Here is a 57,671-nt window from a genome sequence, read left to right as displayed (position 1 = left end):
AAAACAAGTAACACTACCCGACTGGTTGACAAACTTTTACTGAAAGATTACGTAACCCGGAATGTTTGTCCGGGCAACAGACGAAAAATAGAAGTTGCCATCACCCAGAAAGGACTGGATGTTTTAAAGGAATTAGATCCGAAAGTAGATGAACACGAGCGTTTATTTGCCGAAAATATAAGTAAGGAAGAATTAGAATTATTAAATATATTATTAGAAAAATACCGAACCAATAAACAAATTTAAGATTATGAGCACATACTTAGAAAGTCTAAATTGGAGATATGCTACAAAAAAATTTGATGCTGCCAAAAAAATCTCTGATGTTGATTTGAATACTATAAAAGAAGCGGTAAGATTAAGCGCTTCTTCTTACGGACTACAACCTTATAAAGTTGTTATCGTTGAAAATCCGGAAATAAGAGAAAAATTAAAAGCGGCTGCTTACGGGCAAACGCAGATTACAGATGCTTCGCAATTATTTATCTTTGCAAATGACGTAAATGTGGGTGATGAAACCGTAAACAATTACATTAAAAATATCAGCGAAACAAGAGGGGTTCCTACTGAAGCTCTGGCAGGATTCAGCGACATGATGAAAGGTATGATCGCAGGTTTGCCAGCTGACGCAAAAAATACGTGGACGACCAAACAAACTTATATCGCTTTAGGCAATTTATTAAGTGTTGCAGCCGAATTAAAAATCGATGCAACACCAATGGAAGGATTTAATGCTGCTGCATTTAATGAAATCTTAGGCTTAGACAAATTAGGCTTAAACGCTTCGGTTATTGCCACTGTAGGATACAGAGATGATGCAGATGAAGCGCAGCATCATATCAAAGTTAGAAAATCACAAGAAGAATTATTTATCAAACTATAATTAATATTAATCCAAAATCAATTTTAACAACATGAAAAATTTAAAAACAATTGCAATAGCATTATTCGTAGCAGTGGCTAGCGTTTCAGTAAACGCACAAACAAAGAAAATCGATGTAAAAGCATCTACTATCAAATGGGTAGGTAAAAAAGTAACAGGAGAGCACTCCGGAACAGTAAACTTCAAAGATGGTGCTTTAGTTTTCAAAGCAAAAAAATTAGTTGGCGGTAGCTTTACTGTAGACATGACTTCTTTAACTGCAACTGACTTAACAGGAGAATACCAAGGAAAATTAAACGGTCACCTTAAAGCTGACGATTTCTTCGGAACTGACAAATTCCCGACAGCAAAATTAGTTTTCAAAACTATCGGAGCTAAAACTACTGACGTTTATACTGTAACTGCTGATTTAACGATCAAAGGAATCACTAAACCAGTAACTTTTGACATCGCTGTAGCTGGAAACACTGCAACTACTGCATTCAAAGTTGACAGAACTAAATACGATATCAAATACAACTCTGGTAACTTCTTCGAAAACTTAGGAGACAAAACTATCAATGACGATTTCGAATTGGCTGTAGCTTTAAAATTCTAATATTTCAGGCTTACTAGTTCACAATATTCAGAAAACCCCAATAGTTTATGCTATTGGGGTTTCTTTTTTGCTATATATTCAAAAAAATAACGTTCTTAATATTCACCTAACACTTTGGTAATACTGATCGCGGTTTTGATTAACATGCGCCTCTTAATTTTGGGTAATTAAAAAAATCAAAAACTAGAAATCAAATAGTTATGAAAACAAAAGTACAATTTGTCCTTATTACCCTTATCAGCAGTTTTTTTCTACAAGCCCAACAACAAACCAAAGGAATTATTGGAACCAATAACTGGATGAACAACTGGACCAATTTTAAACCTGTCGCTAACGAATATAACGAAGCTACCAATATAATTGCCGGAACAATCGATAAAGATACCAAACTCTTAAAACGCAATACCTACCAGTTAGTGGGTGTGGTTTATGTGACCAATAATGCGACTTTGACAATCGAACCGGGAACCGTGATTCGCGGAGACGATAAAAGCTGCGGAACGCTGGTGATCACAAACGGTTCAAAAATTATGGCCGAAGGCTTAGAAACAGATCCGATTGTTTTTACTACAAATAAAGAAAAAACAGAACGAAAACCGGGCGACTGGGGAGGTATAATCATTTTGGGAAAAGCACCGATAAATACCCTTGGAGGTTTGCACACTTTACCATTTGACCTGGAACCGATGTTAAATCACTATGGTGGTTCCGATGCAGAAGACAATTCCGGAATCCTGAAATATGTACGTATCGAATATGCCGGACGAAAATTAAGCGCCCTGAAAGAACTTAACGGACTTTCTTTAGCCGGGGTCGGCAGAAAAACGATTTTAAACAATATTCAGATTAGCTTTTCAAATGATGATTCTTTCGAATGTTACGGAGGAGATATTAATATGAGCAACTTAGTTTCATACCGCACTACTGATGATGATTTTGATTTTACCCAGGGAGCCCAGATCAATATCAGCAACAGTATTGCGATCCGTCATCCTTTCTCTTCAGATGTTTCGGGATCGAGATGTTTTGAGGTAGATTCTTATGATAAAATTCAAAATACCGATATGAGCAAAAAACTGACCCGTATTAATGCCAGCAATATTACACTTGTAAATCTTGAGGAAAATAATCAGGGATTGGTAAGAGAAGCTGTTTATGTGAGAGAGAATACCCTTTTTAACTTAAGCAACAGTATTGTGTCGGGCTTTACTCCTTTTGCCTTACTGGAAGAAAATATCGGAAACAGTGATGCCAACTTAGCTAAAATCACCTTTAAAAACGTCATTGTAAACAATTGTAATGGCGGAATTACAAGCGAATCGAGTGGTACAACCCCGGCTATTGAAAATTGGTATAATAAACCTGAATTCGGAATCGGATACACAAAAATGAAGAACAGCGAGTTGTTTACCACGCCAAATATCAAGGGAAGTCCGGATTTCAGAGCGAACCAAAACAACACGATTGCAATTGGAAACTAAGCAATTAAAAGTCCTTTACTCTTTTAGAATTTAACAAATTTCTAAATTTAGAAAAGATTTTTTTGAAATTTTATGTCTTGTAATCCAAATTACATTTATATCTTTGTCCCAACAAAAAAAAGAAATGAGAACAATTTTAAACAATACTTGGTGGTGGAAGAATTTACGTCAAACGTCGTGAACAAAGCTTCCTATGGTACTGTAAAACTATAAATATAAAAGGCTTGTCATCACGACAAGCCTTTTTTTTTGGTCACAATCTAAATGAAAAATAGTAAACTATAAAAAAACGAAATACATTGAAACCTTTTATACTCAACACACACTACAAACAAATTCTGGCAGACACTATAACGCCGGTGAGCATTTATTTTAAAATCAGGGATAAGTTTCCCAATAGTTTATTATTGGAAAGTAGTGATTACCACGGAAACGACAACAGTTTTTCTTATATCTGCTGTAATCCGATTGCTACGATTAAAATTGAGAACGAAATAATCTCAAAAACATTCCCTGACGGAACTACAGAAGCCATTTCCATAACTGCTTCAACCAATATTCCCGAAGTAATTCAGGAATTTTCAAGTCAGTTTCAATCGGAGAAAAATGATTTTAAATTCATCAACAATGGTTTGTTTGGATACATCTCCTACGATGCTGTTCGTTATTTCGAAAAAGTAAACATTGCCAAAAAAGACAACGCAACTTCCATTCCGGATGTTTTTTATGCCGTGTATCAAAATATTATCGCCATTAATCACTTCAAAAATGAAGCTTATATCTTCTGCCACAGCGTAGACGGAAGAAACAATATTTCGGAAATTGAACAATTGCTGCAGTCGAGAAATATTGCCTCTTATAAATTCAGTAAAGAAGGCGAAGGATTTTCGAATCTGACGGATGCCGAATTCAAACACAATGTAGCATTGGCCAAAAAACACTGTTTCCGTGGCGATGTTTTCCAACTGGTTTTATCCCGTCGTTTTACCCAAGGTTTCAAAGGAGATGAATTTAATGTTTACAGAGCCTTAAGAAGCATAAACCCTTCTCCCTATTTATTCTTTTTTGATTACGGAGATTTCAAAATATTCGGTTCTTCTCCCGAGGCTCAGATTATCGTAAAAAACAGAAAAGCAGAAATTCATCCGATTGCCGGAACATTCAAAAGAACCGGGAATGACGAACGCGATGCACTTTTAGCCAAAGAACTTTCGGAAGATAAAAAAGAAAACAGTGAACACGTGATGTTAGTCGATTTGGCCCGAAATGATCTGAGCCGAAACGGTCACGATGTAAACGTGGAGAAATACAGGGAAGTTCAGTTTTTCTCGCATGTCATTCACTTAGTTTCAAAAGTGACAGGCCATTTACATGAAAAAGCGACTACTATGCAGGTGGTTGCTGATACTTTTCCGGCAGGAACCTTAAGCGGTGCACCAAAGCACAGAGCGATGCAATTGATCGAAGATTACGAAAAAACCAACCGTAATTTCTACGGCGGAGCCATCGGTTTCATGGATTTTGAAGGCAATTTTAATCACGCGATCATGATTCGGACTTTCCTTAGTAAAAACCACCAGTTACATTGTCAGGCAGGCGCCGGAATCGTGGCAAGTTCAGACGAGGAAAGCGAAATGCAGGAAGTTTATAACAAGCTACGAGCGTTGCATACAGCACTTGAAATGGCAGAGCAGATTTAGTGTTCAGTCGCTCCCGATTAGTCGCGGTCACAGTCACAACCTGAAACTTGAAATCTGAAACCTGAAACAAAAAAAACCAACCATAAAAATCATGAAAAAAGCACTATCACTTTTAATTTTAATACTCACCATTTCGGCTTGTACTTCAGATAAAAAACAAAACGCTATTGAAGGAACCTGGCGTTTGATATCGGCAGAAACCACAGAGAAAGATTCGACTTTTTCGACTTTTAATGCGAAAACAAAAATGATTAAAATTATAAACGATTCGCACTTTGCTTTTTTCAATCATGATTTAAATAACGGCAAAGATTCAACAGCCGCAGTATTTTTTGGCGGAGGCGGAAAATATACGTTGAAAGACAGTATGTATACCGAAAACCTGGAATATTTTAGTAACCGCCAATGGGAAAACAACAAGTTTGAATTTGTAGTAAAAGTTAAAAATGATACGCTGATTCAGAAAGGAATAGAAAAAGTAGAAAAATTAGGTATTGACCGCATTATAGTCGAGAAGTACGTTAGAGAAAAATAAAAATTTAGTTTCAGGTTTTCTTTGTTTCAGGTTTCAAGTTATTGGAAAATGAAACTTGAAACCTGAAACCTGAAACAAAAAAATAAAAATGAAAAAAATATTAGTTATAGACAATTACGATAGTTTCACTTACAACTTAGTGCACTATTTAGAAGATTTAAATTGTGAAGTTACGGTTTACAGAAACGATGAGTTTGATATCGACGAAATAGCTTCTTTCGATAAAATATTGCTTTCGCCCGGACCGGGAATTCCGGATGAAGCAGGATTATTAAAAGCAGTAATTCAGAAATATGCCCCGACCAAAAGCATTTTAGGCGTTTGCCTGGGACAACAGGCAATCGGAGAAGTTTTTGGAGGAACGCTCTCTAATCTTGACAAAGTCTACCACGGCGTTGCCACCAACGTCAAAACAGTAGTTTCCGATGAAATCCTGTTTGAAGGTTTAGGAAATGAATTTGAAGTAGGCCGTTATCACTCCTGGGTAGTGGATGCCAATTTGCCTGAAGTTCTTGAAGCAACTTCAATAGACGAAAACGGACAAATCATGTCGCTGAGACACAAAACTTTTGACGTAAGAGGTGTTCAGTTTCATCCGGAAAGTGTCCTGACGCCAAAAGGAAAATTGATTTTGGAGAACTGGATAAAGAGTTAGTGACAGTTTACAGTCTCAGTATTCAGTCTTTCCCGATAGCTATCGGATTAGTATCAGTTAAAATGGAACAAATAATCTTAGAAACTTAGCCTCTCAGCAACTTAGAACCTCAAAAAAATGACCATAGCAATTTTAGAAACCAAAGAAATTAATCTCGAAGACATATTAGTACTCTATAAAGAAAACGAATGGAGTTCGGCCAATAAACCTAACGAATTGTATAACGCTCTTTTGAATTCCGAAACGTTAATAACCGCCTGGGAAGGGGAAAAACTGGTTGGGCTTGGCAATGCGATTTCTGATGGATATTTAACGGTTTATTATCCGCATTTATTAGTGCTTCCAGAATATCAGGGAAAAGGAATCGGGAAACTGATTATGGATAAAATGCAGGAGAAGTACAGTCACTTTCACATGCAAATGTTAACCGCTGACGGAAGGGCTGTTGACTTTTATAAAAAGAACGGATTTGAGCGTGCAGGAAAAACAGAACCCATGTGGATTTATCAGGGAAATGAACATTGAAAAAGCAGACAGTCTCAGTCTCAGTTTACAGTCGTAGCAGAAAACTTAGAACCTCAAAAAAATGAAAAATATATTAAATAAATTAATCAACCACGAAGTGCTTACCAAAGAAGAAGCAAAAACGGTATTGATTAATATTTCAAGCGGAGCGTACAATCCGAGTCAGATTTCAGCTTTTTTAACTGTGTTTATGATGCGCAGTATTACGATAGACGAACTTTCCGGTTTTCGTGAAGCACTATTGGAATTATGCATCCGTGTTGACTTATCGGCCTACAATACGATCGATTTATGCGGAACCGGTGGTGACGGAAAAGATACATTCAATATTTCGACTTTAGCTTCCTTTATTGCTGCGGGAGCCGGAATAAAAGTGGCAAAACACGGGAATTACGGAGTTTCCTCTATTTCCGGATCCAGTAACGTCATGGAAAAAATGGGCATTAAATTTAGCAATGATCCTGACTTTTTGGAAAAATGTATCGATCAGGCCGGAATTTGCGTTTTGCATGCACCTTTATTTCACCCGGCAATGAAAAATGTGGGGCCGATCAGAAAAGAACTGGCCGTAAAAACATTCTTCAATATGTTAGGACCAATGGTAAATCCGTCGTTTCCTAAAAATCAATTGGTAGGTGTTTTCAATTTAGAATTAGCCAGAATGTATGCTTATTTATACCAGAATACCGAAGTTAATTTTACCATCCTGCACTCGCTTGACGGTTATGATGAAATTTCGTTAACCGGTCCGACAAAAATCATTACCAGTACTATGGAAGGCATGCTAAAACCGGATGATTTTGGTGTTCGCCTTTTAGCACAAAGCGAGATCGAGGGCGGAAGAACCATCGAAGAGTCAGCAGAAATGTTTACCAGTATCATTTCCGGAAAAGGAAGCGAAGCCCAAAACAATGTGGTTTGTGCCAATGCGGCAATGGCGATTGCAACGGTAACAAAATGTTCTCCACAGGAAGGTTTTAAACAGGCGAAAGAAAGTTTATTCTCCGGAAAAGGATTGAAAGTATTGAACAAACTGAAAGAATTAAGCAAGTAAAAAAATAGTTTCAGGTTTCAGGTTGCTGGAACGTGAAACCTGAAACCTGAAACAAAAAATAACCATGAATATTTTAGATAAAATTATCTTCGATAAACAACGGGAAGTTGTCCTTAAAAAATCGATCATTCCGGTTTCACAATTGGAAAATTCGGTATTTTTTGAAAGAGAGACAATCTCCTTAAGTCAAAAATTAAGACAAAGTACAACCGGGATTATTGCAGAACACAAACGTCGCTCCCCTTCAAAATCAGTTATAAATCATAATTTTACTGTGGAAGAAGTCGTAAAAGGATATGAAAGTGCAGGTGCCTGCGGAATTTCTGTTTTAACTGACGGAAAGTATTTTGGCGGTTCACTCGATGATTTAATTTTAGCAAGAGCTTCAGTAAATATTCCGCTTTTGCGAAAAGAATTTATTGTAGACGAATATCAGATTCTCGAAGCCAAAGCTTTTGGAGCCGATTTGATTTTACTGATTGCCGCGGTATTAACCCGCGAAGAAATCAAATCATTGTCCGGATTCGCCAAAAAGCTAGGTTTAGAAGTTTTACTCGAAGTTCACAATCAGGAAGAATTAGAAAAATCGATTATGCCAACGCTTGATATGATTGGCGTGAACAACCGAAACCTCAAAACCTTCGAAGTAAGCCTGGATTTCAGCAAACAGCTGGCCTCCCGGATTCCGGATGATTTTGTAAAAGTTTCCGAAAGCGGCATTTCATCGGTTGAAGCTATTTCGGAACTAAGACCTTATGGGTATAGCGGTTTTTTAATCGGGGAAAATTTTATGAAAACCGATAATGCGGGAAAGGCCGCAAGGGAATTTATTAGACAGCTTTAGGCTGTAGGCTTTAAGCAATACGCTTTTTTCAACATTATTAAAATTAGCCTACTGCCTAAAGCTTAAAGCATAAAGCCTTTTCTCAACATTATTAAAATTAGCCTACTGCCTAAAGTTTAAAGCATAAAGCCTTTTCTCAACATTACTATAATTAGCCTAAAGCGTAAAGCTTACAGCTTAAAGCATTAAAAAAAAAATGAAACTAAAAATATGCGGAATGAAATATCCCGATAATATTCTCGAAGTGGGAGCTGTCCTGCCCGATTATATGGGGTTTATTTTCTACGAAAAATCCGCTCGCTATTTTGACGGAACGATTCCGGAACTGATCAAAACAATCAAAAAAACAGGTGTTTTTGTAGATGCCACTGTCGATTATATCATGTCGAAGGTCAACAAATATCATTTACAGGCTGTTCAGCTGCACGGAAATGAATCCGTTGAGTTCTGTCAGGAATTAAAAAAGAAAATCGATGGCAAAATTGATGCGAAAGTTGAAATCATAAAAGTTTTTTCCGTTGGTGAAGATTTTGATTTCGATATTTTAACTCCTTTTGAAAAGTTATGCGATTATTTTTTATTTGATACAAAAGGAAAATTACCAGGCGGAAACGGAACTGCTTTCGACTGGACGATATTAGAAAAATACAAATCGGAGAAGCCGTTTTTCTTAAGCGGCGGTATCGGAATCGATGAAATACCGATGATAAAAAAACTTAAGTTACCCATTTATGCCATTGATATAAACAGTAAATTTGAGATTGAACCCGGATTAAAAAATATAAAATTGTGCAGAGAGGCCTATGTAGAGACGCACGCCAGTGCATCAGTACGCGCCCGTCTCCAGGAAATAAAAAACAGATAAATTATGAACTATAATGTTAACGAAAAAGGATACTACGGCGAATTTGGGGGAGCTTACATCCCCGAAATGCTGTATCCAAATGTAGAAGAGTTACGCCAGCAATATTTAAAAATTATCGCTGAACCGGATTTCAAAGCAGAATTTAACCAATTGCTAAAAGATTACGTTGGACGTCCAAGTCCGCTTTATTTCGCCAAACGTCTGTCTGAAAAATACAATACCAAAGTCTATCTGAAAAGAGAAGACTTAAACCATACCGGAGCACATAAAGTCAACAACACTATTGGGCAAATACTCGTTGCCAAACGTCTGGGCAAAAAACGAATTATTGCAGAAACCGGCGCAGGTCAGCATGGTGTGGCAACAGCAACGGTTTGTGCCTTGATGGGAATGGATTGCATTGTTTACATGGGCGAAATTGACATTGCGCGCCAGGCTCCGAATGTGGCAAGAATGAAAATGTTAGGCGCAGAAGTGCGTCCGGCGCTTTCGGGTTCAAGAACCTTAAAAGATGCTACAAACGAAGCCATCCGTGACTGGATTAACAATCCGGTTGACACGCATTATATTATCGGATCTGCCATTGGTCCCCATCCTTATCCGGATATGGTAACCCGTTTTCAGAGTATTATCTCAGAAGAAATAAAATGGCAGCTGAAAGAAAAAGAAGGACGCGAAAATCCTGATTACGTAGTCGCCTGTATTGGTGGCGGAAGCAACGCAGCGGGAACTTTTTATCATTTTTTACACGAGCCTGAAGTAGGTATCATTGCTGTTGAGGCTGCCGGAAAAGGCGTCAACAGTGGTCATAGTGCTGCAACGAGCAAGTTAGGAAAAGTAGGTATTATTCACGGCTGCAAAACACTTTTGATGCAGACTCCGGACGGACAAATTACAGAGCCCTACTCTATTTCTGCCGGTCTGGATTATCCGGGAGTCGGTCCAATGCACGCCCATTTGGCACAAACAGGCCGTGGCGAATTCTTTTCCGTGACCGATGACGAAGCAATGAACGCCGGTTTACAATTAACAAAATTAGAAGGAATTATTCCGGCGATCGAAAGTGCTCATGCGTTTGCCGTTTTGGACCAGAAAAAATTCAAACCAGCCGATGTCGTAGTAATCAGTCTTTCAGGTCGCGGTGACAAAGATTTAGACAATTATATCGAATATTTTAAATTATAATAAAAGTTGTAATTTGGGCGTTATCGCCGCAGACCAATAACAACACAAAACACTATTTATGGAACAGCTATTTTCTTACGGAACATTACAGTCAAAAGAAATTCAGATGCAGGTTTTTAATAAGATCCTGCCCGGAACACCGGACCAGCTGACAGGTTATAAACTAAAGGATTTAAAAATAGAGGAAGAATTTGGAATGACAGATTATTTTGTAGCCATGCCCAGCGAAAATACTTCCGATTTTATCAAAGGAATCGTCTATACGATATCCAGCAAAGATCTGGCAAAAGCAGATTTATTCGAATCTAATGCCTACAAAAGAGTTCAGATCAAACTGAAATCAGGCGTAACGGCATGGATTTACATTGAAAGTTAAAAATCGAGAAACCTCAACCCATAAATATTAAAAAATAATACATCATAATGATTTTAGCAGCAGCACAGACAAAGCCAAAAAGAGGAGATATCGGGTCTAATTTATTGGATCATTATCGTTTGATCGCACTTGCTGCAGAAAAAGGCGCCAATTTAATTGTGTTTCCGGAATTGTCTATTACAGGTTACGAAAGAGAAAATGCAGCGGAATTGGCCTTTACAAAAGACGATTACAGGATAGATCATTTAAAAGAACTGGCGGTCGATCATAATATTACCATTGTTGCGGGCGCCCCCATTCAGAATGAATCAGAATTGTATATCGGTGAATTTATTATTTTTCCGGATAATTCGGTGTCGATATATACCAAGCAATTTTTACATGAAGGAGAAGACGAATTTTTCCAGCCTTCTTTCGATTATAATCCGATGATTACGATTGAAGATCATAAAATTTCGTTTGCTATTTGTGCCGACATAGACAATCCGCTGCATGCTGAAAATGCCGGTAAAAAAGAAACTTCGGTTTATATCGCCAGTATTTTCTTTACGCCAAACGGGATTCCAAATGCATACCGTGATTTACAAAGTTATGCCCAAAAACATAAAATAAATGTTCTGATGTCTAATTTCAGCGGCGAATCCTGGGGCTATCCTTCAGGCGGAAAAAGTGCTTTCTGGAATAACAACGGAGAACTTGTTGCACAAATGAACGATTCAGATTCCGGCCTTTTAATTGTAGAAAATCAAAATGATAACTGGATGAGTCAGGTCATTATCAATTAGAAAAAGAATGCCACAGATTTCACTGATTCTCACAGATTAAATTCTCAAAAAATCATTAAAATCTTTTTAATCTGTGGCAAAAAAATAAATAATTACCCTGTAAGGTTATAAAATATCTGTCAGGAGCAAATAAAAAAATATAAAATGAACAGAATAACTCAAAAATTACAGGAAGATAAGAAAATCCTTTCTATTTATTTTTCGGCGGGATATCCTAATTTAAACGATACGGTTCAAATCATTCAGGATTTGGAAAAAAACGGAGTGGATTTAATTGAAATTGGTTTGCCTTTCAGCGATCCTCTCGCAGACGGACCAACCATCCAGGCAAGTTCAACACAAGCCCTTCATAACGGAATGACAACACAAATTCTTTTCGATCAGTTGAAAAACATTCGCGAAAGCGTAAAAATCCCATTGATCATTATGGGTTATTTCAATCCGATGTTACAATATGGCATTGAGGCATTCTGCAAAAAATGCGCGGAAATCGGTATTGACGGATTGATTATTCCCGATCTTCCGGTTGATGTTTATGCAGACGAATACAAAACTATTTTCGAAAAATACGGTTTAATAAACGTGTTTTTGATTACCCCGCAAACGTCAGACGAGCGCATTCGTTTTATTGACAGCGTTTCAAATGGCTTCATTTATATGGTAAGTTCAGCAAGTGTTACAGGTTCCCAATCCGGTTTTGGAAATGTTCAGGTAGATTATTTCGAAAGAATTGCAGGCATGAACCTGAAAAATCCACAAATCATTGGTTTTGGAATTTCGAATAGGGAGACTTTTAACCAGGCCACCAAATTTGCCAAAGGCGCTATTATCGGAAGTGGTTTTATTAAACATTTGAGTGAAATTGGTTCTGGAAAAATTTCGGAATTTGTTGGAGGGATCCGATAGGTTCTCTTTCTATTATAAAAATTATAACGACGTTTAAAATTTAGATGTCGTTTTTTATTTTGAGAATTAATAACAGAGAAATATTTGTGTAGATTTAATAAATTAAGTTTATCTTTTAAATAAATTTTACATACAATTCTTATATAATAAAATTTTTGCTAAGAAATGCTATTTACAGCTTAAAATATAATTATGACAACAGAACTCAAAAATAAAATACAAGGTATACTTACAGTAACTTCAATAAAAATTCTAAAAGATTATACAAGTAGCGCATTAATGCTAAATGCCTGTCATCTAGCAATAGAAAAGTATAATGACCCCGATCGCAAAATTCTCCTGTCTACAACCGCGAATATACATGAAGATCTTCGACTGAAGCCAGAAATAGAGGAGCAACTTACTAACAATCTTTTAATAGAAAAATATTCAAAAGAAGTTCCTACAAAAATATTTGAATATTATGTTTTAAATTCAGTAAGTGTTGTTGATGCTGCCTTTGAGGATGTATATGAAACTATACTTCAGGAATATGAAAACTCAATTACTGAAAAACAAATTTCTGATAGAATTAGAAACGCATGGACTAATGACAATTTTATAGACTACTTTATAAATAAAACAGGAATTGAAGATAAAAGCAATCCTCAAAAACGCATTAAGGAAACTTTTGACAGATATAAAGAATATAGAATTATTCGACATGCTCTTCTTCATAACAAAGGTGTTTTATCTGATAAGCACATGAGGCAATTAGAAGAGATACATGAAGCTACAGATGAAGACTCAAAATTTAAAACAATGAAAAATCTTCCATTTTATACTGACAAAAAGGTGGAATTAACAAGAGACAGATTCTTAAGTATTCGTAAATTTTTGTATCAATTTATTTATTACTTTATTTTAGCGTTAGAATAAATTTAATTAATTAAAGAGATTATTTAACCCTAAAACTAACTACATGGTTTTCTGTTAATATTGTGTTAAAAATAAATTAAACAAGCGTTTAAATTAAACGCCTGTTTAATTTTGTACCCGATTATAAATGATACCATGTCTAAAGTCGAATTAAACGATAAAAAAATTCAGATCCTTGAGGTCGCGGAAAAGCTATTTTCCGAGAAAGGATTTGAGGGTACATCCATACGGGATATATCGAAAATGGCAAAAATTAATATTGCCATGGTTTCGTATTATTTTGGTTCTAAAGAAAGATTACTGGAGGCTTTACTTCTATACAAAACTTCTGACTTAAAACTGCAAATCGAACTTTTATTGCACGAAAATCTGGAACCTCTTGATAAAGTCAATAAATTAATCGAAATTTACATCAACAGAATCAATTGTAACAGAGGGATTTACAGGATTTTACATTTTGAACTTACTTCTAAAAAAAGAGAAGAAAATCTCGCCGCTTTCACTGAATTAAAAAAAGGGAACTTAAAATCACTGGAAACAATCGTGAAAGAAGGCCAGTCAAAAGGGATTTTCAGAAAAGACGTCATTATTCCATTGATCACTCCGACGATAATGGGAACTTTTTTTCACTTTCACATGAACAAACCTTTCTTTGAGGAACTTTTAAATTTAAATACAGAAACGTTATACAACGATTATATTAAAAACAGTCTTACAAAGCACATTCAACAAACTATAAAAGCGCTACTTGTTTATGAAAATTAGTCAATTAATGCTCTTTGGGATTTTCTTTATCGGAATATCATCAATAGAAGCACAAGAAAAAACAAGTTTAACCTTAGACGAAGCCGTTAAACTGGCCTGGGAAAAAAGTAACGAAGTTACTCTTGCCAACACTAAGGTAAACTCAAGAAAATATGAGTTACAAACGGTTAAAAACAACCAATACCCTGATTTAAAAATTCAAGGGCAGTACCAAAGGTTAACAAAAGCTTCCATCGACATGCACAATGACGAAGCAAGTGCAGAGCCAATGGCTTCTCCGGATCGCGCAATGTTTGGTATGGCCAATCTGAGTCTTCCGATTTTTTCAGGATTTAAAATTCAGAGCAGTATAGAAGCTTACGACAATCTGTATGAGGCTGAAAGTGCCAACGCAGCGAAGACTAAAGAAGATGTTGCTTTACGTGTCATTACCTATTACACTGCTTTATACAAAGCTCAAAAAACACTAGATCTTTTAAACGAAAATCAAAAACAGGCACAACAGCGTGTAACTGATTTTACGGAACTGGAGAAAAACGGAATCATTCCAAGAAATGATTTACTGAAAGCGCAGTTATTGGTTTCCAAAACGAAATTATCTATTGATGAAGCGAATAACAACATCAATAACATTAATTTTTACCTGACTACCTTATTAAAATTAGATCCGACAGTAAAACTTCAGGTGAATGAATCTGATTTCTTCAATTTAAAAACGACTAATGCGCCGACTTCAGATGCTTTAGCCCTTGAAAGCAGAAAAGATTTAGAAGCTATTCGTTTTCAGCAAAAAGCCAGTGAGGCCAATATTAGAGTTGCAAAATCAGGATATTATCCTTCTCTTGCCTTATTGGGTGGCTATACGGCGTTAGACCTTAAAGATATTATTACCGTAAAATACGCCATGAATTTTGGGGTTGGCTTAACGTATGATTTATCCGGAATCCTGAAAAACAGCGCTCATGTACGTGAGGCTGAAAGCAAAGCACTTGAAGTAAAAAATACGGAAGCGGTTATGACCGACCGAATTAAAGTAGAAGTTCAGAAATCTATTGAAGATTACAGCTTAGCAATAAATCAGAGTGTGGTTTATGACGAAGCGCTTCAGCAGGCAGCGGAAAACTACAGACTTGTAAAAGACAAATTTGATAATGGCTTATCGGATACCAATGACCTGGTGGAAGCTGACGTTGAACAACTTAATGCCAAAATAAACACCGCTTTATCTAAAGCAGCCATTATTCAAAAATATTACGAATTACTGTCAGTATCAGGACAATTATCACAATCATTCAATCTTTCTAAAATATAATCGATAGCTCTCATGGAAAAGAAAAAAACAAATACTAAATTCATCATTATACTAACCGTTTTGGTTTTAGTGGGCGGAACTTACGGAATAACAAAATACATGCATTCACAAGGTCACGAAGAGACAGATGATGCCCAGATCGAGAAAAAAATGAACCCGATTATCCCAAGAGTATCCGGTTATATCAGCAAGGTTTATGTAAAAGATAATGATTTTGTAAAAAAGGGAGATACTTTATTTACAATTGACAAAAGAGATTACCAATTGAAAATTGACGAAGCAAATGCGGCCCTTTTAGGAGCTGAAGGTCAATACGAAGCTGCTAAAGCTGATATTGGAAGTGCTTACGCAAGTATTTCTGTTTCTGATGCTCAAATGAGATCCGCAGGTGGTTCTATCGAAAGCGCAAAAATCAGACTAAGACAGCTTACAAATGATTTCAACCGTTACAATAATTTGTATAAAACACATACGATTACAAAACAGCAATTTGAGCAGGCTCAGACTGCAAAAGACGAAGCTGAAAATCAGGTACGTGTTTTAGAACAACAACAAAGAGCAAGTTCTTTTCAGAAATCAGTAATTCAGTCCAAATCTAAAGTTTCTGACAAACAAACTGAAGTGGCTTCTGCCAACATCAAAAAAGCAAAAACAATGCTGGATGTAGCAAAACTAAACCTTACCTACACTGTTGTAACTGCCGCTATTGACGGTCAGGTTTCTAAAGTTGATATTCAGCCGGGACAACTGGTACAGCCGGGACAATCCTTATTTTATATCATCAATAATACGGAAGCATGGGTTGTAGCTAACTTCAAGGAAACACAATTAAATAAAATGGTTGTGGGTCAGAAAGTAAGCTTAAAAGTTGATGCTTACCCGAACTATGAATTTAAAGGAACTCTAACCTCTTTCTCACCAGCTACAGGTTCCCGTTTTTCTTTATTACCTCCTGATAATGCAACAGGAAACTTCGTAAAAACGATTCAGAGATTACCAGTAAAAATCAGTTTAGATGAATCAAACGATCCTGAGAAAGTAAAATTATTACGTCCGGGAATGAATGTTGATGTAGACGTACATTTAAAATAATATAATGACAGCAGCAGTACAAGGAGATGATGATTTAGTAGAATACGGTTACAGACGTGTCATTATCACGATTACAGCAGTACTTTGTGCCTTGCTTGAAATCGTTGATACGACCATTGTAAACGTAGCACTAACAGACATGCGGGGTAGCCTTGGTGCTACTTTGACTGATGTGGCCTGGGTGATTACAGCATACGCCATTGCGAATGTTATTGTAATACCGATGACGAGCTGGCTATCACAGCAATTTGGAAGACGTAATTATTTTGTGGCCTCTATCATACTATTTACAGTCTGTTCCTTTTTGTGTGGTAATGCCAGTAATATTTGGGAATTAGTTGCTTTTAGGTTTGTTCAGGGTATGGGTGGTGGTGCATTGCTGGTAACAGCACAAACTATTATTACCGAAAGTTACCCCATAGCAAAACGTGGGATGGCACAGGCTATTTACGGAATGGGTGTAATTGTTGGTCCAACTTTAGGTCCGCCATTAGGAGGATATTTAGTAGATAATTATTCCTGGCCGTATATTTTTTATATCAATATTCCGTTGGGAATTATTGCTACCATTCTGGCCATTACTTTTGTAAGAAGCCCGAAATATGGAGAAAAATTAAAAGCAAATCAGGTTGACTGGTGGGGAATTATATTATTAGCCTCTTTTATTGGTTCTTTACAATTCGTTTTAGAACACGGGCAACAAGACGACTGGTTTAACGATTCGCTTATAGTAACCCTAAGTGTTATTACCGTTTTGGGATTAGTATTATTTATCTGGAGAGAACTTACCTATAAACATCCGATTGTAAACTTAAGTGTTTTAAAAGACGGAAACTTACGAATTGGAACCATAATGTGTTTTATTCTTGGTTTCGGTTTATACGGATCAACCCTGATTATCCCGATTTATACGCAGTCCATTTTAGGATGGACAGCAACTGATGCCGGATTATTATTAATTCCGGGTTCGATTACAACAGCGATCATGATGCCATTTGTAGGAAACATGATTCAGAAAGGAGTACCGCAGGCCTATATGGTTGGAGTAGGATTTTTAGTTTTCTTCTTCTTTACCTTTATGATGCAAACCCGAATTACACCTGATACCGGTGTAGAACATATGTACTGGCCTTTAATTTTGAGAGGAATTGGTTTAGGATTACTTTTTGTACCTATTACGACGCTTTCCCTTTCCACTTTAAAAGGAAAACATATTGGTGAAGGAGCCGCTTTTACCGGAATGATGCGACAGTTGGGAGGTTCATTTGGTATTGCCATCATTACCACTTTTATTACCCGTTTCAGTCAGGAGCACAGAGTAAATTTACTCACGAATATAGACCCTGCAAACTATCAGGTTCAACAGCGTATCATAGGAATGCAAAAAGCTTTTGAAGCTAAAGGCTACAGTGCCGATGTTGCCCTTAAAAAAGCCTATCAGGCCATAGATTACGCCGTTTTAAAACAAAGTACCGTAATGTCATACATAGATATTTTCATGTACTTAGGAATAATGTTCTTATTTTGTATACCGATTATTCTTTTCATCAAGAAAGGAAAAAACAAGATTAATCCCGCCGATGCGATGCATTAATAATAATTATAATAATTGATTTATAATACGGAAAGCCGGGCTCTTAATTGAACCCGGCTTTTTTATTTTAATTTTCAGAATGAAATACTATTTAAATCAGAAGTTTGGCTAAAGCCTTTGTTGAATTCAAATAAGTCTCTCCAGCTAAAGCTGTAGGCTATTGAAATTCCAAACCGAAAGCCTTACTATAATTGAGGCAACAAACCTTAGTACCTTAGCCCCTAAGTAACTCAGACCCTACAAAAAAACCTCTGAACCTTTGCAACTTTGAACCTCTGAACCTTCAAAAATCCTATCTGATAAATAACCAAACCTTAGCAGCTTAGCCCCTCAGTAACTCAGACCCTAAAAAAAACCTCTGAATCTTTGCAACTTTGAACCTCTGAACCTTCAAAAAAAAACCTATCTCGTAAACACCAAATGATTTCCTTCTGAAAGATTTGCATCAAACTGGTATCCTTCATAATTGAACACTTTTAAGTCATCAACCGTTTCAGCATTGGTATCGATAATATAACGCACCATCATTCCTCTTGCTTTTTTAGCGAAAAAACTGATTATCTTAAGTTTTCCGTCTTTATAATCTTTAAAATCAGGCGTAATTATAGGCACTTTTAAAGCTTTCACATCAACAGCTGAAAAATATTCGTTACTGGCCAAATTTACAAACAGCTCCCCTTTTGACAGTTCTTTATTCAACGCTTTTGTAACGGGTCCTTTCCAGAAATCATGCAAATTTTTATGCTCTCCGATGGGCAGTTTTGTTCCCATTTCGAGACGGTAGGCCTGCATGAGGTCCAATGGCTTTAAAACACCATAAAGCCCCGATAAAATTCTTAGTTTGTTTTGTAAAACGGCGACTTTTTCCAACGGAATCGTATACGCATCTAAACCGGTATAAACATCACCATCAAAAGTATAAATTGCCGGACGTGCATTTTCGGGCGTAAAAGGCGTTTTCCATTCCTGGTTTCGCTGCCAGTTTAAGTCGGCCAGTTTTTCGGAAATCGACATGAGTTCCGCTAGATCGGCTGGTTTTTTAGGTTTTAAAACTTTGTGAACCTGACGGGCTTCTTTTAGGAAAGCGGGTTCGGTATATTTTGCAGTGGGCAATTCTTTTTCAAAATTTAATGACTTCGCAGGCGATATAACAATTTTCATTTGTGCATTTTTATGTGATTCAAAAATACAAATTGAATTGCTAAAAAAACAGCATTGCAATTGATTTGTTTGATACTGCCATAATTCCCCTTTACCGGCTTTTTTGCTATCAATGACACGAATTTCCGCTAATTTTTATTTTTGGAAGTGCAGTATGATTCGTGAAAATTTGTGGAATTCACCGCAACCTTTTTTTATTTCACAAAATTCACCGCTCCAAACTGTGAATTTCTTCAAAAAAGTGAGCAATAGATTATAATAGGCATTTTCTATGTTGTAAATTTGCAGGCGTTCGATTCTCTTCAGAAATCAACGCTCTATTTAAAATTCTTGAATTCGTGGCTATACAGACAAATTATAAAACAGCTTTACAACATAAAATCTTCGGAATTATTTCGCAGGCCTCTAAGGAACTAAACGTTGACACTTACGTGATCGGCGGCTTTGTCCGTGATCTGCTTTTAAACCGTGGTGCTAAAAAAGACATTGACGTTGTAGCGGTGGGCAGCGGAATCGAACTGGCCTTAAAAGTATCTGAATTACTTCCTAAAAAACCAAAAGTTCAGGTTTTTAAAACTTACGGAACGGCTATGTTACGTTTTGAAGATACGGATATTGAATTTGTTGGTGCCCGAAAAGAATCCTATAATTTTGAAAGCAGGAACCCAATTGTTGAAAACGGAACTCTGGAAGACGATCAGAATCGTCGTGATTTTACCATTAACGCTTTGGCTTTATCCTTAAATGAAACAACTTTTGGCGATCTTTCTGATCCTTTTGGTGGTCTGGCTGATTTAGAAAACAAAGTCATCAAAACACCTTTGGAACCCAGTATTACCTATTCTGACGATCCGTTGCGTATGCTTCGTGCCATTCGTTTTGCCACTCAGCTGGGTTTTGAGATCGAAGAAAATTCATTAGACGCAATTACCAAAAATGCCGAAAGAATAAATATTATTTCCGGAGAAAGAATTGTAGATGAATTAAACAAAATTCTTTCGACTGAAAAACCTTCTGTTGGATTTTTACTTTTATATAAAACCGGACTTTTAGATCTTATTTTACCTGAATTAACAGCGTTGAACCAGGTAGAAGAGATTGAAGGCCACACTCATAAAAACAACTTTTATCACACGCTTGAAGTTGTCGATAATATTTGTCCAAACACCGATGATGTCTGGCTGCGCTGGTCGGCTTTGCTGCACGATATCGGAAAAGCACCGACTAAACGTTTCAATAAAAAACAAGGCTGGACTTTTCACGGACATGAATTTCTCGGTGGAAAAATGGCTAAAAAAATCTTTGAACGCCTGCACATGCCTTTAAATCACAAAATGAAATTTGTGCAGAAAATGGTGATCATGAGCTCGCGCCCAATTGTTCTGGCCCAGGATATCGTAACCGACAGTGCTGTTCGCCGTCTCGTTTTTGATGCGGGAGAAGATGTAGAAAATTTAATGACACTTTGCGAAGCCGATATTACAACCAAAAATCCGTCAAAGTTTAAAAAGTACCATAAAAACTTCGAGATCGTCCGCAAGAAAATTGTTGAAGTGGAAGAACGGGACCATGTCCGTAATTTCCAACCGCCAATTTCCGGAGAAGAAATTATGGAATATTATAATCTAAAACCTTCACGGGAAATCGGTGTTTTGAAAGAAGCCATTAAAGAAGCCATTCTCGAAGGGGAAATTCCAAATGAATATGACGCTGCTTTCGCCTTTATGCAGAAAAAAGCTGAAAAGTTAGGTTTGAAAAAAGTTTAAGAATAACTATTTACATAATGAAAAAAGAGAATAAATCAGTAATTATTTGGTTACTATCCGGTTGTGTTTTATTGTTTTTAATGGTGGTCGTAGGCGGTATTACACGTCTGACCAATTCAGGATTATCAATGACCGACTGGCATTTGGTCACCGACACTTTTCCTCCTCTGACAGATGCAAAATGGAATGAAGCTTTTGAACAATATAAAAAGTTTCCTGAATATCAGAAAATTAATATCCATAACGATTTTCAACTATCTGATTATAAATTCATTTATTTCTGGGAATGGTTCCACCGTTTTATTGGCCGTATCATCGGACTGGTTTTCTTTGTTCCTTTTGTTTATTTCCTCATCAGGAAAAAGCTGGATCGTGCGACTGTCAAAAAGTGTATCGTTCTTTTGGCAATGGGCGGGTTTCAGGGCTTTCTGGGCTGGTTTATGGTTCGCAGCGGACTAATTGACAATCCGGATGTAAGTCATTTTAGACTATCCTTACACCTTACTTTTGCATTTATCACTTTTGCTTATACATTGTGGGTTGCTCTTGACTTAATATATCCGGAAAGAAATTTCAATAAAATAGTGCCGCTTCGCAATATCGGAAGATTTGCCCTGGTTGCTTTGCTGATCCAGATTATTTATGGTGGATTTGTAGCAGGTTTAAATGCCGGATTAATCCATAATCACTGGCCTTTAATGAGTGACGGGCAATTTATACATGACTCTGTTTTTATTGAACAGTCAAGCCTGGTAAAAAACTTAATTGAAGGAAAAAGCGGTGTTCAGTTTGTACATCGGACTTTTGCCTATGTTGTAGTCGCCATTATTCTGTTTTTATATTACAAAAGCACAAAATTCCCCCTTTCCATAACGCAAAAAAACGGGATAAAAACGTTAGTTCTTTTTGTTTTCATTCAGTTTGCACTGGGTGTTTTTACCCTTTTGTATAGTGTTCCGCTGGCATTGGGACTGATCCACCAAATAATGGCATTCTTTCTTTTAAGTGCTATGACTTATACTTTGCACAGACTGAGTAAATAAGAAAAATAAAAAAATCCTTCAGTACGAAGGATTTTTTTTATTGGTTGACTTTTAACATTCGGTTTATCCCAGCCAGCCTTTAAAATCCTGAACTTTTTCGCGGCTTACAATCACCTCATCTTCTTTATAAGAGGGTAAAATAACTTTTAGACGCGAATTGGTATACACCTGAATTTCCTTTATCGCCTGAAGCGGTACAATAAACTTTCTGCTGACACGAAAGAAATCTTTCATGTCCAGTTCCTGTTCCAGAATTTCTAAAGTCGAATCGATTAAATAGTTCCTGTTATCGAAAGTATGAATGTAGGTTCCTTTGTTTTCGCTGAAAAAACATTCAATTTCATCGGTGGTAATCACTTTTAGATGTTGTCCTATTTTAACGGTAAATCGTTTTTTATAGTTCTTTTCAAAAGGATTCGACAACATTTTCCTGATTTGTTCAAAATCAAGCTGAAGGTTTGTTGTTTCCGTTTCTAATTTGGGAAGACGTGTTTTAAACTTGTTCACAGCAACATCCAGATCATCTTCATCAATAGGTTTTAGCAGATAATCGATACTGTTGAGCTTAAATGCTTTTAGGGCATATTCGTCATAAGCGGTCGTAAAAATAATGGCGCTTGTAATATTTATTTTTTCAAAAATTTCAAACGATAAACCGTCTGATAGCTGAATATCAAGGAAAATAAGATCCGGATGTTTATTATTGCTAAACCAATGAATCGATTCTTCTACAGAGTGCAGCATGGTTTCTACAGCAATATCTAACTTTTCAAGCTTTCGCTGCAACAATCTTGCAGCCGGTTTTTCGTCTTCTATAATTAATGTGATCATCTATCGATATGCAAAATTTGAAAAAAAAATAAAATTTAAAGTTACTCCCATTTATTCTTACTCTCTACTTCTTTATCCATATATTTTTTGATTTTTTTTTCCTCCCAATCTTTATTAAAAAAGAGATCAGGCCCGAAAACTGTAAAGGCATGAATGGCTAAAGCGATACCCCAGTAAAATGCTGTCGAATAAATTTCCCAATCGCGGAATCCTCTCAGTTCAAAATGATTTCCAATGAAACCTCTGCTATTCAGACTTGAAATAATGATAATAGCATTCACGATCACATAAATCTTTAAATGCGAGTAAAATCCTTTTATTTTTTTTACTTTTCTGTAAGCTTTATTATAGCTTTCGTCTGTGCTAAATTCGTGTGCATATTCTTCGTACATACGTCTTCTAAATCTTCCCATTTTTTTGTTCAGTTATATTATTTCCACTTGTTTTTGTTCTCTTTTTCTTTTTCCATCAATTCTTTGATTTTTCTTTCTTCCCAGTCTTTACCTAAAACCGGAAATACTTCAAAAACCTTTAATCCATGAAAAACAACTCCAAATCCCCACCACAATAGTGGCCAGAAAAACCATAAATACTGTGGAGATGTCCACAAATTAATGATAATCAAAATAATATTTACCCCGATAAAAGCGGTAAGATTACTATAAAAGCCTTTAATATTTTCTACTTTCTTTTTTGCAAGATAGTATCTGTCTTCTTCGTTATAATTTATTTCCATGATCACACCCATTTTTGTTTTTTTTGTTTCTTCTCTAAAATATATTTCAGTTTACGTTCCTCCCATTCCTCTCCGAAAACTTTAAAAGAAAGAAATAAATCTATTGCCGAAAATAAAAACACTGAAGTCCAGATTATCATTACAACATGATTTAAATATTTCAATGGAAAGAAGTTCAATGGAACCCCATAATATTCCTTTAATAAAAAAACTACCAATCCTGAAGCATACATTAAACTATGCATATAAAAGGATCTGAGCTTTACTGCCTTTTTTCTGAAGATTTGCTGAAACTCAAATCTTTGACGATCGTTGTTACAATTTGTTTCCATCATCATTCCCACTTTTGTTTTGTATTTCCTTTTTCCAAAAGCTCATTGATTTTTCGTTCTTCCCAGCTTTTATTAAAAATTGGTGAAAATCCAAAAGCTTTCATTCCGTGTAAAATTATCGGAATTGCCCATCCTGTTACGGAATATAAACACCATAAATAATCTGGCGAAGTCATTAGATTAACCACTATTACAATGGGATTACAAAGAAGGTATACCGCTAAGTGCTGGTAAAATTTCTTAATTTCATACACTCTTTTCTGAGCCTGATAGTAGCGTTCCCCTTTATCGTAATTTGGTTCCATATTATTTCCAGGTTTTTGGGTTGTTTTCTTTTTCTAAAATTTCCCTGATTTTTCGTTCTTCCCAATCAGAGCTATATCCAAACACTTTAAAAGCATGCATGGTAACTCCAAAGCCCCAGCCTAAAGCCGAAAACCAAAACCATTGAAATCCAGGAGAATAGGTTAAATTTACAAAAATTAAACACGGAATCACACAACAATACGAAATTACGTTGGCATAAAATCCTTTTAATTCTTCTACTCTCTTTTTAGCCCTGAAATAGGCTTTATTCTCATCACTATATTCTGCACTTGTGTCCATAACTGTAATTTGTTTGGTTAAAATCGGGATTTTAACGGTGAAGTTTTCTTCATTTTGTTCAATCAAAACTTTTCTGTCGGTTATAATTCCGTATCGGTTGACGATGTTTTGCAAACCAACGCCCTGACGATCCTGTAATACTTCTTTCTTCTGAAAATTATTCTGGATTGCGAGACAGTCACCATCAATAAAAATTTTGATATGCAATGGTTTTTGTTCGCTTACCACGTTATGTTTTACCGTATTTTCGAGTAAAAGCTGTAAGGACAAAGGCACCACTTTAGCGTCAGGTTTTATACCTTCTGCCGGCAATTCGTAAAACAAACTGTTTTCAAAACGCATTTTCAGCAGATTCATATAGGTTTTGGCAAAAGACAATTCCTCTTCCACTGAGACCAGTTCTTTATCTTTCTGTTCTAAAACATAGCGATAAATTTTCGATAGCGAAGTGGTAAATCGCTGTGCATTATCCGGATTTTCCTCAATCAGTGAGCTTAGCACATTTAAACTATTAAAAAGAAAATGCGGGTCTATCTGATTTTTTAAACTCTCGAATTTCGCGTTTGCTGTTCCCGCAATAATTTTCTGCTGGGTGACTTCAAATTTAGAGGCTTGTTTCCACTTTACCATAAAGCTTCTGGCCTGCATGAAGATTGAAACTCCCAATGATAAAATGATATAAAAAAGGTGTACCCAAATCATTCTTTCACTAAAAAACTTCTCCAAAGGAAGCTTCTGAACCACCACAAAAATGATATAGTTGATTCCTAAAACAGCCGGGACTGTATATAAAACAGTACACAGAATCCCGTAATAAACCCTTAGGTTCGTTTGTTCCAGCCAGTCCCATTTTTTATCTAAAAGAACATTCAGAAAACCATTTCCGAAACCGAGTCCAAAGGAATAAAGGCAACTTAAAAAGAACGTAAGCAATACATTTTTTACATTCAGATCGGCTCCTAAAAAAGCGGAGAATATGATTGTAAAGACCATAGAGATCTTGAAACACATGATTGTTCCGGTTCTCAAATTTGCAAATGTATTTTTATGGTCTTTCATTTAGGAACTGATTTGGTATTATTTTTTACAACTTTTTTGAGTTTCAAGTGCTCTGTCTAATCCCCATTTTGGTGAAAAAGGAGTTTCCGGTTTAAATGTAGCAAAAAGTTCGACAGCTTTATCAACCTGTACACACAATGGCTTTGTATCAACACCTGTCCATTTTGCTCCGCCTAACTGATAATCAGCTTCACCAAAAACAGCTCTCGGATTATTAGGATCTATTGCTTTCGCCTTAGCATAATTCTCCATTATTTTACCGGAATATTTTTGAGCGTTTGTCATCGGATCCTGTACAACCCAGGCCGTGTAAAGTAAAGCCTGTAAAACATATAATTCTGCGTTGTTCTGGTCTTTTATGAATTCAAGATCAAGTGCGTCCTGTGCTTTGGTCAGTAATAAATCTACTTTAGACTTATCTTTTTCTGTAAAAGAGCTCGTTGTATTTACTAATGCAACATAATAATTAGGTAACCAGCTGTTTTTTTCTGCAGAAGCAATTCTTTCAAACAAGGCCGAAGCTTCTGTATTTTTTCCTTCTTTCCAAAGTCCGAATGCTTTTCCCATTCCTTGTTCAAATTGTGTTTGTGCTGAACTTATTACTGCTACAAATAACGCGATTGTGGTAATTATTTTTTTCATTTTGGTTTGTTTTAAGGGTTGTTATTAATGTGTGTTTTTTAATTTAATACAATATCTATTTTTGAATTCTTATTAGCCGTAAATTTAGCATCTTTGTAGGAAGGCGGTCCCATAAATCCTTTTGCATTATTCGAACTTGCATAATCTTCAGAAGGAATTCCCATCATATTTTTATCCAGCTTTCCATTATTGTTTTCATCATGATATGTTGAAATTCCGTATTCTCCTTTTGGAATACCTGTAAATGTAACAGTTGCTTCATTATTTTTAATTTCAGAAACAACACTTTTGTAAGTCGTTTTCAGGAATGTTTCGTCTGAGTTGTACAAACCTACTTTGACAGTTCCCTTATTATTTTTCAAACCTGACACAGAAACGGTAAGATTTACATTTTGCGCAGACATTAAACTGCAGATAAAAAAAGTGATTAATGTAATAATTTTGGTCATGATTTCTTTTTTTTAAAGTTCTGATTTACTAAGGTTATGAGTGCCTGATTTTTTATTGATGATTAAAACGCTCTTATTAATTTATACTTCAAAAGTATAGCGGATTTTATTGTTTTAAAATTAAATGATACCGAGTTGTTGAATTTGGTTACTGAATTGTTTTTTTTTTTAAGGTTCTGAGATGCTAAGTTCCTGAGGTCCTAAGTTTTTTTTCTTACTCCCTCAGAACCTCAGCGACTTAGTAGCTTAGAAACTATAAATTCTTCAACTGATTCTCATTTTTATTCTGACTAATCGTCCAGAAGAAACCAACAAAGAAGAACCGGTCTGCTGTTGGTGTAACGGCCTGTCTGTTGTAAACTCCGTTGGCATCCGGTAATTTGGCGTAATCATATCCGAAAACATTTTGGCTTCCCAATACATTGGAAACAGAGAAATATAATATTTTTTGTGTCGTTAATAAATAAGCCCAGTTAAAGCTTAAACTATTGTATGATTTTGTCTTCCCGTTCATGAATTGTGTCTGATTTGGATCGTTATAAGGTCTTCCGGAACTGTAACTGTTGGTGAAACCAATCTGTGATTTCCAGTCGGTAATAAAATATTTGGTTACGATGGACAAACTATGATTTGCAACGAAATTTGGTGTCGCCATATTCGGAAAGTTTTTATACTGTCTTTCTGAATCGATATAAGAATAGGAAATCCAATATTCTAAATTTTTATACAAATTGCTGTCTCTCCAGAATAAATCCAGTCCTTTGGCATAACCCGAACCATTATTATTGAAAACCGAATTGTATTGAATATCTCTTGTATTGTACTGAACCAGATTGCTGTAATCTTTGTAGTAAGCCTCTGCCCTGAAGGTTTGCCCCGGTTTTGTAAATTGATAATTCAGAATATAATGCTGCGCTTTTTCGCTTTCAAACTGGTGTTGTTTTGAATACTTGATATAATCAACCACCGGTGCCTGGGAAAAATCCCCGTAAGCAAAAGAGAACTGGCTATGTTTAGCAATTTTGTACGCTATTGAAGCTCGTGGTGCCAGATTAGTTTCATCTAACAAACTGTTATTCGAAAGTCTTACACCAACTTTTAAAGCCAGGTTTTTCGAAAACAAAACATCTCCTTCCGTGTAAAAAGCGGCAATATTGGAATCGTAACCATTCGCAACCTTAGTCGAAATATTGTCATTAAAGTTTTCATTAAATTTTGTAATGAAATAATCGGCTCCGAAAGACAATTTAAAGTAATTAGAAACATTTTTTCTCAATTTCAATTTCAGCTGGGCAGCATTTTCATTAGTGTCCACATCAGTGATGTCAAATTTGACTTTGTTTTTACTGTACCCGTAACTGATTCCTGAAGTCAGTTGCCAGCCCGTTCCAAAATCTCCTTTGTAAGAAGCATTCAGGTAAAAATTATTATTGTTTAAGTCCGTTCTCACCGGTTCGGCAAAATTTATATTTTTCTGATTCAGGTCGAATTTTTCAGAATCAAAAGCAGCGTATAATTTAAAGATCCCATTCGTAAAATGATAACGATAAACAGCTTCTCCGCCCAAAGACTGATACGGACTATTCCAGTCTACATTTTGTGGAATAACCGCCTGATAAGGCGCTAAGTTGATATAATTGGTATTGATACTAAACGAACTTTTTTTCCACTTTTGCGTATTGCCTACTCCCAGACCAACCGTCATCAAAGCGATATCTGTCTTATTCTGATCCGGTTCGTCCTGTGTATTCAAAAGCAAAACACTTGATAAAGCTTCTCCGTATTCTGCAGAATAGCCACCGGTAGAAAAAGCGATTCCGCTAAACAAAAAAGGAGAAAAACGACTTCTGGTTGGCAAATTATTCGTACTTGCTCCATAAGGCTGCGCTACACGAAGTCCGTCAACGAAAGTCTGAGTTTCGCTGGCTTCCCCTCCACGAACGAATAAACGCCCATCTTCCCCAACGGTTTGTGTTCCCGGCAAAGTCTGTAAAGCAGCAATAATATTTCCGGCAGAACCGGCAGTGGTCACAATATCTAATGGTTTTAGCACTGAAACTCTTGCTTTATCGCCCGATTCTAAAGTTCCGGCAGTGATTACAACGGCATCAAGTGAATTTACATTTTCTCTCAATTTAACCGTCTGGCCCTTATAATTGGCAACATCAATTTCTTGTTTGTAAGTTTCATAGATTAGAAAACTTACGATCAGGAACTGGTTTCCTGTTGTTGTGGTTTCAAAAGAAAATTCACCTGTTTCAGAACTTGTAGCTCCATCATAGGTTCCGTCAATATAAATATTGGCTCCCGGAACGGGTTTTCCTTTTTGGTCAACCACTTTCCCTGAAATGGTATTTTGCGCAAAAGTGACAGCTGCAAAGAATAAAAAGGCAATTGTAAAAAGTAATTTGGTTTTCATACCGTGTTGGTTTAGATATTATTGGTTTTTGATGATACAAATGTATTTTAACAGTTTTAGTTAAAAAATATAAAATAACCCAATTGTAGAATTTCGGGGATGAGTTGTAAATTACTTATTTGTATATTAGCTTTCAGTTTGTCACATTTAAAAAAAGAATAAATGAACATAGCTCTCGCGCAGATAAAACCTTTAAAGGGAGACATTCCGGCTAACATCGAAAAGCACCTCAAATTTATAGAAATTGCTTCTTCGCTAAAAGCAACTTCCGTGTTTTTCCCTGAGCTTTCTTTAACAGGTTATGAGCCGGAACTTGCCAAAGCTCTTGCAACTCATCCGGACGATGGTCGAATGGATACTTTCCAGCAAATTTCGAATCGTAAAGAGATGACGATTGGTGTCGGAATTCCAACAAAAGCTGAAAATAGAATCCGAATCAGTATGATTGTATTTCGACCGAATCAGGAAAAACTCACCTACTCCAAGCAACAACTTCATGAGGATGAATTTCCTTATTTTGAAAATGGTCATGAACAAGTATTAATCGAAATTGAAAACCAAAAAATTATTCCCGCTATTTGTTATGAGAGTCTGCAAACAGCACATGCCGAAAAAGCAAGCAAACTGGGCGGAGAAATATATCTCGCCAGCGTAGCCAAATCACAAAATGGAATAGAAAAAGCTTTTGTACATTATCCCAAAGTTGCGCAAAAATATAGTATGCCCGTTTTAATGGCAAATTCCATTGGGCAATGTGATAATTTTATAAGTGTTGGCGGTAGTGCTGTCTGGACAAAAGAAGGAAAATTAGCAGGACAGCTTGACAATAAAAATGAAGGCGTTATAGTTTTTAATACGGAAACTGAAGAGATTACCAAACACAGTATTCAGGAGAACTCACTTTATACCCTTTGATAATCAGCTGAAAAACAAAAATTACATTTCAAGAAAAAAACAAAAAACCATAGTAGTTATGTCAGAAAACAAAAGAATTTCGAATTTATATCAGTCCATTTATAATGGAGAGCCCTGGCTGGAAGTCACTCTTGATGACACCCTAAAAAACGTAAGTGCAGAGCAGGCTTACCGAAAAATAAATCCAAATTTAAATACAATTTGGGAAATTGTAAACCATCTAATACAGTGGAGAAGAAACATTTTAAGGCGGGTTCAGGGCGAAACAGTTACCACTCCTGACCATAATTATTTTGTTCCGGTTTTAGATTCTTCCGAAGCAGCATGGGAACAGTCCCTGCAGAGCCTGGCGAAATCGCAGGAATTATGGAGTGCCTTTTTTGAGGATTTTAAGGATTCCGATCTGGAAAAAATATACCCGGGTAACAATCAGACCTATTACGAGCACATTCATGGAATCATTCAGCACGATGTTTACCATTTAGGGCAGATTGTTATTTTGAAGAAGCTTTTGTAAAAAAATAAACCCGAAATTAAATCGTCATTTTATATGAAAGACATTGATAAAGTACAAAACTTACTTCCCCTGGGTTATCTTTTTCTTGTCATTCTGGGAATTGCCAAAGAAAGTATCATCTATTATCAAATTGGGATAAATATTATCACCTATTCCTCTGTCATGGACATTTTGATAAGTCCAATCGCTGCCATTACGTCACATCCCGTGTTTTTTATAACTGTATTGGTGTTCGTTATTTTTTACTTTAAACTTCCGGAAATACTGCTCAGAAACGAAGATAAAAAATGGCTTCATAAATCTTTTGGCGTTGCCACTATCGAACCCGGATTATCAAAAGACGAAAGGCTTGACTATTATACCATTGTGGCAATAAAATCACTGGGTGTCTTTTTAGTCTGTGTCTTCCTGGGTTACGGTTTTGCGGATGGCAGGGCGATTTCCGAAAAAATAAAAAATAATAGCCTGAAATATAATTATCAATTAAATTACACTGATAATAAATCTGAAAATGTATATCTCATTGGTTCCAATACAGGCTATTTCTTCTATCTGGCAAAAGGAAACCCGGCTATCAAAATTGCACCTGTAGGAGCTGTAAAGAATATTGAACTGACCCAAAACAGAATGCTGAACAAATAAAAATCACGGTAACTACACGGTATGAAAACAGAAAAAGAAAAAATGATTTCGGGTGAATATTACATTGCGGGAGATCCTCTTTTAGTAAAAGAACGCCGAAAAGCCAAAAACTTATTGCATCGCCTGAATGTAACCGAATACCGTCTGACCAAAAAAGCAAAGGAAATTTTAACTGAATTAATCCCGAATACCGGAAAAAGTTTTTATATCGAACCCCCGTTTCATTGTGATTACGGATACAATATGATTTGCGGGGATAATGTTTATTTTAATGTCAATTGTGTAGTTTTAGACTGCGCGCCGGTAACGATCGGATCAAATGTCTTTTTTGCACCCAATGTCCAGATTTATACGGCGACCCATCCGCTTGACGCCGAATTACGCAAAACATTAGAAAATGCACTGCCTGTTTCTATTGGAGACGATTGCTGGATTGGCGGAAATTCAGTAATATGCCCGGGCGTAACTATTGGGAAAGGTTGTGTCATCGGCGCCGGATCTGTGGTCACCAAAGACATTCCCGACAACTCGCTGGCTGTTGGAAATCCGGCAAAAATCATTCGAAAATTAAATCAGGAATCCGAATCAAAATCATAATGCTTACTTTAAATAAAATACACCATATTGCCATTTTATGTTCCGATTATCAAAAATCCAAAGCTTTTTATACCGAAGTTTTAGGACTAACTATTATTCGCGAAATTTATCGTGAAGAACGTCAGTCGTATAAATTAGACCTCGCCTTAAACGGAAATTATATTGTAGAATTATTTTCGTTTCCCAATCCACCGAAGCGCCCGTCACGACCTGAAGCTGTGGGTTTGCGTCATTTAGCTTTTGAAGTCACTAATATTGAAGAAGCCATTGCTTTTTTAAATTCGAAAAATATTGAGTCAGAGCCCATTCGTATTGATGAAACAACAGAAAAAAGGTTCACTTTTATAGCTGATCCGGATTTATTGCCCATTGAATTTTATGAAAGATAATTTTGGGAAAGATTTAATCTTGAGAAGTCACGAAGTCGGAAATTTTTTTTCTCATTTATGTCATTTCGACCAAGGAGACTCGAGCGAAATGACAAACCAGTAGGTTTAATAATTAATTTAAATTAAACTTCTCAATTTTGCGAAATTATTCTTCAACAGTACACCATAAAAACAACTTAAAATTATCTCTCCAGATAACTTTTAACACAATATACTGAGCGTTTTTTATTAAAAAACGAATGTGATTGCCTAATTTTGTGAAATCGCAAATAAAATGCTGCGATTCTCAAATCTACTTCTGATGAACAAAACGGCACAAATCAAAAAAAATCATCAATTCATTGTTTTCCGAAAATTAGTTATTGTTTCTGTATTAATTGGTTTTCTTTCCGCATTCCTGGGAATTTCATTAAAAAAAATAACCGAATATTACGAAGAAATCTTCTTTCATGAAGTAACTGTACATCCGGTCTTTTTTGTTGTTTTTCCTGTTTTCGGATTATCTGTGATTTATTTTCTAAGACAGTATCTTTTTAAGAAAAAAGAAAACAAAGGCATTAAGGAAGTCTTTGAAAGCACTACATCAGGTTCAAAAAACCTTCCTTCCTACAAAATTCCATCCCACTTTATAAACGGACTATTAACCGTTATTTTTGGAGGCTCTACCGGAATCGAAGTTTCCACTGTTGTGGCTACTGCGACAATTGGTTCGGTGGCACAGCAAAAAGAAAATGTCTTCCGTAAATATAAAACAGAATTGATTTGTGCGGGCGTTGCCGCGGGAATTACAGCACTGTTCAGCAGTCCGGTTGCCGGAATTTTATTTGCTGTTGAAGTCATTTCCCGAAAAGTTACACGCGCCTTTATCATCACCAATGTAATTGCCGTTTCGATTGCTTTTGGTTTATTATCGATTTTAAAAGAAGAGCCTTTATTTACCGTTTCCATTACCACCTGGCATCTGAAAGCGATTCCGTATTTTATTCTTTTAGGCATATTGGCCGGAATAAATTCGGTTTACCTAACCCGTTGCGTCTTATTTTTCAAATCTCAATTCGGTAAAATTCAAACACATTATTACAAAATTCTTTTAGGATCAGTTATTTTGAGTGTTTCGCTATTTGTATTTCCACAATTGTACGGAGAAGGCTATCATGCTATAAAAATGATTTTTGGCAGTTCCGGCGAGCTTCCGTTAACCATAACTTTGGCATTGACTTTAACCGGAATTTTAATTCTGAAACCAATCGTTACTTCTGTAACATTAGCTTCCGGCGGCGATGGAGGTGTTTTTGCTCCAAGCCTTTTTATCGGTGGTTTTCTGGGACTTTTATTGTCTTCTGTTTTAAATACGTTTTTTAACACACAGGTAATTCCGGTCAATTTTATGATTATCGGAATGGCAGCTGTTTTAAGTGCCAGCATTCATGCCCCTTTCACTGCTATATTTTTAGTATGTGGATTAACAAACGATTATACCTTATTCCTTCCTATTTTAGCCGTTTGCCTGATTTCTAAATACACGGCAAAAATGATTTATCCGTATACCGTTTACACGTATTCTCCCAGTTTAATAAAATAAGCATGCCAGTTCAGAAAATTAAAAGAAGTTACCGCAAAACCCGTTACATCCTTTACAAGGAAACCTTAATTGACTATAAGGAACATTTTTGGTCCTTTCTGGGTTCTTTTGTCGGAATTGGAATTCTGGCGTATATACAATCCATACATTTTTCAGGAAATGATGCCGTTTATTTAATTGGTTCATTTGGAGCTTCGAGTGTTTTGGTTTACGGAATTATTCAGAGTCCTTTTTCACAGCCCCGAAATTTAGTTGGCGGACATGTCATTTCTGCATTGGTTGGCGTAACCGTTCATAAACTCGCTCCGGATATTATCTGGATTGCTGCACCACTGGCCGTTTCGCTTGCAATTATTTTAATGCAGATGACCAAAACACTGCATCCTCCTGGAGGCGCAACAGCACTTATTGCCGTCATAGGATCCGAAAAAATAAAAGCCCTGGGCTATATGTATGTACTATCCCCTGTTCTGGTAGGCGTTTTGATTTTGCTTCTGGTCGCTTTAATTTTTAACAACATGACATCAGGCAGAACTTATCCAAGTCACAGCACTTATCATAAGCATTATCAAAAGATCAGAAAAAGACTGGCGGGAAAATAGTTTTTTTCGAAGATGCATTTTATCCTGAGCGAATTCAAAGGCGTGCCAATTGGAACGGGGCTTCGACTCCGCTCAGCCTGACAGTTGCAACGAAAATTTTAAACTTTAGTCATTATTAAAATCTGTAAGGTTTTGAAAACCTCAAAAGAAAGCATCTTGACCTGGTGGCATCCTAAGCGAACTCGAAGGCTTGCCAATTGGAACGGGGATTCGACTCCGCTCAGCCTGAAAGTCGCAACGAAAATTTTAAACTTTAGTCATTATTAAAATCTGTAAGGTTTTGAAAACCTCAAAACAAAGCATCTTGACCTGGTGTCATCCTGAGCGAAGTCGAAGGCTTGCCAATTGGCACGTGGCTTCGACTTCGCTCAGCCTGACACGGGCTACTACCAAACTTCATTGGTAAGATTAATCGCTTTGTAAAATCTTTTCAACAAAACGTAATTCAAAATTCGTATTTCGTTTTTTATATTTTACCTTTGACTTTTCAAAAAATACAAAGATTATGGTTTATAAATTTAGAGTAATTCTAGACGCCGAAGAAGATATTTTCAGAGACATTGCTATTCTTGAGGATGATACTCTTGAGGATTTACACAATGCAATCTTCAACGCTTTTGGTTTTGACGGAATGGAAGTAGCTTCGTTTTATACCTGCGATGAAACTTGGAATCAGGAAGATGAAATCCCGCTTTTTGATACCGGAGACGTTCCCGGCGAACAAAAAATCATGAGTGATTACGCATTATCTGATCTCTTAGACAAAGAAAATACCAAAATTATCTATGTGTACGATTTCATCAATATGTGGACATTCCTTGTAGAACTGGCCGCTGTAGAAGAGCAATCGGCTACCGCAATTTATCCGGAAACTTTATTCTCTCATGGTGAGATGCCGGACGAAGCCATAGAAAAAAACTTTGAAGCCGACATGCACGACGATATCTACGGAGAATTTGAAGACGATTTGGACGAAGATGATCTCGATATGTTTGAAGGAGACGACAGCTTTGAGGATTTCGGGTTTGAGGAGAATTGGAATTAATTTTTTTTGGGTTCAAAGGTTCAGAGTTGCAAAGGGTCAAAGGTTTCTTTTAAACTATTAATTTTGAAAAGTAATAAAATTCTTATTTTTGTGTTTGATTTTTAAATACATTAAATGATGAATACTTTTCGAGACCTTCTAATCTGGCAAAAATCGATGAACATGTAACAGAAATTTACCAATTAACAAATTCATTTCCCAAAGAAGAAATTTATGGACTATCTTCACAAATCAGAAGATGTTCAGTATCAATACCCAGCAATATTGCCGAAGGTTATGGCAGAGATGGCAATAATGATTATCTTAGATTTTTAAATATTTCAATGTCATCATTATTCGAGATGCAAACCCAGCTTGAAATCTCATTCAATTTAAAATTTTTAAACGAGAATCAATTTAACAAAATAAATGGAGAAAGCAGAGAGCTAGAGCGTATGTTAAGTGCCTTTATTCGAAAGATAAAAGACAGAAACTAAACCTTTGTTCCTTTGAGCCTTTGCCACTCTGAACCTAAATAGAAACATGATCAACTTATTCAACACCCACATCGAGACGCTTTCAATACACCGCGTAGGAAACAAAAGCAGAAACGAAGCGATTTTTTTATCGGAACAGCCATTTAATTTAAATGATGAAATTGTGCCTTTGATAAAAGAGTACTTCTTTAAGCCTTTTAGAGAAAAAGAAGAAAACTATTATCAGTTTGCGCACGAAGTAGATTTGGATTATAACGACATGTTTAAATACGCTACGGAGATTTTTGCCAATCCGGCGAATGTGCAGGAGATTTCCAAAAAAATCACGACACATTTATTCGAGCAGTCCAATCACCCGCATATTAAGAACGGAGAGGTTTATGTAACCTACCTGACCAATCTAAGTATTGACAACAATGTTGTGGATGCTATCGGAATCTTTAAAAGCGAATTGCAGGCTGACTTTTTACAATTCGAAGAAAAAGACAGCAATCTTGAAATGATCCTGCAGCAGGGAATCAACCTGAGCAAGTTAGACAAAGGATGCCTGATCTTTAATTATAAAAAAGAAGAAGGGTACAAAATCCTTACCGTAGACAGCAACCGTTATGATGCGCGCTACTGGTTAGAGCATTTTTTATCTGTTGATGCCTTTGAAGATGAAAACTTCATTACTAAAAAATACCTGAAATTTTGTCAGAACTTCGCCAAAGACGTCGTTTTACCGGCAGAAGACAAAAAAGAAGAAGTGATGTTTATGAACCGATCAGTGAATTATTTCGCCAAAAATGATCAGTTTGAGGAACAAAATTTCTTAAATGAAGTATTAGACAACCCCGACTTAATTCCTGAATTCAAAAACTATAAAGTAGATAAAGGAGAAAAATATAGCATCGAAGATGTAACCTCATTCCCAATTGCCAACTCAGCAGTTTCTGACGCCAGAAAATCGATTAAAAACGTGATTAACCTGGATACGCATATTCAGATAAAAATGGATTTCATCAATCCGGAAAGCGCAGAAAAATACGTTGAAAAAGGGTGGGATGAAGAAAAACAAATGTATTACTATTTAGTTTACTTCAATAAAGAAGAAAAAAGCTAGAAAGTCATTCATTTTCTATTACTTACTTAAACAAAAAACGGCAACTACTATTTGTAATTGCCGTTTTTTAATTCAAATATTTCCTTAAAACAAAGAAAACAGTGCTTTGAGAATATCATCATAGACTTGTTTGTCTTTCTCGCCGGAACGGGCCAAAACCCTGATGCCGGTATAATTGTTAAAGATAAAACGAGCCAGTGTCCTTGCATTCTGCTGTACTGAAATCTGGCCTGCCTCCTGCCCTTTTTTTACGGCTCTCAGAAAAACCGCTTGCATTGTCTGCCTGTTATCGTTTACTATTTTGGCAATCTCTTCGTCATGCATGGCGAGCTCTACCGAAGAATTCACCATAAAACAGCCTTTAGTAATCCGGTCTTCCAGACTTTCCAAAACTGCTTGTTTAAAAATCACAGTCAGTGCGGCTTTTATATCTACAGCTTCTTCTAAAAGATTTTTGACATAATCCTGCCCCTGTTTCTGGTATCTTTTCAGGGCCATGGAAAAAAGCTTTTGCTTGTCACCAAAGGTATCGTACAGACTGGAACGGCTTAGACCCAAATGGGTTACCAAATCCTGCGCCGAAGTTCCGTTGTACCCTTTGTGCCAGAAAATTTCAATAGCTTTATCCAATACCTGCTCTTCGTTAAATTCTTTCGTTCTGGCCATGACTTCCTAATTAAATTCTGTACAAAGATATAAAAAATACGGAACAATCGTTCCTGAATTAGTCTAAAAAAAAATTAAACTACCGCGTTAACGATCAGTCCACCGTCCACAACGACTTCGGTACCTGTTATAAATGAGGCGTCATCAGAAGCCAGGAAAGCTACCGTTTTTGCAATTTCAGACGGTTTACCAAAACGTTTCAATAATATTTTTTCACTCAAAACAGCTCCAAAACCTTCCACTTCTTCTTTTTGCAAACCTAATTTTCCGTAAAGCGGAGTTTCAACAGGTCCGGGAGAAACAGCATTGATTCTGATATTTCTTGGTGCCAGTTCAGTAGCAAACACACGGTTTAAAGATAAAAGTGCTGCTTTGCTGGCGGCATATACTCCGGAGTTTGGCATACCCACACTTGCATTGATAGAAGTATTAAAAATTACTGAACCTCCGTCATTCAGAATAGGCAATAATTTCTGAAGTGTAAAATAAACGCCTTTTACATTGACATCCATAATAGAATCGTAATGTTCTTCTGATGCCGATTCCAAAGGTGAAAAGGAAGCCACTCCTGCATTTAAAAATACAATATCAATTTTACCGAATTTTGCAGCTACTTCAGCTACTAAATTATCAATTGATTTTAAATCGCCCTGATCGGCTACAATTCCGGTGACATTCAACTCTTTTTCTGCCTGAAGCAAAGCCTCTTTGTTTCTTCCGGTCACAATTACTGTTGCGCCTCTTTCTACAAATTCTGCTGCTGCAGCATACCCGATTCCGCTATTTCCACCTGTCACAATAGCTACTTTTTTGTCTAAATTTTTCATTTTTATTTGTTTTTAAATTATTGATTATTCAATTATTATGGAGCAAAGATATAATAACGGAACGATCGTTCCGTTATTATCAAAGTTAATATTTTGTTAAATAAAAAAGATGCCCTGAATACGCCACTTTCCCATGCTTGAAAATCTATGGTGCCATAAGCGAAACAGATGGTAAAATCATTGACATTCTTAATTTTTGCTTAATTTTGCACTCTAAACCCAAAAACAAATGGATACTCTTTTGCACGCAGATAGTCCCTTTAAAACAATAATCTCTTTTCATAAATTAATAGAGTCATTTGAAGAAATTGCTCTATCAAATGTAGATTACCGATCGAATTATGCGAAAGCTATTTTAAAACAGATAGAATCTATACCTCAATTGAAGACTGGAATTGAAGATTTTAGTATCATCAAGAATAATGAGGCTTTAATAAAAAACATATTAGCCGATTTGTTTCCCACTGCTTTAACGCATAATGAAATTAAAGCAGTTACTATTCCATTTCAGAACATCTCCTTTAATTATACAGAGCGCTTCAAAAAAATATTACGCAACGCCGGTGATGAGTTTTATATGGAAATTCGTGATTTTGATAATCACCAGTTCTATATTAATAACTGCTGCCTGATTTTGAGCAGTTATTATGGACAAAATATAGATTTCAATAAGATCTTTTTTTATGATATTCCGGATGAAAACGGAATTGAAAAACATTACCGCATTCTGTACAATGCCGATTTCATGGAAATCACGCCAACAGAACATTCAGTTTCCCTTACACAAAATGATATTGATGAGCTGATTGACAATTATAATGATATTGAGCTTTGGAAATCGAAATTCCCTCCGGGAAGCTGGATGCTAAAAGGTTTCGGGATTGTTTCCTTATTTGATGCCACTACGGAAAGTGCCATTTCCAATTTAAAAAGCAATCTGCTGAAACCGGATACAAAAACGGTAGCTTCCAATGATATTATCGAAAATATTTTTAAATCTATTTTCAAAATCCCTGATTTAAAAGTTGGTTTTATTATCTACAATCCCGAAGAAGAAAAATTTATCAGGCCTGTCAAATTCGACAATCAGCTGCAAAGTTTTTTACTTTCAACCGATCAGGAAGTAGATTGTAAAAATGCTTTTTTCGGATGCTCTTTTGAAAATTTATTAGACAAACAGGAACCTTTTGTCATTTCTAATGTTAAAAAATTTATAGAAACCTCTCCAAATAAAAGACTGGGTGAGCATTTATTAACACAAAACATTCAGAGCTGTGTTTTTGCCCCGGTGATTAAAGACGGCCATTTATTGGGTGTTGTCGAATTGGTTTCTGAAAACCCAAGAAGTCTAAACAGTGTAAACGCGACGAAACTCGAACTGGTACTGCCTTATTTAACCGATACTATCGATCGTTACAATACGGATATGCAGCATCAGGTAGAAGCAATTATTCAGCGTGAATACACCACAATTCACCCAAGTGTGTACTGGAAATTTAAAAAGGAATCCCAAAATTACTTTCAAAATAACAATCCAACCAAAGATTATATCTTTAAGGAAATTGTCTTTAAAAACGTTTTCCCGTTATACGGACAAATTGATATTAAGGGGTCTTCGGAGCATCGAAATGAAACGGTTAAGAGAGATTTAAAAAATCAGCTCACGACCATTCTGGAAATTTTCGGTAACCAGAAACCCAACAGCAATCTGATGCTGCTTGAGCAACGCAAATTTGAATTAGAATCATTACGCGATGAACTGGATCAGCCTTTAAAAGCAGATACGGAGCAACATATTCAGCGGTATATAGAAGAAGAAATTCATCCCCTTCTAAAAAACACAAAGGATACGGCCAAAGATGAAAGATTAGAAAAGCTGTATTTTGAAAGCCTCGATGAAAAAACAGGCATGTTCTATCAGGAAAGAAAGAAATTTGATAATGCGATGTCTATTATCAATAAAAAACTGGCTTCTGTTCTGGACAGAAAACAACTGGAAGCCCAGCAAATTTATCCGCATTATTACGAGCGTTTTAAAACAGATGGTGTAGAGCATAATTTATATATCGGATCTTCCATAGCACCGACAAAACCGTTTGACATCATGTACCTGCATAACCTGCGTTTATGGCAGCTGCAGACTTTATGTGAAATGGAACTGGAACATCATCAGCTTAAAGAATCCCTGCCCTACGAACTGGATGTGACTTCATTGATTCTGGTATTCAGTTCAGCGCTTTCAATTCGTTTCAGAATGGATGAAAAACGCTTTGATGTTGACGGAACATACAACGCCAGATATGAAGTTGTTAAAAAACGTATTGACAAGGCTAATATCAAAGGCACCAAAGACCGAATTACGGAGAAAGAAAAAATTACGATCGTATATTCCCAAAATGGTGAAGAAGCCGAATATTTAAAATATATCAAGTATTTGCAACACAAAAAAATACTGGAACCCGCTATCGAGCAATTTGAAGTAGAAGATTTACAGGGAGTTTCAGGCTTAAGAGCCATCCGCGTCAAAGTAATCAATAACATTACCAACGCAAACGCCAAAAAAATCACGTATCAGGATTTACTGGATGAACTCAACTAATTTTATTAAAAAAGCTCAACTTAAATAGTTGAGCTTTTTTTTATAAGGTTTTAAAAGCAATCACAAATGCGATAACGGTGACGATAATTCCCACCATAAAAAAGTTATACGCAATTCGCAGTAAATTATATTTACGCTGCAGTACTAATCCAAGATAGTACAAATCCTTGATCATGGTAGAATATAAATAATCGCGGTCTTTCATCATTTCATTCATCGCCCAGTCGTAATCTTCCAGAGGCATTTTGTAGAAATTTCCAAAAAACATCAGATTCACTTTTTTAGCTTCAACATCATCACGGGTAAAGAAACCCGAAGTTACTTTGGGACGTGTAGACAAAATGGCAAAAATAATAGTAATCACACTGGACATCAGCATAATAAATGTCGGAATCACCAGGTGGGCATTTTTCGGACTGTCTAATTTTGGTATAATGGAAGAAAGTGCAATCGAAATAATAATCGCATTTACAGACAACAGAATATTGGCTTTACTATCTGCAATTCCGCTCAGACGCGTGTGATTTCCGAGAGTTACGCGAAATAAGGTATCTACGCCACGATCGGGTTTTTCTACTTTATCTTTCTTTTTTTCATCGTCTTCGTGCTCTTTCGCTTTTTTCAATTCCTCCTTATTCAGTCTTTTCTGAACTGTCGCTATATTCTTTTCTTTTAGAGGCTGCCATTTTTTTAAAGCATAATCGGTGTAAAACCGATGTTTGTTGATTAAAAAACTCAGATTTTCTTTAGCCCAATCTAAACTGGAAAAAGACAAATCCATGGTGTTTTTCAACTCAAAACGCAGCAATTCGCAGGTCGATTCGTATTCTAAGCTGGTGATATGAACGAAATCGGCATCTTTTATGATCTTTTCCAGGTGCGTCTGCGGAACATAATATTTGTTGGTAGCCATAATAAGTTTCGAAACTTCGGCTATAAATTCATCCGATTGCTCTTTCTCTTTCAAAAACTTCGTTGCAATCTTTACACTCTCATTTTCATGGTCTTCAACTCCATTTATATAACCCGTATCATGAAACCATGCAGCTACCAAAAGTATTTCTTTTTCGGCATCTCCTATATTTTCTTTGTTACAAAGCTTCTTAACAGCAGAAACTACATTAAAAGTATGGTTAATATTATGGTACGAATATAAATTAGAAAGTTTATCTTTGAGTAAATTACTGACGAAATCTTCGGATTGTTCTATTAGATTCATAAAGAATATTTTTATACCACGAAATTATGAAATTGTTTTTGGATAACCATTTTATTACCAAGATTAAAAACTATTCTTTGGCAATAACCTCTTTGTTTATACTTTATTCCTGTGCTACGCATAAAGCACAGTACGGAAAAAGTGTCAGCGCCAACGAAAATGAAAACGCAACAGATACCATAAAAATTGCTCATACTATTTTTTTAGTCGGAGATGCAGGAAATGCTGACGAAGAACAAGCTCAGCAAACGCTTGAATTACTGCATAAAAAACTAAAAAAAGCAAATAAAAAGTCGACTTTAGTCTTTTTGGGAGACAATATCTACCCAAAAGGTTTTCCCGCTGATAACAATGCTGCCGAAAAGGCAATTGCAGAGACAAAACTTAAAAATCAATTGAAGCTAACAGAAGGCTTTAAAGGAAAAACGATCGTTATTCCGGGAAATCACGACTGGTACAGCGGTATCGGCGGTCTGGAACGTCAGGCTGAATTTGTAACGAAATTTCTTAACGACAAAAAAGCTTTCTTACCCCGAAAAGGCTGCCCGATTGAAGATGTTAAAATCGACAGTACGTCGACATTAATTACGGTTGACAGCGAGTGGTATCTCGAAAACTGGGACCATCACCCTACTGTTAATGACAATTGCGACATTAAAACCCGCGAAGATTTTTTCGATGAACTTGAAAACCTTTTAAACAAAAACCAGGAAAAAACAGTCGTTCTTGCCATTCATCATCCTTTAATGAGCAACGGTACGCACGGCGGTCAGTTTTCATTAGAGAAACAATTATTTCCGCTTGAGAATAAAATTCCCCTTCCTATTATTGGGTCTTTTATCAATTTATTACGAAAGACATCCGGTATTAGTCCACAGGATTTACAGAACAAACAATATACAATTTATGCGAAGCGCATCAAAACCTTACTCCGTGGACAGAAAAATGTAATTGTAGTTTCCGGACACGATCATAACCTGCAATATGTAAGCAGGGAAAATATCAAACAAATTATTAGTGGTGCAGGTTCAAAATCCGAAGCCGCAAGGGCTATAGGTGACAATGATTTTTCTTATGGAGGAAATGGTTACGCAACATTGACCTTATTTAAAAGTGGCGACGCAAAAGTTAATTTCTTCGGAAAAGAAAATCAAAAAGAAAAAATGCTTTTTGAACGCGAAATCATAAAAGCAAAAGAAATTAACTGGGCTGCCGGCAGTAGCACTAATTTCCCAAAAACGGTCACTGCTTCTATCTATGATAAAGAAATGACGAAGAAAAGTCTCTTTCACAGATTCTTATTCGGAAATCATTACAGATCCTACTACAGTTTACCAATCGAAGCCAAAACTGCAACTCTGGACACTTTGATGGGAGGTTTGAAACCGATTCGCGAAGGCGGCGGACATCAGTCTAAATCCTTACGAATGTCAGACAGCAAAGGCCGCGAATATGTAATGCGCGCCATGAAAAAGAGTGCCACCCAATTCCTGCAGTCCGTAGCTTTTAAAGATCAGTATATTGTAAATGATTTTGAAGATACCTATGCAGAAGGCTTTTTACTGGATTTCTACACTACTTCTCATCCTTACGCTCCCTTTGCAGTTGGAAACATGGCAGATAAATTAGGACTGGCACACACCAATCCTGTTTTATACTATATTCCGAAACAAAACGGCCTGAAAGAATTCAATTCAAATTTCGGGGACGAATTGTATATGGTTGAAGAAAGACCGGCTGACAATCATCTGGATGCCAAAAATTTCGGAAATCCACGAAATATCATCAGCACCGACGATATGATGAAAAATCTTCACAAAGACGAAAAGTATGCTGTTGATGAAAAAGAATACATCAAAGCCCGTCTGTTTGACATGCTGATTGGTGACTGGGACAGACACAGCGATCAATGGCGCTGGGGAGAATATAAAGTGGGCGACAAAATCCTGTACAGACCAATTCCACGTGACCGTGATCAGGCTTTTGTTAAATATGACGGAACATTGCTTTCGCTTTTAATGAATATTCCGGCACTTCGCCACATGCGAACGTTTAAAAACAAAATTGACAATGTAAAATGGCTAAACAGAGAACCTTATCCGTTAGACTTGGCTTTTCTTAAAACGGCTGATGAAAAAGACTGGATGGAACAGGCGAAATTTATTCAGCAGAATTTATCTGATGAAGACATCAATAATGCGTTTAAAAATTTACCTAAAGAAGTTCAGGATGGCACCATTAAAGAGATTGAGCAAAAATTAAAAAACAGGAAAAAAGAGCTGCAGAAATATGCATCCCAATATTTTGATGTCCTGAGCCATACCATAATGATTGCCGGAACAGATAAAAAAGACAAATTTCTAATCAATCATAATGTAAAAAATGGCCTGGAACTTAAAGTTTACAGGATTAAGAAAGAAGGTGACGAATTAATTTACACGAAAAATATAAACGATAGCAAAACCTGTAACCTGTGGATTTACGGTTTAGATGACAACGATACTTTTGAAGTAACGGGAAATCAGAAATCGAAAATAAAGATTCGTCTGATTGGTGGTCAGAACAATGATATCTATAACATTGAAAATGGAAAAAGAGTCATTGTCTATGATTTCAAATCAAAAGAAAACACCTATAATCTGGATTCAAAAACCCAGACACAGTTAACGGATGATTATGATGTTAATTTATACAATTACGAAAAACCAAAATACAATGTCGTTTCAGGACTTCCGAACATCGGTTTCAACCCTGATGACGGGGTAAAAGTGGGTATTAATTTAAATTATACCGTAAATAATTTCAAGCAAAATCCTTACACGCAAAGACACGTGGTAAATGCTTTTTACTATTTTGCGACGGGTGGTCTTGAATTTAATTATGTCGCACATTTCCCGGGACTTTTAGGAAAATGGGTCATTGATGTAGAATCACAATACACCACTCCGAATTTTGCCAAGAATTACTTTGGGTACGGAAATGAAACCCCAAATAACGATCAGGATGCCGGAATGGATTATAACAGAGTACGCATCCAGCAAATTAAAGTGGCACCTGCCCTAAGACACGTTGGGCGTTATGGAAGTGAACTGACTTTTCAGACCTTTTTCCAAAGGATGAAAGTGGAAGATACAGAGGGCAGATTCATAAACACTCCCGGTATTGTAAATCCGGACATTTTTGAAGGGCAGTCTTTCGGCGGAGCTAAAATTAAATATACTTTTAAAAACTCGGATTTTAAAGCAAAACCAACATTGGGAATGTCTTTTATGGTTGCGGCAACCTGGACAACCAATCTGGAGGACACCAAACAAAATTTCCCTGCTATTGAAAGCGCATTAGGCTTTACACACCGAATAGATCATAATGGAAAATTGATTTTGGCTACTTATGTGAAAGGGAAAGCGATTTTAAACAACAACTACGAATTTTATCAGGGTGCTACTCTGGGTGGAGATAACGATTTACGCGGTTACAGAAACGAACGATTTTTAGGAAGTTCCTATTTCTCACATAGTAGTGACCTTCGACTAAGTATCGGGAAAATTAATCGCACCATTGTTCCGTTTACCTACGGAATCCTGGGTGGTTTTGACTACGGAAGGATTTGGCTTGACGGAGAAAATTCAAGAAAATGGCATCAGGATTATGGTGGAGGACTTTGGCTAAATGCCGTTAACGTAATTACCGCCAGAATCTCCTATTTCAAATCTCCTGACGAAGTGGGAAGAGTAATTTTTGGGGCAGCGTATAGTTTTTAAACTTGCAGGTCCTGAGGGACTGAGTTGCTAAGGTTCTGAGACTTTGTTTTAAGTTCAGAGTCGCAAAGGTTCAGAGGAACAAAGGTTTTTAAATGTCTGCTTTTTTTTAAGCAGACATTTTTATTTTATATCATGGTTATTCAAAATTGACAATACTTTTAGTGTTTCAAAAAAACACATTTAATACATTTCACTATTAACTTAAGCACTAAAAAAAAACTTAGCACCTTAGCTACTCAGAACCTTAGAGCCTCATAAAAAAAACTCATACACCTTACCTCCTACTTTGTTGGTTTTCTCGTCAGCAATAAGCAACGTTTTATTGTCTTTAAAAACGATAGCTTCTTTTTGGGAAAAGTGATTCAGTTTTATTTCGGTTTGTTTGCCTTTATGAAAAGCATCTCCTTTAAAACCCTGAAACAAAACAATTTTATCATGGCTTAGCAGAGCCACTTTTTTTCCGTCAGGGCTAATTGTCGCACTGGTCAGCACACAATGATTATAAGTATCACAGGTTTTGAATGTGCCAATCTTAGTGGCTTTCTGCACTCCGGGAGCATTTAGAATTTTATAAATAAAAGCAGTTCCGTCAAAGCCCTTGCTTCTGTTTTTTGTGAAGAGATAAAAATAATTTCCATGTTCGAAAAAACCTTCAACATCATAAAATAGCTCCTTTTTCTTTGGCGGGAACTCCGTTTGTTCCGGATACGAAAAAGACACTTTATATTCGGAAACAGCGTTTTCTTTGTTCAGCTCCCCTTTCGCAACTTTATAAATACACAAATCTTTTCGTTCGTTGTCGTTGTTTCCAAAATCACCGATATAAATATTTCCGGCCTGATCTTTTGTAATATCTTCCCAATCCACGTTGGTTGCGTTTGAAATGGTAATGGTTTTATTTAATTTCCCATCAGCACCCAAAGCATAAATTTCATTAGCATTTCCGCTGTCTTCCAACGTATACATCAGTTTTGTTTCAGGAAAATAAGTGATTCCCGAAACTTCCTTTAACTTTTTCGGAAGTGAAAAAAGCGTCTTCAAATCGCTGTCAGATTGTTGCTGACAAGCTAATAAAACAATTGAAAGGGCAAGCAAAAAAGACTTTTTCATAGTATTATTTTTAAAGTATTCAGCCACGGATTAAATAGATTAAAATGATTTCATAAAATAGAAATCGAAAGAAAATCCGTTGCTCAAAATCAAACTAAATTGGTGTTTTTAAAATTACGCGTAATAAATTCAAATGCAGCAAACATGATATGTCCCATTGATTTGGCATTTTTAAATTTCATATCATTGGTATAACGGTACAATTCCATTTTTAGTTGATTCAGATGTTCTTCTGTCGAAATGGTATCGTGGCACATGATATTCAATAACTTTTTGACCCTGTTTTCCGCCGAGTGAATCCGTTTTGCCAGGATAGCTCTTTCTTCATCCTTGTACTGAATAATCGAGCGTTCTTCCAATTTCTCCTTAATTAGTTTTATCATCGGATAATTTTCCTTGAAAAACTGCGGACGATAGACCTTAAAATTACCTTCATAACACTGCTGGTCAAAATCAATAGGACGGATTTTATAAACGACCTGATCGAAATCATGAATTGGGACAATAACATAATTATAAGCCCGCATATCGCCCAAAAGACGGATCATACAGCGTTCGTTGAACTTTACGAACTCTTTTGCGATCTGGGATTTTTCCATTTCGGTACAATTGTCCAGCAAAGTATCCATAAAAACATCACCGGGAATTCCGATAATGTGTTCTTCGATCAAAGTATCTTTATAAACCAGAAAATTGATTTTATCCGGAGAGAGAATATCCTCGAGTTCCAATCCGTAAATTCGGGACGCGTCGGCCTTCTTAATATAAAAATGAACATAATTGTCATTAAGAATATTTCGGACCTTAATACGGAACGGCTTTGAATTTCCAAAAGTACAGTAATCAATTGCATCGATATTCAGGAAGTGAATGATCTCGCTGTTTCCATCTGAATGCAGCAGCGAATAAATTCTCTTCAGGTTCAGGTCAATCTCATTTCGTTCAAATTCATTGTAGTAGACACGAATCCATAAGGTATCCGTTTCATTTTTATCGTAGACATTTATCGAACCTGAAAACCGCAATAAGTCATCATAGAATACGGATACCTTCGAAATTCGTTCGTATCGTTCTAAATAACTTAAGAGAGATGGTGTTAAAGGGTAAGATGGTTTTTTTAAGACCATTAAAGGTTCGCTCATTGTAATATCTTTTGAATATCTTAGTACAAATTTACAGTAAATTATAATTTTAAACACATAAATAAAATTTAGCGTAACAATAAGCCGATTGAATCGTCATACTAAAAACTAAAACCGAAATAAATTTGGAAACCATTCTTACTATCGAAAATCTTCACAAAAGATACGGGCGCATTCAGGCCTTAAAAAATGTATCTTTTGAAATACAAAAAGGCCGTGTTTATGGCATCTTAGGCCCAAACGGAAGTGGAAAATCTACCACTCTGGGAATCGTTTTAAACGTTGTAAACAAAACCTCAGGTAATTACAGCTGGTTCAATGGAAAAATGCAGACGCATGAAGCCTTAAAAAAAGTAGGAGCTATCATCGAAAGACCCAACTTTTATCCCTACATGACTGCAGAGGAAAACCTGAAACTGGTTTGTAAAATTAAAAGTATTGATTATTCTAAAATAAAGGAAAAACTCGACTTAGTTGGTCTGACAGAAAGAAAAGACAGCCGATTCAGTACTTTTTCTTTAGGTATGAAACAGCGTCTGGCGATTGCATCGGCCTTATTAAACGATCCTGAAATTTTAATTCTAGACGAACCAACAAATGGTTTAGATCCTCAGGGAATTCATCAGATCCGTGATATCATACGAAAAATTGCTGCTCAGGGAACGACTATTTTATTAGCTTCCCATTTATTAGACGAAGTAGAAAAAGTATGTTCGCATGTAATTGTCCTAAGAAAAGGCGAAATCCTATATTCCGGTTCAGTTGACAGCATGTCTGCCAATGAAGGCTTTTTTGAACTTCAGGCGAATGATAATGAAGCTTTGAAAAATGTTCTGAAAGAGCATCCAGATGTAGACCGTACTACAGAAGAAGAAGGAAAAGTTCTGGTATACTTAAAATCAGAATTGTCTGCTGCTGAACTGAATCAGTATTTATTTTCTAAAAACATTGCCTTAAGCCATTTGGTAAAACGCAAAAATAGCCTGGAAGCACAATTTTTAGAATTAACCAAAACCGCCACTATCAAAAACAACTAAGCCATGAACAGACTTATCTCTATAGAATTACAAAAAATCTGGAAAAACAAAGCCACTCGTGTCCTTACTTTAACGTATTTCATTTTACTTTCCTTTATAGCCTTAATCGCTTCCATAAAATTTGATATTGGGGTATTCAAATTTCATTTAGCTGAAATGGGAATTTTCAACTTTCCTTTTATATGGCATTTCAATACCTACGTTGCTGCCTGGCTGAAATTTTTCCTGGCTATTGTGATTGTTTCCATGATGGCTAATGAATACAGTTACGGAACTTTAAAGCAAAACCTGATTGACGGCCTGAGCAAAAAAGAATTTATATTATCTAAATTTTTAACCGTTGTGCTTTTTGCCTTTTGCTCTACGATTTTTGTCTTTGTAATGTCTCTGATATTGGGATTATGTTTTTCATCCTACAATGAATTTGGAATTATTTTCACCGATTTAGATTATCTGTTAGCTTTTTTCGTAAAACTGACCGGTTTCTTTTCCTTCTGTTTATTTTTAGGAATTTTGGTAAAACGATCCGCATTTGCATTAGGTTTCCTTTTGGTTTGGAGTATTATTGAAGGAATTATTAAAGGCCTTTTAGTCTTCAAAATTTTTCCTGACAGCAATACAGGAACGTATATTATGCAATTCCTTCCGCTGGAAGCAATGTCTAATTTAATAGTGGAACCCTTTACAAGACTATCCGTAATAAAAACTATCGGAACCCAGATGGGGGTTGAGAATACCAAAGATTATGGTGTACATTACCTTTCTATATTGATTGTTTTAGTGTGGACATTTTTATTTATTCATTTTTCTTACAAGCTATTAAAAAATAGAGATTTATAGTATATTTGCTATACTATGACCTATTTTAAGAGAATTTTATTTGTTTGCTTTATACTTTGCGTATCTGTTAAGATAAATGCACAATTCATAAGCATCAACAATCAGAGAACACCACAACAGTTAATTGAAAATACATTAGTAAACAGTTCCTGCGTTTCGGTTACAAACGTTTCCGGAACCGGGGACACTTTTACACCCGGAAAAAACAGTTTTGCCTACTTTAATGCAGGAACAGGTAATTTTCCTTTTTCAGAAGGTATTGTCCTGACCACTTCAACAAGTTCATCAGCAAGAGGACCTTACATAAGCAATCAGGGTGGCGGAGATGTCAAATGGGAAGGCGATTTTGAGCTGAATCAGATATTAGGAATTAATTCTATCAATGCAACAGTTTTGGAATTTGATTTTGTTCCCCTGACAGATTTTTTGAGCTTCAATTATATTTTTGCCTCGAATGAATATCAGTCTTTTTATCCCTGCAGTTATTCAGACGGGTTTGCTTTTTTAATCAAAGAGGCCGGAACAAGTGATGAGTATAAAAATCTGGCTGTACTGCCCGGTACTGATACACCTGTTTCGTCTATTAATATTCGTCCGACAATTCAGCCTGGCTATGATATTAACGGAGATCCTTATCCCGGATGCCCGGAATCCAATATACATTATTTTAACGGACTTAATACTAATATAAGTCCCATAAACTATGCCGGACAAACAATTGTTATGAATGCTCAGACAGCTGTAATAACAGGAAAAAAATACCATGTGAAACTGGTAATTGCCGATGACGATAACAGATTATATGACTCGGCAGTTTTTTTACAATCGGGTAGCTTTTCTTCAAAAATTGATTTTGGCCCGGATCAGACAGCGCTAAACGGTAAACCCGTATGTTTTGGAGAATCGATAACTTTAGATACAAAATTACCAGCTTCCTACTCTTATAAATGGTTTAAAGACGGAAATGTGATCAATTCCGAAACCAGTCCGGTATACAAAGCTACAGCGTCCGGAAAATACAAAGTAGAAGCAACAATAACAGGATCAACTTGCGTATTAACAGGCGAAATTCAGCTTGAATTTACCCCCGAAATTATAGCAAACAATACAAAATTGATCCAATGCGATGATAATACAGACGGTGCTGCCATTTTTAACCTGACAAAAGCTGCTGATATCATTAAAAATAATGATGCATCCATTGTAAACAAAGGATATTATGAATCATTAGCCGATGCTCAGTCAAAAACCAATGAAATTGCAACGCCTGAAAAATATACCAACAAAAGTGCTAATCAGGTTATTTTTGCCCGAATTGAAAACAAATACGGCTGTTTTAAAACGCCTCAGATAACATTGGAAATTTCAGGCACAACGATTCCAGATCAGGATCCAATAGCAACATGTGACCTCGATGATAATCAGGACGGTTTTTATCAGTTCGATCTTGATTTGCAGGTAACTCCTCAGGTCAGAAAAGGACTTCCAGCCGGATTAGTGATACATTATTATTTAAATACTGCTGATGCTTTTGCAGAAACAAATGCATTGCCTAACATTTTTAAAAACACAACCGCTTTCTCACAGACTATTTATGCCCGTGCAGTAAACGGAGCTGACTGTTATGCAATAGCACCGATTAAACTTGTTGTAAATGCTTTTGACCCTCCTAATTTTGAGGAAGAAACTAAAAGTTTGTGTAAAGGCAGCCAAATCGATTTGGCTGTAGATCCTAGTTTTAGCAGTTATCTTTGGAGTGTTGCTATTAATAATACAAATTCACTCATCACTGTTCCTCAGGCCGGAGATTATTCTGTAAAAGTCACGAACGAATTTGGTTGTGAAAAGACTAAAAAGTTCAAAGTAATTTTATCTGAACCTGCCGTGATTACCGGAGCTGTTATTAAAGATTTTTCAGGTACCGATAATTCTGTAACCTTACAATATACAGGAACTGGAAATTATGAATTCTCCCTAAATGGAATTGACTTTCAGGATGACCCTTTCTTCGCTAACGTCAGTCCCGGAGTTTATAATGCACTTGCACAAAGTAAAGACGAATGCGGCATCTCGAATTTTTACCTATTGTACGTTCTGGATTATCCTAAATTTTTCACACCAAACGGAGATGGACATAATGATGTATGGGCGATTAAAAACTTAGACAAGCTACCGGATTACAGGCTTTCCATTTTTGACCGTTACGGGAAATTATTAAAACAAATGACTCAAAACAGCCCGGGATGGAATGGACTGTTTAACGGTCAGCAGCTTCCTTCTGACGATTACTGGTTTGATTTGATCTTTACAAATGGTAAAAATATCAGAGGCCATTTTAGCATAAAAAGATAATGCTGCTCACAACTTTAAGAATAAAAAAAAGCCATCCGATGCGGATGGCTTTTTTTATATACAAAATCTAAATATTAGAATTTAAATCTTTTTCTGTCTGTTTCAGTTAAGTAGATTTTTCTTAGACGAATAGATTTTGGTGTAACCTCTACATATTCATCTTTTTGAATGTACTCTAAAGCTTCCTCTAATGAGAAAATAATAGGAGGGATAATTCTGGCTTTTTCATCATTTCCTGAAGAACGAACGTTAGATTGTTTTTTCTCTTTAGTTACGTTTACACACATATCATCACCACGAGAGTTTTCTCCAATTACCTGACCTTCGTAGATTTCAGCATTTGGTTCAACAAAAAACTTACCACGATCTTGTAATTTATCGATAGAATATGGAATAGCTTTTCCTTTTTCCATAGAAATCAATGAACCTTTGTTACGTCCGGCAATTTCTCCTTTGTAAGGTTCGTATCCTATAAAACGGTGTGCCATAATCGCTTCACCAGCAGTAGCAGTAAGCAATTGATTACGCAATCCAATAATTCCACGTGATGGAATGTTGAATTTTACAATCATACGGTCACCTTTAGTTTCCATACTTAGCATTTCACCTTTACGCATAGTAACGAACTCAACCGCTCTACCTGAAAGAGTTTCTGGTAAATCGATAGTTAATTCCTCGATAGGCTCACATTTTTTACCGTCAATTTCTTTGATGATAACTTGCGGCTGACCAATTTGTAACTCATACCCTTCTCTTCTCATTGTTTCAATAAGAACAGACAAGTGAAGTACTCCACGACCAAAAACCATAAACTTATCAGCAGAATCAGTTTCACCCAATTTCATTGCTAAGTTTTTTTCTAATTCTTTTGTCAAACGCTCTCTAATATGACGAGAAGTTACAAATTTACCCTCTTTACCAAAGAAAGGAGAGTCATTAATTGTAAACAACATACTCATAGTAGGCTCGTCGATATCAATCGTTTTTAGACCTTCAGGATTTTCAAAATCAGCAATAGTATCACCAATTTCAAAACCTTCTACACCAATGATTGCACAAATATCTCCGGCAATTACTTGTTGTACTTTTTTACGGCCAAGACCTTCAAAAGTATGAAGTTCTTTGATACGGGATTTAGATATTGTACCATCTCTTTTTACTAATGAGATTGGCATACCTTCGTTAAGAACTCCTCTTTCCAGACGACCAATAGCGATACGACCTGTAAAGGCTGAGAAATCTAAAGAAGTGATTAGCATTTGAGGTGTTCCTTCAGAAACTTTAGGAGCTGGTACATTTTCAACAACCATATCCAATAATGCTTCAACATTATCAGTTACGTTTTCCCAATGATCAGACATCCAGTTATTTTTAGCAGAACCATAAACCGTTGGAAAATCCAACTGCCATTCTTCAGCACCTAATTCAAACATTAAGTCAAAAACTTTCTCGTGAACTTCTTCAGGAGTACAGTTTTCCTTATCAACTTTGTTGATAACTACACAAGGTTTTAAACCTAAATCAATAGCTTTTTGTAGTACGAAACGCGTTTGTGGCATTGGGCCTTCAAAAGCATCGACTAACAAACATACACCATCGGCCATGTTTAATACACGTTCAACTTCACCTCCAAAATCCGCGTGGCCAGGAGTGTCAATAATATTGATTTTTGTTCCTTTATATTGAACAGAAACGTTTTTCGAAGTAATAGTAATACCTCTCTCACGCTCTAAATCGTTATTATCAAGAATTAAATCACCTGTATTTTCGTTGTCACGAAATAATTGACAGTGATACATAATTTTATCAACCAAAGTGGTTTTACCGTGATCGACGTGGGCAATAATTGCAATGTTTCTAATAGATTCCATCTGAGATTTTTAATGGGTGCAAAGGTACACTTTATTTTGATATAAAAAACGTTTCTGCGATAGTTTGCGTATAGACAAGTAATTAGTTGATTAAATCAATGTAAATTTACGAGCCAAAATGAGTTTCAATTATTGTTTAATTATGGTTAATTTAACTATATTTGAGTAATGAAAAGTAAAACTATACAAATTACTCTAATTTATATTATCATTTCGTTATTTATGGCTATTATCTGTCATAAATTACTAACCACTTTTATCTCCTCCAAAGAATACTTTTATTTATTTTTTTTAAAAGATATTTTATTCATATTAATTACAGGTCTAATTTTCAAGTACATACTCTCTAAAAACGAAAGCAAAAATATTGCTGTTTTTGAAAAATTAAAACAAACAAACGAAGAAATTAAAGAGTCTAATGAAAAATATGACATTGTAGCAAAAGCAACCAGTGACACAATCTGGGACTGGAAAATCCAGAAAGACAGTATCGGCTGGAATAAAGGCATTGAAAGCGTCTTTGGCTACAAACAGAAAGAAGTTGGAAAAACCTCAAAATGGTGGTTTGATAAAATCCATCCGGAAGACAGTATTAGAATGTCAATAAAACTGTATTCATTTATTGAACAGAAAACGGAAAAATGGCAGGATCAATATCGTTTCAGATGTGCCGACGGAACTTATAAATATGTCCTGGATCGTGGCTTTTTGCTGAAAGACGAAAATGGACGGGCTATCAGAATGATTGGAGCCATTCAGGATATCACAAAGCAAAAAGAAGAAGAACAGCGATTAAAACTTTTAGAAACCGTAATCACACAATCTAAAGATTCGATATTAATTACGGAAGCAAACTCAGCAAACGGGAGAATTCCCAAAATAGTTTACATCAACCCTGCTTTTTCACAAATGTCTGGTTACCAGCCAAATGAAATCATAGGAAAATCCACAAATATCTTTAACAAAGGACCAAATTCAGATTCCGAAGAGCTAAAAAAACTATTAAGAGCAATCAAAAACGAAGAAGAATGTTTAATAGAAACCATTAGCTATACCAAACAAAAAGAAGAATACTGGGTTCGGTTTTCCATGATTCCGATATTTAATAATGAAGGCATAATTTCCCATTGGATTTCTATCCAGAGAGACATAACCGATGAAAAAAAGTTAGAAACAGAAAAAGAACATCTCATCCGTGAACTGACCCAAAACAACAAGGATTTAAAGCAATTTTCCTACATAACATCACACAACCTTCGCGCACCATTATCAAATTTAATAGGCCTTTTAAATCTTATAGAGGACATCCCAGTAGAAAATCCCGAACTCGAAGAAATCTTAACGGGCTTCAACAAATCAACTCATTTACTAAACGAAACAATCAACGATTTAGTAAAAGTCATTATCATCAAAGACAACCCTTCAATGCAAAAAGAGGAAGTCTCCTTAAAAGAAGTTTTCGAGAACGTCTTCAGCCAGTTATCATTTCAAATAGAACTTCATAAGCCTATCATCAAACTCAAATTTGACAAAGTTCCGCTCTTAAACACCAATAAAGCCTATATAGAAAGTATTTTGCTTAATTTGCTGACCAATTCGATTAAATATAAATCAGAAAACAGGAAATTAAAAATATCAATTCTCGCAGAACAAATCGACCATAAAGCCGTATTAACATTTAAAGATAACGGAATCGGAATAGATTTAGAGCGAAACGGAGATAAGGTTTTTGGACTCTATCAGAGGTTCCACAATTACCCCGATAGTAAAGGGCTGGGCTTATATCTTGTAAAATCACAGGTAGAAACCATGGGAGGAACAATCAGTATTGAAAGTGAGGTTAATAAAGGAACTACATTTACTATAACATTCAAAAATTAACACATGATGCTTGAGCAAATTTTATGTATCGACGACGACCCGATTACCTTAATGTTGTGCAAAAAAGTAATTTCAAAATCTTCCTTTTCGAAAGAAGTTATCACGGCACAAAATGGCGAAGAAGCATTGCATCATTTCAACAACTTAAAATACCACAATAGCAAAAATACAGTTAATAAAAAACCGGAGTTGATTTTTTTAGACTTAAATATGCCGGTTATGGGTGGTTGGGAATTCCTGGATCATTTTACCTCTCCAGATTACGCCGAATTCAACAATGCCAATGTAATTGTTCTATCTTCCACTATTGATCCTGAGGATTTAGCCAAAGCAAAGAAATATCCCATTATTATAGACTTTCTTTCCAAGCCAATAACACAACCGATGCTAGAATATCTTAAAAAAAAGATAGAACCTTAAAGCTTAACAACTTCAATTTATAATTATTTCATTTGGGCGTTTCCCTCCGGGCCGGGCTCTTCGCTAAATCTTTTGCGGGATTGCTTTGGGATTGCTACGTCAGGACTTTGGGGGTTCCCCGCAAAAGGATACCGCTGCGATCCCTAACGCACTGAGGTATAAATACAAAATTCCAATGCCGATAGCTATCGGGAAAAGGTCCAAATTCCAAAACTTCCCGCACAGCCTTTGCGTACCTTGCAATCTAACCGTATTCCAAAAAACCTTTGCGGCCCTTGCGGTTAAAATCCAAGCATCAATATAAATACAAAATTCCAATCACGATAAACATTGGGACAAGCCCCAAATTCCAATACTTCCCCACAGCCTTTGCGCACCTTGCAATCTAACCGTATTCCAAAAAACCTTTGTGGCCCTTGCGGTTAAAACACCCACAACTACAAAACAAAAAACCCCGTTTCGTTAGAAACAGGGTTTTTAAAAGAAAGGCGACGACCCCCGATAGCTATCGGGGCTCCCACATAATTACAGTACTTTGAAACAAAAAATCCCCATCAAATAAATGATGAGGATTTTTAAAAGAAAGGCGACGACATACTCTCCCACATAACTGCAGTACCATCTGCGCAGGCGGGCTTAACTACTCTGTTCGGGATGGGAAGAGGTGAGCCCCGCCGCAATAACCACCTTAAGGTCGTTGTTACTTGAGGTAACTTTTTAATTGACAATTGATAATTTTCAATTGATAATTAAAATAATATCTTAACATACTGAGATAAAGAATATAAAAAGTGTCATCCTGAGCCGAAGCCGAAGGATTAGAAAGTTTCTTCCCCAGTGTTGCCACTGGGGAAAAGGGTGTACATAAGCTTACGGATTATTAGTACTACTCGACTATGACATTACTGCCTTTACATCTATAGCCTATCAACGTGGTCATCTTCCACGATCCTTAAAAG

The 57,671-nt window shown here is 36.2% G+C and carries 55 protein-coding genes and 2 rRNA genes (1 of these 57 running past the window's edge); 39 read left to right on the top strand and 18 right to left on the bottom strand.

Annotated elements, in window-relative coordinates:
• From D0817_RS16710 to D0817_RS16615, 20 genes are all read left to right on the top strand, one after another.
• Positions 1-246 carry the 3' portion of a MarR family winged helix-turn-helix transcriptional regulator gene (locus D0817_RS16710; protein WP_127339519.1) on the top strand. It extends 219 nt beyond the left edge of the window, so 246 of the gene's 465 nt are visible here — the last part of the coding sequence; its start codon lies beyond the left edge, outside the window; its stop codon occupies positions 244-246.
• 4 nt (positions 247-250) lie between these two features.
• Complete coding sequence (locus tag D0817_RS16705) at positions 251-883, top strand: NAD(P)H-dependent oxidoreductase (RefSeq protein ID WP_127339518.1); 633 nt, start codon at positions 251-253, stop codon at positions 881-883.
• Positions 884-914: 31 nt separating this feature from the next.
• The gene (locus D0817_RS16700; protein WP_127339517.1) at positions 915-1,481 is read left to right on the top strand and encodes a YceI family protein; all 567 of its coding nucleotides are present in this window, start codon (positions 915-917) and stop codon (positions 1,479-1,481) included.
• Between the two features lie 200 nt (positions 1,482-1,681).
• Positions 1,682-2,962: a beta-helix domain-containing protein gene (locus D0817_RS16695; RefSeq protein WP_127339516.1), complete on the top strand. Its 1,281-nt coding sequence runs from the start codon at positions 1,682-1,684 to the stop codon at positions 2,960-2,962.
• Between the two features lie 299 nt (positions 2,963-3,261).
• A complete protein-coding gene (locus D0817_RS16690; RefSeq protein WP_127339515.1) occupies positions 3,262-4,662 on the top strand; it encodes an anthranilate synthase component I family protein in 1,401 nt (466 codons plus the stop codon).
• Between the two features lie 91 nt (positions 4,663-4,753).
• Positions 4,754-5,197, top strand: a complete 444-nt coding sequence (locus tag D0817_RS16685; protein ID WP_127339514.1) for a hypothetical protein — start codon at positions 4,754-4,756, stop codon at positions 5,195-5,197.
• 88 nt (positions 5,198-5,285) lie between these two features.
• Positions 5,286-5,852 carry an anthranilate synthase component II gene (locus D0817_RS16680; RefSeq protein ID WP_127339513.1) on the top strand — a complete coding sequence of 189 codons (567 nt, stop codon included), beginning with the start codon at positions 5,286-5,288 and terminating at the stop codon, positions 5,850-5,852.
• Between the two features lie 117 nt (positions 5,853-5,969).
• Entirely contained in the window at positions 5,970-6,377 is a 408-nt protein-coding gene (locus D0817_RS16675; protein ID WP_127339512.1) for a GNAT family N-acetyltransferase, read from the top strand.
• 61 nt (positions 6,378-6,438) lie between these two features.
• Positions 6,439-7,431 carry an anthranilate phosphoribosyltransferase gene (gene trpD / locus D0817_RS16670; RefSeq protein WP_127339511.1) on the top strand — a complete coding sequence of 331 codons (993 nt, stop codon included), beginning with the start codon at positions 6,439-6,441 and terminating at the stop codon, positions 7,429-7,431.
• A gap of 64 nt (positions 7,432-7,495) precedes the next feature.
• On the top strand, positions 7,496-8,275 hold the full coding sequence (gene trpC / locus D0817_RS16665) for an indole-3-glycerol phosphate synthase TrpC (protein WP_127339510.1): 780 nt from the start codon (positions 7,496-7,498) through the stop codon (positions 8,273-8,275).
• Between the two features lie 196 nt (positions 8,276-8,471).
• Positions 8,472-9,140, top strand: a complete 669-nt coding sequence (locus D0817_RS16660; RefSeq protein WP_127339509.1) for a phosphoribosylanthranilate isomerase — start codon at positions 8,472-8,474, stop codon at positions 9,138-9,140.
• Positions 9,141-9,143: 3 nt separating this feature from the next.
• Complete coding sequence (trpB, locus tag D0817_RS16655; protein ID WP_127339508.1) at positions 9,144-10,325, top strand: tryptophan synthase subunit beta; 1,182 nt, start codon at positions 9,144-9,146, stop codon at positions 10,323-10,325.
• 58 nt (positions 10,326-10,383) lie between these two features.
• Positions 10,384-10,701 (top strand): gamma-glutamylcyclotransferase family protein, encoded by a 318-nt coding sequence (locus tag D0817_RS16650; protein WP_127339507.1) that lies wholly within the window; start codon positions 10,384-10,386, stop codon positions 10,699-10,701.
• A 47-nt stretch (positions 10,702-10,748) separates the two neighbouring features.
• On the top strand, positions 10,749-11,486 hold the full coding sequence (locus tag D0817_RS16645; RefSeq protein WP_127339506.1) for a carbon-nitrogen hydrolase family protein: 738 nt from the start codon (positions 10,749-10,751) through the stop codon (positions 11,484-11,486).
• Between the two features lie 144 nt (positions 11,487-11,630).
• Complete coding sequence (gene trpA / locus D0817_RS16640) at positions 11,631-12,392, top strand: tryptophan synthase subunit alpha (RefSeq protein ID WP_127339505.1); 762 nt, start codon at positions 11,631-11,633, stop codon at positions 12,390-12,392.
• Between the two features lie 192 nt (positions 12,393-12,584).
• Entirely contained in the window at positions 12,585-13,310 is a 726-nt protein-coding gene (locus D0817_RS16635) for a hypothetical protein (RefSeq protein ID WP_127339504.1), read from the top strand.
• 135 nt (positions 13,311-13,445) lie between these two features.
• Positions 13,446-14,075: a TetR/AcrR family transcriptional regulator gene (locus D0817_RS16630; RefSeq protein ID WP_127339503.1), complete on the top strand. Its 630-nt coding sequence runs from the start codon at positions 13,446-13,448 to the stop codon at positions 14,073-14,075.
• A complete protein-coding gene (locus tag D0817_RS16625) occupies positions 14,065-15,387 on the top strand; it encodes a TolC family protein (RefSeq protein WP_127339502.1) in 1,323 nt (440 codons plus the stop codon). The genes D0817_RS16630 and D0817_RS16625 overlap by 11 nt, the downstream gene beginning before the upstream one ends.
• A gap of 12 nt (positions 15,388-15,399) precedes the next feature.
• Positions 15,400-16,479: an HlyD family secretion protein gene (locus D0817_RS16620; protein WP_127339501.1), complete on the top strand. Its 1,080-nt coding sequence runs from the start codon at positions 15,400-15,402 to the stop codon at positions 16,477-16,479.
• Between the two features lie 4 nt (positions 16,480-16,483).
• Entirely contained in the window at positions 16,484-18,073 is a 1,590-nt protein-coding gene (locus tag D0817_RS16615) for an MDR family MFS transporter (protein WP_127339500.1), read from the top strand.
• A 402-nt stretch (positions 18,074-18,475) separates the two neighbouring features.
• Here the strand turns inward: D0817_RS16615 and yaaA are convergent, their stop codons facing one another.
• Positions 18,476-19,234 (bottom strand): peroxide stress protein YaaA, encoded by a 759-nt coding sequence (gene yaaA / locus D0817_RS16610; protein ID WP_127339499.1) that lies wholly within the window; start codon positions 19,232-19,234, stop codon positions 18,476-18,478.
• Positions 19,235-19,572: 338 nt separating this feature from the next.
• Between yaaA and D0817_RS16605 the strand changes: the two genes are divergently transcribed.
• On the top strand, positions 19,573-21,000 hold the full coding sequence (locus D0817_RS16605; protein ID WP_167470952.1) for a CCA tRNA nucleotidyltransferase: 1,428 nt from the start codon (positions 19,573-19,575) through the stop codon (positions 20,998-21,000).
• Between the two features lie 17 nt (positions 21,001-21,017).
• A complete protein-coding gene (locus D0817_RS16600) occupies positions 21,018-22,043 on the top strand; it encodes a COX15/CtaA family protein (RefSeq protein ID WP_127339498.1) in 1,026 nt (341 codons plus the stop codon).
• Positions 22,044-22,106: 63 nt separating this feature from the next.
• Here the strand turns inward: D0817_RS16600 and D0817_RS16595 are convergent, their stop codons facing one another.
• From D0817_RS16595 to D0817_RS16555, 9 genes are all read right to left on the bottom strand, one after another.
• Complete coding sequence (locus D0817_RS16595) at positions 22,107-22,874, bottom strand: LytR/AlgR family response regulator transcription factor (RefSeq protein ID WP_127339497.1); 768 nt, start codon at positions 22,872-22,874, stop codon at positions 22,107-22,109.
• A 41-nt stretch (positions 22,875-22,915) separates the two neighbouring features.
• On the bottom strand, positions 22,916-23,287 hold the full coding sequence (locus D0817_RS16590; protein WP_127339496.1) for a 2TM domain-containing protein: 372 nt from the start codon (positions 23,285-23,287) through the stop codon (positions 22,916-22,918).
• Positions 23,288-23,304: 17 nt separating this feature from the next.
• Positions 23,305-23,610, bottom strand: a complete 306-nt coding sequence (locus tag D0817_RS16585) for a 2TM domain-containing protein (RefSeq protein WP_238160897.1) — start codon at positions 23,608-23,610, stop codon at positions 23,305-23,307.
• Between the two features lie 2 nt (positions 23,611-23,612).
• The gene (locus D0817_RS16580; RefSeq protein ID WP_127339619.1) at positions 23,613-23,942 is read right to left on the bottom strand and encodes a 2TM domain-containing protein; all 330 of its coding nucleotides are present in this window, start codon (positions 23,940-23,942) and stop codon (positions 23,613-23,615) included.
• A gap of 2 nt (positions 23,943-23,944) precedes the next feature.
• Positions 23,945-24,247, bottom strand: coding sequence for a 2TM domain-containing protein (locus tag D0817_RS16575; RefSeq protein WP_127339494.1), 303 nt, complete (start codon positions 24,245-24,247; stop codon positions 23,945-23,947).
• Between the two features lies 1 nt (position 24,248).
• Positions 24,249-25,607: a histidine kinase gene (locus D0817_RS16570; protein WP_127339493.1), complete on the bottom strand. Its 1,359-nt coding sequence runs from the start codon at positions 25,605-25,607 to the stop codon at positions 24,249-24,251.
• Positions 25,608-25,625: 18 nt separating this feature from the next.
• Positions 25,626-26,249, bottom strand: a complete 624-nt coding sequence (locus D0817_RS16565) for a hypothetical protein (RefSeq protein WP_127339492.1) — start codon at positions 26,247-26,249, stop codon at positions 25,626-25,628.
• Positions 26,250-26,287: 38 nt separating this feature from the next.
• Positions 26,288-26,698, bottom strand: a complete 411-nt coding sequence (locus D0817_RS16560; protein WP_127339491.1) for a DUF2141 domain-containing protein — start codon at positions 26,696-26,698, stop codon at positions 26,288-26,290.
• 253 nt (positions 26,699-26,951) lie between these two features.
• On the bottom strand, positions 26,952-29,117 hold the full coding sequence (locus tag D0817_RS16555) for a TonB-dependent receptor (protein WP_127339490.1): 2,166 nt from the start codon (positions 29,115-29,117) through the stop codon (positions 26,952-26,954).
• A gap of 162 nt (positions 29,118-29,279) precedes the next feature.
• Here D0817_RS16555 and D0817_RS16550 point away from each other — a divergent pair, with 162 nt between their 5' ends.
• The 10 genes from D0817_RS16550 (at position 29,280) to D0817_RS16505 (ending at position 36,987) form a co-directional block, all read left to right on the top strand.
• Positions 29,280-30,032 carry a carbon-nitrogen hydrolase family protein gene (locus D0817_RS16550; protein WP_127339489.1) on the top strand — a complete coding sequence of 251 codons (753 nt, stop codon included), beginning with the start codon at positions 29,280-29,282 and terminating at the stop codon, positions 30,030-30,032.
• A 58-nt stretch (positions 30,033-30,090) separates the two neighbouring features.
• Complete coding sequence (locus D0817_RS16545) at positions 30,091-30,549, top strand: DinB family protein (RefSeq protein ID WP_127339488.1); 459 nt, start codon at positions 30,091-30,093, stop codon at positions 30,547-30,549.
• A 33-nt stretch (positions 30,550-30,582) separates the two neighbouring features.
• A complete protein-coding gene (locus tag D0817_RS16540) occupies positions 30,583-31,191 on the top strand; it encodes a hypothetical protein (RefSeq protein ID WP_127339487.1) in 609 nt (202 codons plus the stop codon).
• Positions 31,192-31,212: 21 nt separating this feature from the next.
• Positions 31,213-31,788 (top strand): sugar O-acetyltransferase, encoded by a 576-nt coding sequence (locus D0817_RS16535; protein ID WP_127339486.1) that lies wholly within the window; start codon positions 31,213-31,215, stop codon positions 31,786-31,788.
• Positions 31,788-32,177, top strand: a complete 390-nt coding sequence (gene gloA2 / locus D0817_RS16530) for an SMU1112c/YaeR family gloxylase I-like metalloprotein (RefSeq protein ID WP_127339485.1) — start codon at positions 31,788-31,790, stop codon at positions 32,175-32,177. The genes D0817_RS16535 and gloA2 overlap by 1 nt, the downstream gene beginning before the upstream one ends.
• 301 nt (positions 32,178-32,478) lie before the next feature.
• The gene (locus D0817_RS16525; RefSeq protein ID WP_127339484.1) at positions 32,479-33,759 is read left to right on the top strand and encodes a chloride channel protein; all 1,281 of its coding nucleotides are present in this window, start codon (positions 32,479-32,481) and stop codon (positions 33,757-33,759) included.
• Positions 33,760-33,761: 2 nt separating this feature from the next.
• On the top strand, positions 33,762-34,361 hold the full coding sequence (locus D0817_RS16520) for an HPP family protein (protein WP_127339483.1): 600 nt from the start codon (positions 33,762-33,764) through the stop codon (positions 34,359-34,361).
• A gap of 505 nt (positions 34,362-34,866) precedes the next feature.
• Complete coding sequence (locus D0817_RS16515; RefSeq protein ID WP_127339482.1) at positions 34,867-35,406, top strand: IS1096 element passenger TnpR family protein; 540 nt, start codon at positions 34,867-34,869, stop codon at positions 35,404-35,406.
• A 143-nt stretch (positions 35,407-35,549) separates the two neighbouring features.
• Positions 35,550-35,882 (top strand): four helix bundle protein, encoded by a 333-nt coding sequence (locus tag D0817_RS16510; RefSeq protein ID WP_306462220.1) that lies wholly within the window; start codon positions 35,550-35,552, stop codon positions 35,880-35,882.
• A gap of 46 nt (positions 35,883-35,928) precedes the next feature.
• Entirely contained in the window at positions 35,929-36,987 is a 1,059-nt protein-coding gene (locus D0817_RS16505) for a nucleoid-associated protein (protein WP_127339481.1), read from the top strand.
• A gap of 84 nt (positions 36,988-37,071) precedes the next feature.
• Here the strand turns inward: D0817_RS16505 and D0817_RS16500 are convergent, their stop codons facing one another.
• The gene (locus D0817_RS16500) at positions 37,072-37,653 is read right to left on the bottom strand and encodes a TetR/AcrR family transcriptional regulator (protein WP_127339480.1); all 582 of its coding nucleotides are present in this window, start codon (positions 37,651-37,653) and stop codon (positions 37,072-37,074) included.
• A 74-nt stretch (positions 37,654-37,727) separates the two neighbouring features.
• Complete coding sequence (locus D0817_RS16495) at positions 37,728-38,480, bottom strand: SDR family oxidoreductase (protein ID WP_127339479.1); 753 nt, start codon at positions 38,478-38,480, stop codon at positions 37,728-37,730.
• Between the two features lie 229 nt (positions 38,481-38,709).
• Between D0817_RS16495 and D0817_RS16490 the strand changes: the two genes are divergently transcribed.
• Complete coding sequence (locus D0817_RS16490) at positions 38,710-41,079, top strand: GAF domain-containing protein (protein WP_127339478.1); 2,370 nt, start codon at positions 38,710-38,712, stop codon at positions 41,077-41,079.
• 40 nt (positions 41,080-41,119) lie between these two features.
• Here the strand turns inward: D0817_RS16490 and D0817_RS16485 are convergent, their stop codons facing one another.
• Positions 41,120-42,298, bottom strand: a complete 1,179-nt coding sequence (locus tag D0817_RS16485; RefSeq protein ID WP_127339477.1) for a Pycsar system effector family protein — start codon at positions 42,296-42,298, stop codon at positions 41,120-41,122.
• Positions 42,299-42,324: 26 nt separating this feature from the next.
• Between D0817_RS16485 and D0817_RS16480 the strand changes: the two genes are divergently transcribed.
• Entirely contained in the window at positions 42,325-46,059 is a 3,735-nt protein-coding gene (locus D0817_RS16480; RefSeq protein ID WP_127339476.1) for a metallophosphoesterase, read from the top strand.
• Between the two features lie 252 nt (positions 46,060-46,311).
• Here the strand turns inward: D0817_RS16480 and D0817_RS16475 are convergent, their stop codons facing one another.
• Positions 46,312-47,169, bottom strand: a complete 858-nt coding sequence (locus D0817_RS16475) for an SdiA-regulated/phytase-like domain-containing protein (RefSeq protein ID WP_127339475.1) — start codon at positions 47,167-47,169, stop codon at positions 46,312-46,314.
• 89 nt (positions 47,170-47,258) lie between these two features.
• Entirely contained in the window at positions 47,259-48,311 is a 1,053-nt protein-coding gene (locus D0817_RS16470) for a hypothetical protein (protein ID WP_127339474.1), read from the bottom strand.
• A 125-nt stretch (positions 48,312-48,436) separates the two neighbouring features.
• On the opposite strand from D0817_RS16470, the gene D0817_RS16465 reads away from it, so the two are divergent.
• From D0817_RS16465 to D0817_RS16455, 3 genes are read left to right on the top strand one after another with little or no spacing between them, the layout of a single operon-like run.
• On the top strand, positions 48,437-49,348 hold the full coding sequence (locus D0817_RS16465) for an ABC transporter ATP-binding protein (RefSeq protein ID WP_127339473.1): 912 nt from the start codon (positions 48,437-48,439) through the stop codon (positions 49,346-49,348).
• 3 nt (positions 49,349-49,351) lie between these two features.
• Positions 49,352-50,188 carry an ABC transporter permease gene (locus D0817_RS16460; RefSeq protein ID WP_127339472.1) on the top strand — a complete coding sequence of 279 codons (837 nt, stop codon included), beginning with the start codon at positions 49,352-49,354 and terminating at the stop codon, positions 50,186-50,188.
• A 15-nt stretch (positions 50,189-50,203) separates the two neighbouring features.
• Positions 50,204-52,540 (top strand): T9SS type B sorting domain-containing protein, encoded by a 2,337-nt coding sequence (locus tag D0817_RS16455; protein WP_127339471.1) that lies wholly within the window; start codon positions 50,204-50,206, stop codon positions 52,538-52,540.
• 74 nt (positions 52,541-52,614) lie between these two features.
• Here the strand turns inward: D0817_RS16455 and typA are convergent, their stop codons facing one another.
• Positions 52,615-54,411: a translational GTPase TypA gene (typA, locus tag D0817_RS16450; protein WP_127339470.1), complete on the bottom strand. Its 1,797-nt coding sequence runs from the start codon at positions 54,409-54,411 to the stop codon at positions 52,615-52,617.
• 168 nt (positions 54,412-54,579) lie between these two features.
• Between typA and D0817_RS16445 the strand changes: the two genes are divergently transcribed.
• Together D0817_RS16445 and D0817_RS16440 are read left to right on the top strand one after the other, a co-directional pair.
• The gene (locus tag D0817_RS16445) at positions 54,580-56,292 is read left to right on the top strand and encodes a PAS domain-containing sensor histidine kinase (protein WP_127339469.1); all 1,713 of its coding nucleotides are present in this window, start codon (positions 54,580-54,582) and stop codon (positions 56,290-56,292) included.
• 6 nt (positions 56,293-56,298) lie between these two features.
• Entirely contained in the window at positions 56,299-56,712 is a 414-nt protein-coding gene (locus tag D0817_RS16440; RefSeq protein WP_127339618.1) for a response regulator, read from the top strand.
• A 581-nt stretch (positions 56,713-57,293) separates the two neighbouring features.
• Here D0817_RS16440 and rrf read toward each other — a convergent pair.
• Positions 57,294-57,403 (bottom strand): 5S ribosomal RNA (gene rrf / locus D0817_RS16435).
• A 169-nt stretch (positions 57,404-57,572) separates the two neighbouring features.
• Positions 57,573-57,671 (bottom strand): 23S ribosomal RNA (locus D0817_RS16430); the annotation flags it as partial.

Origin of the sequence: Flavobacterium cupreum (assembly GCF_003996965.1) — a bacterium.
Lineage (GTDB): Bacteria > Bacteroidota > Bacteroidia > Flavobacteriales > Flavobacteriaceae > Flavobacterium > Flavobacterium cupreum.
The sequence above is the reverse complement of the archived record's forward strand: the minus strand, read 5'-3'. Positions and strand labels throughout refer to the sequence as shown.

Bases quoted from the DNA above. Each gene is read 5' to 3' on its own strand.
- D0817_RS16705 (WP_127339518.1), top strand. From the start codon at position 251: ATGAGCACATACTTAGAAAGTCTAAATTGGAGATATGCTACAAAAAAA.
- D0817_RS16700 (WP_127339517.1), top strand. From the start codon at position 915: ATGAAAAATTTAAAAACAATTGCAATAGCATTATTCGTAGCAGTGGCT.
- D0817_RS16695 (WP_127339516.1), top strand. From the start codon at position 1,682: ATGAAAACAAAAGTACAATTTGTCCTTATTACCCTTATCAGCAGTTTT.
- D0817_RS16685 (WP_127339514.1), top strand. From the start codon at position 4,754: ATGAAAAAAGCACTATCACTTTTAATTTTAATACTCACCATTTCGGCT.
- D0817_RS16680 (WP_127339513.1), top strand. From the start codon at position 5,286: ATGAAAAAAATATTAGTTATAGACAATTACGATAGTTTCACTTACAAC.
- D0817_RS16675 (WP_127339512.1), top strand. From the start codon at position 5,970: ATGACCATAGCAATTTTAGAAACCAAAGAAATTAATCTCGAAGACATA.
- trpD (WP_127339511.1), top strand. From the start codon at position 6,439: ATGAAAAATATATTAAATAAATTAATCAACCACGAAGTGCTTACCAAA.
- trpC (WP_127339510.1), top strand. From the start codon at position 7,496: ATGAATATTTTAGATAAAATTATCTTCGATAAACAACGGGAAGTTGTC.
- D0817_RS16660 (WP_127339509.1), top strand. From the start codon at position 8,472: ATGAAACTAAAAATATGCGGAATGAAATATCCCGATAATATTCTCGAA.
- trpB (WP_127339508.1), top strand. From the start codon at position 9,144: ATGAACTATAATGTTAACGAAAAAGGATACTACGGCGAATTTGGGGGA.
- D0817_RS16650 (WP_127339507.1), top strand. From the start codon at position 10,384: ATGGAACAGCTATTTTCTTACGGAACATTACAGTCAAAAGAAATTCAG.
- D0817_RS16645 (WP_127339506.1), top strand. From the start codon at position 10,749: ATGATTTTAGCAGCAGCACAGACAAAGCCAAAAAGAGGAGATATCGGG.
- trpA (WP_127339505.1), top strand. From the start codon at position 11,631: ATGAACAGAATAACTCAAAAATTACAGGAAGATAAGAAAATCCTTTCT.
- D0817_RS16635 (WP_127339504.1), top strand. From the start codon at position 12,585: ATGACAACAGAACTCAAAAATAAAATACAAGGTATACTTACAGTAACT.
- D0817_RS16630 (WP_127339503.1), top strand. From the start codon at position 13,446: ATGTCTAAAGTCGAATTAAACGATAAAAAAATTCAGATCCTTGAGGTC.
- D0817_RS16625 (WP_127339502.1), top strand. From the start codon at position 14,065: ATGAAAATTAGTCAATTAATGCTCTTTGGGATTTTCTTTATCGGAATA.
- D0817_RS16620 (WP_127339501.1), top strand. From the start codon at position 15,400: ATGGAAAAGAAAAAAACAAATACTAAATTCATCATTATACTAACCGTT.
- D0817_RS16615 (WP_127339500.1), top strand. From the start codon at position 16,484: ATGACAGCAGCAGTACAAGGAGATGATGATTTAGTAGAATACGGTTAC.
- yaaA (WP_127339499.1), bottom strand. From the start codon at position 19,234: ATGAAAATTGTTATATCGCCTGCGAAGTCATTAAATTTTGAAAAAGAA.
- D0817_RS16600 (WP_127339498.1), top strand. From the start codon at position 21,018: ATGAAAAAAGAGAATAAATCAGTAATTATTTGGTTACTATCCGGTTGT.
- D0817_RS16595 (WP_127339497.1), bottom strand. From the start codon at position 22,874: ATGATCACATTAATTATAGAAGACGAAAAACCGGCTGCAAGATTGTTG.
- D0817_RS16590 (WP_127339496.1), bottom strand. From the start codon at position 23,287: ATGGGAAGATTTAGAAGACGTATGTACGAAGAATATGCACACGAATTT.
- D0817_RS16585 (WP_238160897.1), bottom strand. From the start codon at position 23,610: ATGGAAATAAATTATAACGAAGAAGACAGATACTATCTTGCAAAAAAG.
- D0817_RS16580 (WP_127339619.1), bottom strand. From the start codon at position 23,942: ATGGAAACAAATTGTAACAACGATCGTCAAAGATTTGAGTTTCAGCAA.
- D0817_RS16575 (WP_127339494.1), bottom strand. From the start codon at position 24,247: ATGGAACCAAATTACGATAAAGGGGAACGCTACTATCAGGCTCAGAAA.
- D0817_RS16570 (WP_127339493.1), bottom strand. From the start codon at position 25,607: ATGAAAGACCATAAAAATACATTTGCAAATTTGAGAACCGGAACAATC.
- D0817_RS16565 (WP_127339492.1), bottom strand. From the start codon at position 26,249: ATGAAAAAAATAATTACCACAATCGCGTTATTTGTAGCAGTAATAAGT.
- D0817_RS16560 (WP_127339491.1), bottom strand. From the start codon at position 26,698: ATGACCAAAATTATTACATTAATCACTTTTTTTATCTGCAGTTTAATG.
- D0817_RS16555 (WP_127339490.1), bottom strand. From the start codon at position 29,117: ATGAAAACCAAATTACTTTTTACAATTGCCTTTTTATTCTTTGCAGCT.
- D0817_RS16550 (WP_127339489.1), top strand. From the start codon at position 29,280: ATGAACATAGCTCTCGCGCAGATAAAACCTTTAAAGGGAGACATTCCG.
- D0817_RS16545 (WP_127339488.1), top strand. From the start codon at position 30,091: ATGTCAGAAAACAAAAGAATTTCGAATTTATATCAGTCCATTTATAAT.
- D0817_RS16540 (WP_127339487.1), top strand. From the start codon at position 30,583: ATGAAAGACATTGATAAAGTACAAAACTTACTTCCCCTGGGTTATCTT.
- D0817_RS16535 (WP_127339486.1), top strand. From the start codon at position 31,213: ATGAAAACAGAAAAAGAAAAAATGATTTCGGGTGAATATTACATTGCG.
- gloA2 (WP_127339485.1), top strand. From the start codon at position 31,788: ATGCTTACTTTAAATAAAATACACCATATTGCCATTTTATGTTCCGAT.
- D0817_RS16525 (WP_127339484.1), top strand. From the start codon at position 32,479: ATGAACAAAACGGCACAAATCAAAAAAAATCATCAATTCATTGTTTTC.
- D0817_RS16520 (WP_127339483.1), top strand. From the start codon at position 33,762: ATGCCAGTTCAGAAAATTAAAAGAAGTTACCGCAAAACCCGTTACATC.
- D0817_RS16515 (WP_127339482.1), top strand. From the start codon at position 34,867: ATGGTTTATAAATTTAGAGTAATTCTAGACGCCGAAGAAGATATTTTC.
- D0817_RS16505 (WP_127339481.1), top strand. From the start codon at position 35,929: ATGATCAACTTATTCAACACCCACATCGAGACGCTTTCAATACACCGC.
- D0817_RS16500 (WP_127339480.1), bottom strand. From the start codon at position 37,653: ATGGCCAGAACGAAAGAATTTAACGAAGAGCAGGTATTGGATAAAGCT.
- D0817_RS16495 (WP_127339479.1), bottom strand. From the start codon at position 38,480: ATGAAAAATTTAGACAAAAAAGTAGCTATTGTGACAGGTGGAAATAGC.
- D0817_RS16490 (WP_127339478.1), top strand. From the start codon at position 38,710: ATGGATACTCTTTTGCACGCAGATAGTCCCTTTAAAACAATAATCTCT.
- D0817_RS16485 (WP_127339477.1), bottom strand. From the start codon at position 42,298: ATGAATCTAATAGAACAATCCGAAGATTTCGTCAGTAATTTACTCAAA.
- D0817_RS16480 (WP_127339476.1), top strand. From the start codon at position 42,325: ATGAAATTGTTTTTGGATAACCATTTTATTACCAAGATTAAAAACTAT.
- D0817_RS16475 (WP_127339475.1), bottom strand. From the start codon at position 47,169: ATGAAAAAGTCTTTTTTGCTTGCCCTTTCAATTGTTTTATTAGCTTGT.
- D0817_RS16470 (WP_127339474.1), bottom strand. From the start codon at position 48,311: ATGAGCGAACCTTTAATGGTCTTAAAAAAACCATCTTACCCTTTAACA.
- D0817_RS16460 (WP_127339472.1), top strand. From the start codon at position 49,352: ATGAACAGACTTATCTCTATAGAATTACAAAAAATCTGGAAAAACAAA.
- D0817_RS16455 (WP_127339471.1), top strand. From the start codon at position 50,204: ATGACCTATTTTAAGAGAATTTTATTTGTTTGCTTTATACTTTGCGTA.
- typA (WP_127339470.1), bottom strand. From the start codon at position 54,411: ATGGAATCTATTAGAAACATTGCAATTATTGCCCACGTCGATCACGGT.
- D0817_RS16445 (WP_127339469.1), top strand. From the start codon at position 54,580: ATGAAAAGTAAAACTATACAAATTACTCTAATTTATATTATCATTTCG.
- D0817_RS16440 (WP_127339618.1), top strand. From the start codon at position 56,299: ATGCTTGAGCAAATTTTATGTATCGACGACGACCCGATTACCTTAATG.